Origin of the sequence: Snodgrassella sp. W8124 (assembly GCF_016100875.1) — a bacterium.
In the GTDB taxonomy this organism is placed as follows: Bacteria; Pseudomonadota; Gammaproteobacteria; order Burkholderiales; family Neisseriaceae; genus Snodgrassella; species Snodgrassella alvi.
Genome location: NZ_JACFRP010000004.1, coordinates 1 through 47,978 on the forward strand (window position 1 = coordinate 1; position 47,978 = coordinate 47,978).

The 47,978-nt window shown below is 42.3% G+C and carries 45 protein-coding genes, 1 tRNA gene, 1 pseudogene and 1 riboswitch; of the genes and pseudogenes, 31 read left to right on the top strand and 16 right to left on the bottom strand.

The window, feature by feature from the left end:
• From H3U73_RS09835 to H3U73_RS09850, 4 genes are all read left to right on the top strand, one after another.
• The coding region (locus tag H3U73_RS09835) for a hypothetical protein (RefSeq protein ID WP_198190485.1) at nt 1-1,847 on the top strand (1,847 nt) is incomplete at its 5' end.
• Nucleotides 1,848-1,947: 100 nt separating this feature from the next.
• Nucleotides 1,948-3,093 carry a DUF2827 domain-containing protein gene (locus H3U73_RS09840; RefSeq protein ID WP_198190486.1) on the top strand — a complete coding sequence of 382 codons (1,146 nt, stop codon included), beginning with the start codon at nt 1,948-1,950 and terminating at the stop codon, nt 3,091-3,093.
• Nucleotides 3,094-3,096: 3 nt separating this feature from the next.
• Nucleotides 3,097-4,227, top strand: coding sequence for a DUF2827 domain-containing protein (locus tag H3U73_RS09845; RefSeq protein ID WP_198190487.1), 1,131 nt, complete (start codon nt 3,097-3,099; stop codon nt 4,225-4,227).
• Nucleotides 4,228-4,334: 107 nt separating this feature from the next.
• The gene (locus H3U73_RS09850; RefSeq protein WP_198190488.1) at nt 4,335-5,522 is read left to right on the top strand and encodes a DUF2827 domain-containing protein; all 1,188 of its coding nucleotides are present in this window, start codon (nt 4,335-4,337) and stop codon (nt 5,520-5,522) included.
• A 3-nt stretch (nt 5,523-5,525) separates the two neighbouring features.
• On the opposite strand, the gene H3U73_RS09855 is transcribed toward H3U73_RS09850, so the two are convergent.
• Nucleotides 5,526-6,464, bottom strand: coding sequence for a D-2-hydroxyacid dehydrogenase (locus H3U73_RS09855; RefSeq protein ID WP_078474564.1), 939 nt, complete (start codon nt 6,462-6,464; stop codon nt 5,526-5,528).
• A 103-nt stretch (nt 6,465-6,567) separates the two neighbouring features.
• Here H3U73_RS09855 and H3U73_RS09860 point away from each other — a divergent pair, with 103 nt between their 5' ends.
• Together H3U73_RS09860 and mnmE are read left to right on the top strand one after the other, a co-directional pair.
• Nucleotides 6,568-6,894: an FKBP-type peptidyl-prolyl cis-trans isomerase gene (locus H3U73_RS09860; RefSeq protein WP_084550608.1), complete on the top strand. Its 327-nt coding sequence runs from the start codon at nt 6,568-6,570 to the stop codon at nt 6,892-6,894.
• Between the two features lie 72 nt (nt 6,895-6,966).
• Complete coding sequence (gene mnmE, locus H3U73_RS09865; RefSeq protein WP_084550605.1) at nt 6,967-8,343, top strand: tRNA uridine-5-carboxymethylaminomethyl(34) synthesis GTPase MnmE; 1,377 nt, start codon at nt 6,967-6,969, stop codon at nt 8,341-8,343.
• An 80-nt stretch (nt 8,344-8,423) separates the two neighbouring features.
• On the opposite strand, the gene H3U73_RS09870 is transcribed toward mnmE, so the two are convergent.
• The gene (locus tag H3U73_RS09870) at nt 8,424-8,633 is read right to left on the bottom strand and encodes a DUF1653 domain-containing protein (RefSeq protein WP_198190489.1); all 210 of its coding nucleotides are present in this window, start codon (nt 8,631-8,633) and stop codon (nt 8,424-8,426) included.
• Nucleotides 8,634-8,799: 166 nt separating this feature from the next.
• Between H3U73_RS09870 and cysI the strand changes: the two genes are divergently transcribed.
• Nucleotides 8,800-10,569 carry an assimilatory sulfite reductase (NADPH) hemoprotein subunit gene (gene cysI, locus H3U73_RS09875; RefSeq protein ID WP_100125709.1) on the top strand — a complete coding sequence of 590 codons (1,770 nt, stop codon included), beginning with the start codon at nt 8,800-8,802 and terminating at the stop codon, nt 10,567-10,569.
• A gap of 97 nt (nt 10,570-10,666) precedes the next feature.
• On the opposite strand, the gene H3U73_RS09880 is transcribed toward cysI, so the two are convergent.
• Nucleotides 10,667-11,686, bottom strand: coding sequence for a sulfate ABC transporter substrate-binding protein (locus H3U73_RS09880; protein WP_198190490.1), 1,020 nt, complete (start codon nt 11,684-11,686; stop codon nt 10,667-10,669).
• Nucleotides 11,687-11,897: 211 nt separating this feature from the next.
• Between H3U73_RS09880 and H3U73_RS09885 the strand changes: the two genes are divergently transcribed.
• A complete protein-coding gene (locus H3U73_RS09885; RefSeq protein ID WP_198190491.1) occupies nt 11,898-13,190 on the top strand; it encodes an MFS transporter in 1,293 nt (430 codons plus the stop codon).
• A 95-nt stretch (nt 13,191-13,285) separates the two neighbouring features.
• On the opposite strand, the gene secB is transcribed toward H3U73_RS09885, so the two are convergent.
• Together secB and grxC are read right to left on the bottom strand one after the other, a co-directional pair.
• Nucleotides 13,286-13,750, bottom strand: a complete 465-nt coding sequence (secB, locus tag H3U73_RS09890; RefSeq protein ID WP_025329677.1) for a protein-export chaperone SecB — start codon at nt 13,748-13,750, stop codon at nt 13,286-13,288.
• 86 nt (nt 13,751-13,836) lie between these two features.
• The gene (gene grxC / locus H3U73_RS09895) at nt 13,837-14,094 is read right to left on the bottom strand and encodes a glutaredoxin 3 (RefSeq protein ID WP_025329678.1); all 258 of its coding nucleotides are present in this window, start codon (nt 14,092-14,094) and stop codon (nt 13,837-13,839) included.
• Nucleotides 14,095-14,224: 130 nt separating this feature from the next.
• On the opposite strand from grxC, the gene ftsE reads away from it, so the two are divergent.
• Both ftsE and ftsX read left to right on the top strand, forming a co-directional pair.
• Nucleotides 14,225-14,878 carry a cell division ATP-binding protein FtsE gene (gene ftsE, locus H3U73_RS09900; protein WP_198190492.1) on the top strand — a complete coding sequence of 218 codons (654 nt, stop codon included), beginning with the start codon at nt 14,225-14,227 and terminating at the stop codon, nt 14,876-14,878.
• On the top strand, nt 14,869-15,786 hold the full coding sequence (gene ftsX, locus H3U73_RS09905; protein WP_172397530.1) for a permease-like cell division protein FtsX: 918 nt from the start codon (nt 14,869-14,871) through the stop codon (nt 15,784-15,786). Before ftsE ends, ftsX begins: the two co-directional genes overlap by 10 nt.
• A 62-nt stretch (nt 15,787-15,848) precedes the next feature.
• Here ftsX and aroG read toward each other — a convergent pair whose 3' ends face one another.
• Nucleotides 15,849-16,904, bottom strand: coding sequence for a 3-deoxy-7-phosphoheptulonate synthase AroG (gene aroG, locus H3U73_RS09910; RefSeq protein ID WP_100125712.1), 1,056 nt, complete (start codon nt 16,902-16,904; stop codon nt 15,849-15,851).
• 270 nt (nt 16,905-17,174) lie between these two features.
• Nucleotides 17,175-17,219: riboswitch (PreQ1 riboswitch) on the top strand.
• 6 nt (nt 17,220-17,225) lie between these two features.
• On the opposite strand from aroG, the gene queF reads away from it, so the two are divergent.
• The 5 genes from queF (at nt 17,226) to purB (ending at nt 22,005) form a co-directional block, all read left to right on the top strand.
• Entirely contained in the window at nt 17,226-17,696 is a 471-nt protein-coding gene (gene queF, locus H3U73_RS09915; RefSeq protein ID WP_025329682.1) for a preQ(1) synthase, read from the top strand.
• Between the two features lie 100 nt (nt 17,697-17,796).
• Complete coding sequence (locus tag H3U73_RS09920; protein ID WP_084550577.1) at nt 17,797-18,456, top strand: 7-cyano-7-deazaguanine/7-aminomethyl-7-deazaguanine transporter; 660 nt, start codon at nt 17,797-17,799, stop codon at nt 18,454-18,456.
• 130 nt (nt 18,457-18,586) lie between these two features.
• Nucleotides 18,587-19,691 (top strand): peptide chain release factor 2 gene (gene prfB / locus H3U73_RS09925; RefSeq protein WP_096766013.1). Its coding sequence is split into 2 segments (ribosomal slippage): nt 18,587-18,667 and nt 18,669-19,691, totalling 1,104 coding nucleotides; the frame shifts between segments, so codons are not numbered across the junction.
• 63 nt (nt 19,692-19,754) lie between these two features.
• Nucleotides 19,755-20,594, top strand: a complete 840-nt coding sequence (locus H3U73_RS09930; RefSeq protein ID WP_084550574.1) for a glycosyltransferase family 2 protein — start codon at nt 19,755-19,757, stop codon at nt 20,592-20,594.
• Between the two features lie 40 nt (nt 20,595-20,634).
• Nucleotides 20,635-22,005, top strand: coding sequence for an adenylosuccinate lyase (purB, locus tag H3U73_RS09935; protein ID WP_198190493.1), 1,371 nt, complete (start codon nt 20,635-20,637; stop codon nt 22,003-22,005).
• Nucleotides 22,006-22,636: 631 nt separating this feature from the next.
• On the opposite strand, the gene H3U73_RS09940 is transcribed toward purB, so the two are convergent.
• The 6 genes and pseudogenes from H3U73_RS09940 to H3U73_RS09960 all read right to left on the bottom strand — a co-directional run bounded on the left by H3U73_RS09940 (nt 22,637) and on the right by H3U73_RS09960 (nt 27,662).
• On the bottom strand, nt 22,637-22,939 hold the full coding sequence (locus tag H3U73_RS09940; RefSeq protein ID WP_232336266.1) for a VOC family protein: 303 nt from the start codon (nt 22,937-22,939) through the stop codon (nt 22,637-22,639).
• Nucleotides 22,940-23,396: 457 nt separating this feature from the next.
• Nucleotides 23,397-24,686 (bottom strand): histidinol dehydrogenase, encoded by a 1,290-nt coding sequence (gene hisD / locus H3U73_RS09945; protein WP_198190494.1) that lies wholly within the window; start codon nt 24,684-24,686, stop codon nt 23,397-23,399.
• 48 nt (nt 24,687-24,734) lie between these two features.
• Nucleotides 24,735-25,517 carry a hypothetical protein gene (locus H3U73_RS10850; RefSeq protein WP_306176456.1) on the bottom strand — a complete coding sequence of 261 codons (783 nt, stop codon included), beginning with the start codon at nt 25,515-25,517 and terminating at the stop codon, nt 24,735-24,737.
• A gap of 6 nt (nt 25,518-25,523) precedes the next feature.
• Nucleotides 25,524-26,222 (bottom strand): annotated as a pseudogene (locus H3U73_RS10855) (NYN domain-containing protein); the annotation flags it as partial.
• A gap of 26 nt (nt 26,223-26,248) precedes the next feature.
• Complete coding sequence (hisG, locus tag H3U73_RS09955; RefSeq protein WP_025329689.1) at nt 26,249-26,902, bottom strand: ATP phosphoribosyltransferase; 654 nt, start codon at nt 26,900-26,902, stop codon at nt 26,249-26,251.
• Between the two features lie 109 nt (nt 26,903-27,011).
• Entirely contained in the window at nt 27,012-27,662 is a 651-nt protein-coding gene (locus H3U73_RS09960; protein ID WP_078474550.1) for an SCO family protein, read from the bottom strand.
• Between the two features lie 201 nt (nt 27,663-27,863).
• On the opposite strand from H3U73_RS09960, the gene H3U73_RS09965 reads away from it, so the two are divergent.
• The 3 genes from H3U73_RS09965 to nfsB all read left to right on the top strand — a co-directional run bounded on the left by H3U73_RS09965 (nt 27,864) and on the right by nfsB (nt 30,118).
• Nucleotides 27,864-27,948, top strand: a tRNA-Leu gene (locus H3U73_RS09965).
• A gap of 279 nt (nt 27,949-28,227) precedes the next feature.
• A complete protein-coding gene (locus H3U73_RS09970) occupies nt 28,228-29,154 on the top strand; it encodes a nuclease-related domain-containing protein (RefSeq protein WP_084550565.1) in 927 nt (308 codons plus the stop codon).
• Nucleotides 29,155-29,473: 319 nt separating this feature from the next.
• Nucleotides 29,474-30,118 (top strand): oxygen-insensitive NAD(P)H nitroreductase, encoded by a 645-nt coding sequence (nfsB, locus tag H3U73_RS09975; protein ID WP_025329692.1) that lies wholly within the window; start codon nt 29,474-29,476, stop codon nt 30,116-30,118.
• Between the two features lie 846 nt (nt 30,119-30,964).
• Here the strand turns inward: nfsB and H3U73_RS09980 are convergent.
• Nucleotides 30,965-31,594, bottom strand: a complete 630-nt coding sequence (locus H3U73_RS09980; RefSeq protein ID WP_084550562.1) for a 5-formyltetrahydrofolate cyclo-ligase — start codon at nt 31,592-31,594, stop codon at nt 30,965-30,967.
• A 193-nt stretch (nt 31,595-31,787) separates the two neighbouring features.
• Here H3U73_RS09980 and rpsB point away from each other — a divergent pair, with 193 nt between their 5' ends.
• From rpsB to lpxA, 13 genes are all read left to right on the top strand, one after another.
• Entirely contained in the window at nt 31,788-32,537 is a 750-nt protein-coding gene (gene rpsB / locus H3U73_RS09985) for a 30S ribosomal protein S2 (RefSeq protein WP_084550559.1), read from the top strand.
• A gap of 113 nt (nt 32,538-32,650) precedes the next feature.
• Nucleotides 32,651-33,523, top strand: coding sequence for a translation elongation factor Ts (gene tsf / locus H3U73_RS09990; RefSeq protein ID WP_078474547.1), 873 nt, complete (start codon nt 32,651-32,653; stop codon nt 33,521-33,523).
• Between the two features lie 166 nt (nt 33,524-33,689).
• Nucleotides 33,690-34,409 (top strand): UMP kinase, encoded by a 720-nt coding sequence (gene pyrH, locus H3U73_RS09995; protein WP_025329696.1) that lies wholly within the window; start codon nt 33,690-33,692, stop codon nt 34,407-34,409.
• Nucleotides 34,410-34,536: 127 nt separating this feature from the next.
• A complete protein-coding gene (gene frr, locus H3U73_RS10000) occupies nt 34,537-35,094 on the top strand; it encodes a ribosome recycling factor (RefSeq protein ID WP_025329697.1) in 558 nt (185 codons plus the stop codon).
• A 31-nt stretch (nt 35,095-35,125) separates the two neighbouring features.
• Nucleotides 35,126-35,872, top strand: a complete 747-nt coding sequence (locus H3U73_RS10005; protein WP_084550617.1) for an isoprenyl transferase — start codon at nt 35,126-35,128, stop codon at nt 35,870-35,872.
• Between the two features lie 8 nt (nt 35,873-35,880).
• Entirely contained in the window at nt 35,881-36,690 is an 810-nt protein-coding gene (locus H3U73_RS10010; RefSeq protein ID WP_084550549.1) for a phosphatidate cytidylyltransferase, read from the top strand.
• 7 nt (nt 36,691-36,697) lie between these two features.
• Nucleotides 36,698-37,900, top strand: a complete 1,203-nt coding sequence (ispC, locus tag H3U73_RS10015) for a 1-deoxy-D-xylulose-5-phosphate reductoisomerase (RefSeq protein ID WP_084550547.1) — start codon at nt 36,698-36,700, stop codon at nt 37,898-37,900.
• Between the two features lie 14 nt (nt 37,901-37,914).
• Entirely contained in the window at nt 37,915-39,255 is a 1,341-nt protein-coding gene (gene rseP / locus H3U73_RS10020; protein ID WP_084550545.1) for an RIP metalloprotease RseP, read from the top strand.
• Nucleotides 39,256-39,258: 3 nt separating this feature from the next.
• On the top strand, nt 39,259-41,634 hold the full coding sequence (gene bamA / locus H3U73_RS10025) for an outer membrane protein assembly factor BamA (protein ID WP_084550542.1): 2,376 nt from the start codon (nt 39,259-39,261) through the stop codon (nt 41,632-41,634).
• Between the two features lie 24 nt (nt 41,635-41,658).
• Nucleotides 41,659-42,156 (top strand): OmpH family outer membrane protein, encoded by a 498-nt coding sequence (locus H3U73_RS10030; protein WP_084550540.1) that lies wholly within the window; start codon nt 41,659-41,661, stop codon nt 42,154-42,156.
• Nucleotides 42,157-42,165: 9 nt separating this feature from the next.
• The gene (gene lpxD, locus H3U73_RS10035) at nt 42,166-43,221 is read left to right on the top strand and encodes a UDP-3-O-(3-hydroxymyristoyl)glucosamine N-acyltransferase (protein WP_084550538.1); all 1,056 of its coding nucleotides are present in this window, start codon (nt 42,166-42,168) and stop codon (nt 43,219-43,221) included.
• 10 nt (nt 43,222-43,231) lie between these two features.
• A complete protein-coding gene (gene fabZ / locus H3U73_RS10040; RefSeq protein ID WP_025329705.1) occupies nt 43,232-43,690 on the top strand; it encodes a 3-hydroxyacyl-ACP dehydratase FabZ in 459 nt (152 codons plus the stop codon).
• A gap of 71 nt (nt 43,691-43,761) precedes the next feature.
• Entirely contained in the window at nt 43,762-44,538 is a 777-nt protein-coding gene (gene lpxA / locus H3U73_RS10045) for an acyl-ACP--UDP-N-acetylglucosamine O-acyltransferase (RefSeq protein ID WP_078474541.1), read from the top strand.
• Nucleotides 44,539-45,253: 715 nt separating this feature from the next.
• Here the strand turns inward: lpxA and H3U73_RS10050 are convergent.
• From H3U73_RS10050 to H3U73_RS10060, 3 genes are all read right to left on the bottom strand, one after another.
• Nucleotides 45,254-45,670 (bottom strand): biopolymer transporter ExbD, encoded by a 417-nt coding sequence (locus H3U73_RS10050; RefSeq protein ID WP_025329707.1) that lies wholly within the window; start codon nt 45,668-45,670, stop codon nt 45,254-45,256.
• 2 nt (nt 45,671-45,672) lie between these two features.
• On the bottom strand, nt 45,673-46,338 hold the full coding sequence (locus tag H3U73_RS10055) for a MotA/TolQ/ExbB proton channel family protein (protein ID WP_025329708.1): 666 nt from the start codon (nt 46,336-46,338) through the stop codon (nt 45,673-45,675).
• A gap of 83 nt (nt 46,339-46,421) precedes the next feature.
• Nucleotides 46,422-47,195, bottom strand: a complete 774-nt coding sequence (locus H3U73_RS10060) for an energy transducer TonB (RefSeq protein ID WP_025329709.1) — start codon at nt 47,193-47,195, stop codon at nt 46,422-46,424.
• Nucleotides 47,196-47,978: the final 783 nt, after the last annotated feature.

A 47,978-nucleotide genomic window follows, 5' to 3' on the forward strand; every position in this document is an offset into this window, starting at 1 on the left:
AAAACGTATCCAGCCTGTCAACAGGACTGAACACAGCAAATAGCGATATAGCCAGCCTGTCAAGCGGATATGTTAATATCAATAATCGGGTATCTTCATTAAATCAGGATGCCCTGCAATGGAATAGCGGTATTAGCGCATATGATGCCAGCCATGGAAGCGGTAGCGCACAAAGAATTACCCATGTAGCTGCCGGTGATGTATCAGCACATTCAACCGATGCAATTAACGGAGGTCAGCTCTTTAGTCTCTCCAGTTACATCTCTGTTTCAACCAGTCTGAGCAGTCTGTCAACAACTGTTTCATCAGCTGTTACTAGTCAAATCAATTCTATAGGCAGTTCTCTGTTCAGTAATTATGAAAGTCTGTCAAGCACAGTAAGCAGTGTGTCAACTGCTTCCGGAAATATGCAGACAGTTATGTCTTATCTGAACGAGCATGCGATCCAATGGAATGAGGAACAAGGCGGATTTGATGCAGGCCAAATCAATGGTATGACTCGTGGTTCTACTCCTGATGATCGTGGCAAAAAAATTGTGAATCTGGCAGATGGTGATCTTACTGCAGATTCGCATGATGCGGTAAATGGCGGCCAGTTATACACAGTAAAATCTGATCTGAGTTCTTTGTCAACATCCACTTCAACAGCGATATCAGATTTATTGATTGGCACAGACCTGGGCAGTATGCTTACCAGTATCTCTGATCTGAATGCGAATGCGTTACAGTGGAATGATAGTAGTAAAGTTTATGATGCTGCTCGCGGAAGTATTGAAGGACAGAGAATTACCGGTGTTAAAAGCGCTAGTATAGCAGCCGGTTCTCTTGATGCAGTGAATGGTGGTCAGTTGTGGGATGTACAACAAAGTATCAATACCTTGTCATCAAGCCTGTCAACAGCAGTAAGCGGTCTGCCCGCAGGCACTATTTCTGATGATGCACTGTCGAGTCTGTCAACTGCAATCAGTAAAAACATAGACAGTCAGATTTCCTCTGTAGCATCTTATCTGGGTACTGCCTCACAATCGGACACAAATAGTATTAAGCCGCCTAAATACGATATTACTACGCCGTCGGGCAGTGTGGTGTCAGCCAATAATGTAAAAGATGCACTGGAAAATCTGGAAAATTATGGCACTAAATATGCAAAGAGTAACTCAGCAAAAGCAGCCTCAGTTGCACAGGGGGTTGATTCAGTTGCAATAGGCGGCGCATCAATGGCCAGCGGCACCTCAGCAGTTGCCATCGGTGATTCTGCCAGCGCATCGTCAGCCAATGGTGTTGCTCTGGGCAGTCAGGCGAAAGTAACTCAGAGCGGAGGCGTAGCACTCGGATCCGGATCGGTGGCAAATACATCAGCCGGTAAAGAGGGCTATATACCGGTAACGGCAACGCAGCAGCAGACAGCAGCAATCCGGGCAACGAAGAGTACAGAAGGAGCGGTATCTGTAGGAGATGCATCGAAAGGTGTATACCGTCAGATAACCGGGGTTGCCGCGGGTACGGCTGATACTGATGCAGTCAATGTGGCTCAGCTTAAGGGTGTGAATAATCAGGTTAGCATGATAAATGAATATGTTAACCAGATGAATGACAACATTCATCATGTTGAGCGTCGTGCCTATTCCGGTACGGCACTGGCCATGGCTCTGTCCGGTGCTTATCTGCCCTCCCTGAATGGTGGTGAACAGACCGTTGGTGTTGGTGTCGGTGCATATCGTGGCTATGGTGCTGTCGGCCTTAACTTTAAGGCAGCAAGTAAGAACGGCAAAGTGACATGGGGTGCAGGTGTTTCTACTACGGGCAAAGAGACAGCTGTTAATTCAGTACTTGGCTTTAAATGGTAAGAAAACCTGATTAAAAGCAGACTTCCGGGTTTTTCCTGTGAAGTCTGTAAATCTTATTTATTGATCACTAATTGTATTTTTACTAAGAATACGGATTAACATGCGTATCGGTATTTCTGTTATTACTCATGCCAATCAGAATATCTGGGAAAATGGCATGAGTCAGAATATTATATTTTTAGTTCAGAGCCTGAAGGCTATTCCGTTTGTTAAAGCAGTTGATCTGATTAATGTGGGCGGGCAGCCGGGAATGGCAGAGCAAATTGATTTAAGTTTGTTTGATTTGCATCTGATGTCTGAACAGGAAGCTGAGGATGCTTTTGATGTCATTATTGAACTGGCTGGCGCGTTAAGTCCGCACTGGCTGGCGTTGCAGCGGGCACGCGGGAAAAAAGTGGTATTTTATTGTGTTGGTCAGCCTTATGTTGGTCTGGCAGAATACAATGTCTTTGAAAAACCGACCAGTTTTCCGCCGGTAGACCGTTCTGATGAAGTATGGGTTTTGCCTAAAGATAAGGGCTATATTCCGATGCTGCGGACAATGTACCGTTGTCCGGTACATGTTACGCCCTATTTGTGGGATCCGATGTTTGTATCCAGACGTAAGCAGGAAATTTCTGAGCATGGTTTCTATTTTGGCTGGCGCGATAATTTTCAGGATGGTGTTAAAACGCCGTTGAATGTGGCTATTTTCGAGCCTAATATTTCAGTGGTGAAGACTTCATCCATTCCGATGCTGGCCTGTGATGAAGCCTATCGGGCAGAGCCGCAGTCAATAGGTATGATGCATGTGCTCAATACGCTGCATATGAAAGATCATCTGACAATGCTGTATCTGGCCAATTCACTGAATCTGGTAAAAGACCATAAAGCGTGTTTTTACGGCCGCCATGATATTGCCGGTTTTATGGCACAGCATGCCAATGCGGTGGTTTCGCATCAATGGTGCAATGACCAGAATTATTTGTATCTGGATGCACTGTATGGTGATTATCCACTGATTCATAATTCACCTTGGTTAAAAGAGTTTGGTGCCGGCTATTATTATCCGGATTTTAATGCTGCAGAGGCAGGCAGACTGCTTATTCATGCCTGGCAGCATCATGAGGAAAATCTGGGCAGTCAGCGGCAGGCTTCTCAGGCTTTGTTTAAGGCCACTTCACCTCTGACAGAAGCCAATATCGCTGCTCATGCACAATTATTAACTAATCTGTGTGCTGATCGTCCGGAATTATTAAGGAATTAACTCATGTCGTCGGTGTCTTCACTTCGTATCGGTGTTTCAATTTATGTGCGTAAAGGAGCACAGTCGCTGTGGGAAAACGGTATTTTTCAGAATTGTCTGTTTCTGGCGATGCTGTTACAAAAATCACCGGTTGTCAGTAATACTGTGTTGGTTGCCGGTTCCGGTGACGGTGACATGCAGGACGCAATGAATTTTCTGAAGGATTCACCAGTACCAGTAATTGACATGGCCAGTGCTCTGAACGAGCTGGATGTCATGATTGAAATGAGTGCTCAGCTATCCAAAGAGTGGATGATAAGTTTCAAGGCTCAGGGTGGTAAAGTAGTCAGTATGCGGGTAGGTAATGATTATGTGATTGATATTGAACGCATGCTGTTCAATAAACCTTCTGCATTGCTGATTACAGGTGCGCCATATGATGAGGTATGGACATTACCTGAGTATGAGAAAAGCTGTATGCCCTATTTTGCCAGTACTTTTCGTACTCCGGTCAGAATTATGCCGCATTTGTGGAGTCCGGTTATTCTGAATAAGGCTTGTGAAAGACTGCCGGAAAATGAGAAGTTCGGATATCGGCCTGGCCGCAGACGCTGGCGTATTGGTATGTTTGAGCCGAATATGTGTATGGTAAAAACCAGTTATATACCTATGCTGGTCTGTGAAAATGCGCATCGTCTGAATCCGGATTTTATTGAACATATCTATGTTTGTAATACTCTGAATCTGAAAGAGCAGAGTGCTTTTAATCTATTTGCCCATAGTCTGAATATTATTCGTCATGGTCTGGCATCGTTTGAAGGCCGTTACCCGATCTGGCAGGTTGTATCACGCTACTGTGAAGCTATTGTTTGTCATCAGTGGGAAAATGCGCAGAATTATCTTTATTATGAAGCTTTATATGGCGGTTATCCGCTGATTCATAATTCGCATCTGATTGGTGATTGCGGGTATCGCTACCATGATTTTGATTGCGAAGAAGGCGGGCAGAAACTGGCAGATGCGTATAAGATGCACGATGAAAATCTTGCCGGTTATCGTGAAAAAGCAACAGCTTTTCTGGCAACTCTGGATCCGGAGGCAGAAAGTAATGTGCGCTGTTATACTAAAGCACTGAAATCTCTGTTTAAAGTATAGATTATCTTAAATTGATCGATATTTTAGTCTAATGTGTTCCTGCATAAAAGCTGCTGCTGATAAAACATATAAAACCGGTTGTTGGTGAAATATTTCCATAAAAAAATATGAATTTATCTAATACATCAAATTTGAATTCCGGCCATGTTCAGGATACCGGAGCCGCGCGCCTGCGTATAGGAATTACTATTGGTCTGAGTCACCCTGAAGAAACGCTGTGGAATAATGGTATTAAACAGAATGCTGTTTTTCTTGCTGAAGCATTGAAAAACTGTCCTAATGTAGATTCTGTGGTTCTGGCTAATACAACAGATGTGCCGGTTACTTCACGCTTACCATGGGATTTGGAGAGATGGCCGACCAAAAGTTTTATTGAGGTCAAGGATCAGATAGATGTATTGATTGAACTGGGCGGGCAGATTAGTGCTGAACAAACGGCTTATATTAAAGACCGGGGTGTACACCTGATTTCTTACTGCTGCGGTTTTGAATATATCCATATGATGGAGTCGGTTTTGTTTGCCCGCAATATGGGCGGGGCCAACCTGTTTATTAATCAGCGTTATGATGATATCTGGATGATTCCGCAGGTAGCCAATTGCAGTCGGGCTTATTTTGAAATATTCCGCCGCCACGAAGCACGTGTCGTGCCATTTGTGTGGAGTCCGGTCTTCCTGAATCAGAAGACCGCAGCTATGCCTTTTCAGGGTTTATGGCAGGTTCCGGTATCCGGTAAAGGCTGGCGTTTGTCGGTTATGGAGCCGAATATCGATGTGGTTAAATTCTGCCTGTATCCGATTCTGATTGCTGAAATAGTCTATCGTGATAAACCGGAATCTATTGATATTTTGCAGGTTTGTAATGCTTTGCCGATGGCGCAGAAATCCATGGAATTCATTGCGCTGATGAATCAGCTGGATATTGTGAAAAAGCACAAATCAGTATTTCTGGGGCGTTATGATACACCGACATTTCTGGCAACCAATACAGATGCGGTAATATCTCATCAATGGGAAAATCCGCTAAATTATTTCTATCTGGAAGTGTGCTGGCAGGGATATCCTTTGATTCATAATGCTGAGCTGATTTCAGATCTTGGCTATTATTATCAGGGTAATGATGTGCAAGCGGGTGCTAAACAGTTGCTATCTGCGATGAATGAGCATGCTGATAACTCAGCTCATTATATAGATGAGCAGCGGCGGCAGATTGCCCGCTTTCTGCCGGATAATACTGATTTAGTGGCCGGCTATTCTGCATTACTGACAGAACTCAAAGCCAGACCACTACGCTAATTGCTATTTATTTTCCTGCATAAAAGTATTGATATTATCCTCCAGCATGCTACAGATACGCTGTATGGCTTCTTCGCTGCCCCATGCCATATGCGGGGTAATAATCAGGTTAGGCAGGTGAGCTCGCAGTAACGGATTGCCATGTACCGGTGGTTCCTCGCTAAGTACATCTACGCCTGCTCCGCCTAACTGACCATATTTCAACGCCGCAACCAGTGGCTGTTCTGCAACCAGACCACCTCGTCCGACATTAATCAGTACGGCTTGCGGCTTCATCATTTTTAATTCCGCTTCATCAATCATATTGCGGGTTTGTTCATTCAGCGGGCAATGCAGGGAAATCACATCAGCTTGTTGTAATAGCTGGGTAAATGGGGTATAGCCATCCCGGCAACTACTGGCGTTTTTGTGTTCTCCCCAGAGAACATGCATTCCGAATGCCTGCGCCCGTGCAGCTAAAGCCTGTCCGATACCACCTTTCCCGAAAATTCCCAGTGTTTTGCCGTTCAAATCATGTATAGGTGCACCGAAATGGCAGAAAAAAGGGCTGTTTTCCCATAAGCCGGCAGCAACATCGCGCTGATAAGCAGGTAACTGGCGCATCAGTGCCAGAATCAGCATCATGGCATGTTCGGCAACCGTATCGTTTCCATAACCGCGAACATTACGAATACCGACATTGTGTTGTTGTGCTGTTTGCCGGTCAATGTGATCCAGACCGGTAGCCGGCACCGCAATTAACTGTAAGTGCGGACTATTGCGAATAGCTTCAGCATTAATTCGCACTTTATTGGATATAACAATATTTGCCTGAGCAATCCGGCCGGCTACTTCATCCGGGCTGGTATGGCTATAGCTGGTAATGTGATGAGGAAATTTGAAGTTAAACGGATATTCGGGCAGGGTTGCACGGTCCAGAAAAACGATTTCGCTGGTAGTCATATTATCTCCTGTTAATTGAAAAGCCTGCTATGGACAATAACATGCATGGGTTGAATGTCTGTGTTACAGTGTACGCTAATTTATTAATCAAGGATGAATGAATATGGATCTGGTGATTGAAGATTTGCAGCAGGGTACGGGTACGGAAGCTCAAAAGGGTAAGGAAATTACGGTACATTATACTGGTATGCTGGAAGACGGTACGGTGTTTGATTCCAGTGTTACCCGTCAGCAGCCGTTAACATTTACTCTGGGTGCGGGTATGGTTATTGCCGGCTGGGATGAAGGATTTAATGGTATGAAGGTAGGCGGTAAACGCAAGCTGACTATTCCGCCGCATATGGCTTATGGCAGCCGGGGTGCGGGTGGTGTGATTCCGCCTGATGCCACACTGATTTTTGATGTGGAATTGTTGCAGGTTGATGATTAAGCTGTTGCACGCTGATTTTGCTCAGGCAGCTGTTTCAGGCTGCCTGAACTGTTTTAATAAGCAGGGATTCTGATGATGGAAACTAATCCGACTATTGCTGCTATTGCGACTGCTCCGGGACGTGGTGGCGTAGGCGTAGTACGTTTATCCGGTAAAAATCTGTTGTCTCTGGCACAAAAATTAAGTGGTGGAAAAACACCGGTGCCGCGCAAAGTGATGTATACCGATTTTGTTGATGAGCAGGATACGGTTATTGATAATGGTCTGTTGTTGTATTTTGCAGAGCCGGCCAGCTTTACCGGTGAAGATGTAATTGAGTTGCAGGGGCATGGCGGACCTGTGGTGTTGCAGATGCTATTGCAGCGCTGTTTGCAACTGGGTGCGCGGCTGGCAGAGCCAGGTGAATTTACTAAACGTGCCTTTTTAAATAATAAGCTGGATCTGGCGCAGGCTGAAAGTGTGGCTGATTTGATTGATGCTTCCAGTCAGTCGGCCGCACGGATGGCAGTACGCAGTTTGAAGGGTGCTTTTTCTGAAGAAATTCACCGGCTGGTTGATGATCTGATTACTTTGCGTATGCTGGTGGAGGCAACTCTGGATTTTCCGGAGGAGGACATCGATTTTCTTCAGGCCGCAGATGCAAGCGGCAAGCTTAAGCAGTTACGTGACTGTCTGGACAAGGTATTACAGCATGCACAGCAGGGCGCACTGCTGCGTGAAGGAATGAATGTGGTACTGGTGGGTGCGCCTAATGTAGGTAAATCAAGTCTGCTTAATGCACTGGCTGGCGACGATATAGCTATTGTTACTGATATCGCCGGTACAACCAGGGATACAGTAAGGGAACAGATTACTCTGGACGGGGTACCTGTCCATATTATTGATACAGCTGGTCTGCGGGAAACAGAAGATGTGGTTGAACGTATTGGTATTGAGCGCAGTCAGCAGGCTGTACAGCAGGCAGATGTAGCGCTGATACTGATTGACCAGCGTGAAGGACTCAATGCCACTACTGCGGCAATTCTGGCGCAGTTACCGGCCAGTTTGCACAAAATCGAAGTACACAACAAGATTGATTTAACAGGAGAAGCAGCCAGCTGTGTTTCACGTGAAACGGGAAAATTGCGGGCATTAACGGATGCCGGTCAGGTCATTGCTTTGTCGGCCAGAACAGGTGAAGGGCTGGACTTATTGCGTCAGGCTTTATTACAGCAGGTAGGCTGGCAGGGTGAAAGTGAAGGGCTTTTTCTGGCACGAACACGCCACATTCAGGCGCTTGAACAGGCCAAAGAGGAATTGTTAAATGCCAGTATGTGTCAGGAAAATCAAATTGAATTGTTTGCAGAGCATTTGCGTCTGGCGCAGAATGCATTGAATGAGATTACTGGTGAATTCAGTGCCGATGATTTGCTGGGTGTTATATTCAGCCGTTTTTGTATTGGTAAATAAATTTTACACAGTTATTATTACTAAATGAAAGCACTAACTATCAATTTTAACGGATAGTTAGTGCTTTTTTGCTTTACTGGTTAAAGAGGCTGTATTAAAGCAAATCTTGGCAGTAGTTGTCCGTTAACACTTATGGTTTCATTAAACATACTTTTGGGACGTACCCAGGTTGAATAATCGCCGTACAGGCACTGGTAAATAACCAGTTCTTCTTCGGTTTCACTATGGCGTGCTGTACCGGTAACCTGATAAAGCCTGCCTTTATAGTGCTGATAAATGCCTCGTTGCATAGGTATTTCCTACATAGTCAGATACAGCCGGAGAGCGCCGGCTGTCAGAGGTGTTATAACTAAAATCTCTTTAATTACAACTCGGTATTCTTTTGGCTGAAAGCCGATTAATTATACAATGGTTTGAATGAATTATAACAAGATGCCATATTAAGGAATACTGTAAATGAATAATGACCCGCGAGCCAGAATGCCAGATGCACCATTGGCCGACAATGAACGGCTGAAAGGTGAAAGTAATTATTTATACGGGCAGATTGCTGCCGATTTACATGATGGGATTACCGGCGGGTTTAATGGTGATGATTTTCAGCTGATTCGTTTTCATGGTATGTACGAGCAGGATGACCGCGATGTCCGTGCCCAGCGACAGGCAGCCAGACTGGAACCGTTGAAAAATGTAATGATGCGCTGCCGTCTGCCCGGCGGAATTATTACCCCGAAACAATGGCTGGGAATTGATGAATTTGCTACTGCACATACACTTTATGGCAGTATTCGTCTGACTACACGCCAGACCTTTCAGTTTCATGGCGTGCTGAAACCGGATATTAAACCGATGCATCAGTGGCTGCATCAGCTCGGTCTGGATTCAATTGCTACCGCCGGTGATATTAATCGTAATGTGCTGTGCACCAGTAACCCGATTGAAAGCAGTTTACATCGTGAAGCCTATGAGTGGGCGTGTAAGATTTCTGAGCATTTACTGCCGCGAACACATGCTTATGCTGATATCTGGCTGGATGGTGAAAAGGTGCTTAGCTCAGAACCGGCTGCACCATTGTCAGATGGTGTTAGTAATGATGCGGTCGAACCGATCAATGGTAAGACTTATTTGCCACGTAAATTTAAAACTGCTCTGGTTATTCCGCCACTGAATGATGTGGATTTACATGCCAATGATTTGAATTTTGTCGCTATTGGTGAGGGCGGTCATCTTGTTGGTTTTAATGTACTGGTAGGCGGCGGACTGTCTATTGATCATGGTAATCAGCGTACATTCCCGAATACCGCTAAGGATTTTGGTTTTATTCCGGTGGAGCAGGCTGTACGCTGTGCTGAGGCTGTGGTTACTACCCAGCGCGACTGGGGTAATCGCAGTGATCGCAAAAATGCACGTACACGTTACACTTTGCAGCGTGTAGGCGCAGAAGTATTTAAGGAGGAGGTTGAGCGCCGGCAGGGTTTTAAATTTGCTGCCAGCCGCCCTTATGAACTCACTGAACGCGGTGATCGCATTGGCTGGGTACAAGGGGAAGACGAACGCTGGCATCTGACCTTATTTATTGAAAACGGCCGTTTACTTGACTATCCTGACCGGCCGCTGAAAACCGGTATGCGTGAATTAGCCAGAATTCATAAAGGTGATTTCCGCCTGACAGCCAATCAGAATGTGATTATTGCCGGTGTGCATGCTGAAGATAAGGATGAAATTGAACGGATTGCCCGTAAATATAAACTCATTGACGATGAAATCACGGAACAGCGTAAAAACAGTATGGCCTGTGTGGCTTTTCCAACCTGTCCGCTGGCGATGGCTGAATCTGAACGGTTTTTATCCGGTTTCATTGATCAGGTCGATGCGCTTATGGCGCAATATGGTTTGTCTAAGGAGCATATTATTCTGCGGGTAACCGGTTGTCCGAATAACTGCGGTCGTGCGTTACTGGCCGAAATCGGGCTGATAGGCAAAGCAGTCGGCCGTTATAATCTGTACGTTGGCGGTAACCGGGCTGGCACGCGTATTCCGCGTTTGTTCCGCGAGAATATTACAGTTGATGAAGTGCTGGCTATCTTGCAGGATTGGATTGCGCGCTGGGCACAGGAGCGTAATAATGCTGAGGATTTTGGTGATTTTGCTATTCGTACCGGTATTGTTAAACCGGTGGTAGATGCCGCAGTAGATTTCTGGGATGCAGATAAAGTTTCAGTGTAAACGACTAATCAGAAAAGAGAAATTTCTGTAATTTAATTAAATAGTCCGGATACCTGATAACAGGTCCGGACTATTTTTATGTATGGATGGTGTCAGATTATGGCTGCTGATTGGCATAAATCTGATCAAATATACCGCCATCGCTGAAAAAGCGTTGTTGAGCTTCTTTCCAGCCACCAAATTCTTTATCAATGGTCACCAGTTGCAGGCTGGGAAACTGGTGCCGGTATTCTGCTATGATTTTCGGATTCACCGGTCTGAAATAACTTTGTGCTATCAGACGCTGGGCACTGTCGCTATACAGATATTGCAGATAGGCAGTGGCCAGCCGGCGTTTATCCGGGGTAAGAACATTACTGTCAACAACGGCTACCGGCGGTTCACATAAAATTGAAAGTGACGGTGTGACGATTTCAAATTCGTCAGGAGACTGTTTAAGTGCCAGTCTGGCTTCATTTTCCCATGCCAGTAATACATCGCCGAGCTGGCGGTGGGTAAAGGTGATGGTAGCGGCACGTGCTCCGGTATCCATCATGGGTACATGCCGGAGTAAAGCTTGCAGATATGCCTGAGCACTGGCATCACTACCGTTTGGCTGATGCTTCGCCCAAGCCCATGCAGCGAGAAAATTCCAGCGTGCACCACCGGATGTTTTAGGATTAGGTGTGATAATCTGAACATTGTTACGGATCAGATCTCCCCAGTCGCGGATGTGTTTGGGATTGCCCTTACGCACCAGAAAAACAATGGTAGAGGTATAGGGGGTGCTGTTATGGGGTAAACGCTGCTGCCAGTCCGGTTGCAGTAATGTTTTTTTGCCACGGTTCAGAGCATTGATGTCTCCGGCCAGCGCCAGTGTCACCACATCGGCTTTAAGACCATTCTGTACAGCAATAGCCTGTTTACCGGAACCTCCGTTGGACTGGCGGATATGCACTTTCTGACCGGTTTGCTGATACCAGTAGTTTTCAAAATCAGTATTGTAGTGCTGATACAATTCACGTGTAGCATCGTAAGAAGCGTTCAGCAGAGTTGCTCTGCTGCCGGAGTTGTTATCGCAAGATGTCAGACCTGCAATTATTGCTGCCAGCAGACCGTAGCGCCAGAATATATTCATGCCGGAAAATAGGTTTTAGACGATGTTTTAATGTAGCAATGCTGGTGCGGGTACGGAAATACTGTTTTTTTGTTTCTTTATAACCAAAAGCAAGATAGCAGCCTAATAATCAGATGGAATGTAAGTAGTGAGGGCTGTGAATTTGAAAAAGTTGGCTTAGGCTGTTATAAACCGCTTTTAATTTTTTTATCTGTTTAATTGAGAAAGTTACATGAAGAGCCGGAATGCAGATGTTGCAGCTGAACAAAAGCTGTTAACACGGGAAGATGTGCGTACGCTGATGCTGTCATCCTTTGGCGGGGCGCTGGAATTTTATGATTTTGTCATTTATGTTTTTTATGCCAAAGTGCTGTCTGAACTGTTTTTTCCGGCAGGTTTAAATCCATTCTGGGCGCTGCTGAATACTTACGGAATTTTTGCTGCCGGTTATCTGTTTCGTCCGCTGGGCGGTATTGTGATGGCGCATTTTGGTGATTTATTCGGGCGCAAGCGTTTGTTTGCATTGTCTATTATGATGATGGCTTTACCTACGTTATGTCTGGGGCTGATGCCTACTTTTGCTACTATCGGCTATGCAGCTCCTATACTGCTATTAGTATTACGCATGATTCAGGGTGTGGCTATTGGCGGAGAAATTCCGGCAGCCTGGACTTTTGTGTCTGAACATGTACCTGAAAAACGTATTGGTATGGCAAATGGTTTTCTCACAGGCGGGTTGTCGCTGGGAATATTACTGGGCTCTCTGATTGCGCTGGGTATGGCAAAACTTTTCAGTAGTGAAGCTATTCTAAACGGAGCATGGCGCATACCTTTTATTATTGGCGGGCTGTTTGGGCTGCTGACTCTGTATTTACGCAGCTATCTGCATGAAACGCCGGTTTTCAAAGCAATGCAGCAACGCAAGGAGCTGGTAACGGAAATGCCGGTTAAAGTTCTGGTTTCTAAACATAAAACTGCTGTATCTATCGGCATGCTGCTTACCTGGTTTCTGACTGGCTGTATTGTGGTGATTTTGCTGGCTATGCCGCAGTTATTAACCGGCAGTTTCGGATTTTCCAGTACGCAGGCATTTGAAATGCAGAGTATGGCTATTGTGATGCAAATGCTGGGCTGTGTGATTTATGGTTTGCTGGCAGATCGGCTGGGTACCGGACGGGTACTGATTGGCGGAATCGTGTTTACAGGTGTAATGACAGCGTTATTTTATCCGGCACTGGGCAAATTCAGTGATAGCCTGATTTTTGTTCTGTATTTATTGCTAGGGTTGGCGGCTGGTGTGGCCGGTATTGTTTCAGCTGCCATGATACGAATGTTTCCGCCGGCTATACGGTTTACAGGGATTTCTTTTTCTTACAATGTGGCTTACGCCATTGTCGGCGGTTTAACCTTGCCTCTGGTGCAGTGGTTAAGTCGTTTTAGTCCGATTGGCGCAATGTATTATATTCTGCCCTTATGTGTAGTAGGTGTACTGGCTGCCGGAGTATTTCAAAGTCGTTACCGGTGATGTTGTAGCTGCATAGTAACAGATATAAAAAAGCTGCTTTATCCGCAAGTATATATTGCATCAGCATAAAGCAGCTTTTTATCTATAATCCTATATCAGGCATTGCCGGCGTTAGCCTGTTCAGCCTGATACATGGCTTCGAAATTGATCGGAGCCAGCATTACCGGCGGGAAGCCGGAGCGTGTAATGGTATTAGATACAGTTTCGCGTGCATAAGGGAACAGAATATTCGGAGCAGCTACAGCCAGCAGCAGTTCTACATCCTCATCCGGGATGTTGGCAATGCGGAAGATACCGCTTTGTGCCACTTCATTCAGAAACAATACACGTTCTTCAGTCATTTTTGCAGTAACAGTAACAGTTACTGTTACATTATAAAATTCATCTTCCAGTTTTTCAGAAGCAGAAGTAACACGCATTTCAATTTGAGGTTCTCCGCTTTCCAGAAAGATCTGTGGCGCATGCGGTACTTCCAGTGATAAATCTTTCAGATAAATTTTTTCAATACTGAATACCGGTTGTTGTGAGGTTTGTTCTGGTGTTTTTTCTTTTTTGCTCATGCTTTTCTTTCAACAAGGGAATAAAATTAATATTGCGGATTTCATCTGGTTGTACCGGATGAAAAGTGAAAAAAGATAGTACGTGCTTAACCTGCGAGCAGAGCGTCTAGTTTACCTGCTTGATTCAAAGCATTCAAATCATCAAAGCCGCCGACATGTACCTCACCGATATAAATCTGCGGAACAGTCCGGCGGCCGGTACGCTGCATCATCTGCTCTCGGATTTGCGCATCCGTATCAATCCGGATCTCATTGATGTCGGTTACACCTTTTTGTTTGAGTAACGCTTTGGCCATCTGGCAATAAGGGCATACCCCGGTGGTATACATGGTAATCGGTTGCATTGCAGTTTCCTTATTTACGGACAGGTATAAGCATACCGCGAACTTGCGATACTGGATAGGTGCAGGCTTTCTTTGAGCGTATGCTGCGGTATAATCGAACAATACTTATATAACAAACGGACATATAAAGATGATTCGTTTTGAACAGGTTTCGAAAACGTATCCGGGCGGTTTTACTGCGCTGAAAAACTTAAGTTTTTCTATCAACAAAGGTGAAATGATTTTTATTGCAGGCCATTCCGGTGCAGGTAAGTCAACAATTCTTAAACTGATAAGCGGTATTGTTAAACCTACTAAGGGCAAGGTCTGGCTGAATAATCAGGATTTGGGGCGGCTAAATGATAACCAGCTCGGTTATTTGCGTCAGCATATCGGTATTGTTTTTCAGGATCATAAATTATTATTTGACCGCAATGTGTTGCAAAATGTGATGTTACCTCTGCGTATCACCGGTTATGAGCGTAAACAGGCTGAGCGGCGGGCGCGGATAGCGATTGAAAAAGTTGGTCTGAGCGGACGTGAGCTGGCTGATCCGATTACTTTGTCCGGCGGCGAGCAGCAGCGGTTGTGTATTGCGCGTGCTGTGGTACATCAGCCCAGCCTGCTGATTGCAGATGAACCGTCTGCCAATCTGGACAGAGCCTATGCACTGGATATTATGGAATTGTTTAAAACATTTCATGAGGCCGGTACTACGATTATGGTGGCAGCACATGATGAAACATTAATGGCAGACTACGGACACCGTATTATCCGCTTACAGGAAGGCAGGTTATACGCATGATCCAGTTTATTTCTCTGCATAAAGAAGCGGCATGCAAGGCATTACGTCAATTACTGCGTCAGCCGGTGGCAACCCTGCTTATTTTACTTATGCTGGCCATCGCCATGACTTTACCGCTGGCTCTGTATCTGGGTGTACAGAGCGGTCAGCAGGTACTGGGACAGATGAATGAAGTGCCCACCATGACACTTTATATGCAGATTAATGCCACCGCCGATGATAATCATACTGTTGAAAAAGCCTTAAAGGCCAATAAACAACTTGAAAAAGTAGTATTTGTGAGTAAACAGCAAGGGCTGGAAGAGTTGCAGCGCAGCATGGGTAATCAGGATTTGGTTTCAATGCTTGACAGTAACCCTCTGCCGGATGCATTCACGGTTACACCGCAGGCAGGTTCGCCGGAAGAACTGACTGCCTTACAGACTCAGCTTGAACAATTACCTATGGTTGAAAGCGTAAAAATGGATGCTGAGTGGATGCAGACGCTGTATCAGATTAATCAGTTTATCCATCAGTTGTTGTGGTTTCTGGCCATTACACTGGGTCTGGCTTTTGCTCTGGTTGCTTACAATACTATCCGGTTACAAATTCTCAGCCATCGGGAAGAAATCGAAATTACCAAACTGCTGGGTGCTCCGGCATCATTTATCCGCCGGCCGTTTCTGTATCTGGCTATCTGGCAGAGCCTGCTGGCTGCGGCAATCAGCATTGGTTTGTGTTACTGGCTTAATTATCAGACCCAGCCTTTACTCAGTGCGATTTTGCAGCCGTATGGCGTGCATGTTGTCTGGCGTTTTTTCAATCTATGGGAAATACTGGCTATTATGCTGGTAGTCTGCGGATTGGGTATGCTGGGCGCATGGCTGGCTACGCGTCAGCATTTGCTTAGCTTTAAATCAGTACGGTAAAAAATTATCCCCGCAAATAGCGGGGATAATTTTAAGGTATCACACATTAGTGTCGATACTGTTTACTTTTGCTGACGTGCCTGTGCAGCCTGTGCCAGTAAGGCAAGCATAGTTTCTGTTTCTTCCCAGCCAATACAGGCATCGGTAATACTCTGACCGTAATTTTCCGGGTTATCCTGTCGTCCGGCCATCAGATTACTTTCTACCATTACGCCCATAATGTGCTGTTCACCTGCCTGAATCTGTGTGGCAATATCCTGTGCTACCTCCATTTGCCGGCGATAATCCTTGCGGCTGTTGGCATGGCTGCAATCGATCATCAGATTAGGAGTAACCTGATTTTTGTTCAGTTCATTTACCGCCGCCTGTACATATTCATGGCTGTAATTAGGCTCTTTACCGCCACGCAGAATGATGTGGCAGTCAGGATTGCCGCTGGTGCGTACAATGGCCGAATGGCCGGCCTTGGTCACTGAAAGAAAATGATGCGGATGGCTGGAAGCACCAATGGCATCAATAGCAATTTTCAGATTGCCGTCAGTACCATTTTTGAAACCTACCGGACAGCTTAAACCTGAGGCCAGCTCACGGTGTACCTGACTTTCGGTTGTACGGGCACCAATTGCTCCCCATGAAATCAGGTCGGCAAAATACTGCGGAGTAATCATGTCCAGAAATTCAGTAGCTGCCGGCATCCCCATATTGTTTAATTCCAGCAGCAGCTTACGTGCCAGACGCAAACCATAGTTAATATCATAGGAACCATCAATATGCGGATCGTTAATAAATCCTTTCCAGCCTACCGTAGTACGCGGTTTTTCAAAGTAAACCCGCATAACAATCAGTAATTCTTGTGCATATTTTTCACGTAATACATTCAGACGCTGAGCGTATTCAATAGCAGCTGCCGGATCATGGATAGAACACGGACCGATAATCACCAGTAGACGTTTATCCTTGCCATGTACCAGATCAGCAATAGCATGGCGTGTATTGTGTACTACCTCAGAGGCCTGCTCTGTAATGGGCAATTCGTATAAATGAGCAATGGGTGGCAACAGTTCCTTAATTTCTTTAATTCTGACATCATCAATTGGGCGGGATGCTACCTGATTCATAGTAATTCCTGTCTGACTCTATTATTTTAAATTTTTCGTGATTTATCCATCAGGCTATAATGAATATGCTTAAAAAGCAAGGATAAAACTTTGGTAAAGATATATTATTGCTTAAATTCGGATTTAAATAACATTTAATTATTTTTTATGATGATTTTTTATAAATTATCGGAATAATATACTAATAATAACCATTATATTGTCTTTACGTAGTAGAGTGGATTTTACTGATATAGTTTTGATTTCAGACAAATTTCAGGTACAATCGCCCACCCTGTGGTTCGTAAACCTCCCACATAAAAAAACTAGGAAATCAAATATATGCGTGCGCAAAATAATCTGGGCACGGTGAGCCTGCTGGGTAATCAGCATACGGAATACCGTAGTGATTATGCCCCGGAGCTGCTGGAAGCCTTCGACAATCAACACCCTGATAACGATTATTTCGTTAAATTTATCTGTCCTGAATTCACCAGTCTGTGCCCGAAAACCGGCCAGCCGGACTTTGCTACCATTTATATCAATTATTTACCGCGTTTGCGTATGGTAGAAAGCAAATCATTAAAACTGTATCTGTTCAGTTTCCGCAATCATGGTGATTTTCATGAAGATTGTGTCAATATCATCATGAAAGATCTGATTGCCCTGATGCAGCCCAAATACATTGAAGTATATGGTGAATTTACTCCGCGTGGCGGCATCGCCATCCATCCGTATGCCAATTATGGTGAACCTGATACACGCTATAGCGATATGGCTGCACAGCGCTTACTTCAGTTTCAGGTGAAATAAGTCTTCTTAAAATGACACAAGTATCTCAGGCTGCCGGTTTACATCATCCGGGCAGTTTTACTGCCTGGCGCAGTTACCGATACGACTGATAGGAATAAATATGTATGAATTTTCTGATGCGCAACGCTATAAGGCATTGCGCTGGCTGACGTTCTGGCACATGCTGGTAATCGTAGCCAGTAATTATCTGGTACAGTTCCCTTTTACTTTATTTGGATTACACAATACCTGGGGTGCTTTTACCTTTCCGTTTATTTTTCTTACCACTGATTTAACTGTACGAATTTTTGGTTCAGGTCTGGCGCGCCGAATCATTTTCTGGGTAATGCTGCCATCATTACTGTTTTCTTATGCCATTTCTGTCCTGTTTCAGGACGGGCACTGGATGGGCTGGGCGGCATTAAGCCATTTTGATTTATTTGTTGCCCGCATTGCCCTGGCCAGTTTTACAGCCTATGTGGTCGGTCAGCTGATGGATATTCTGGTATTTAACCGGCTGCGGCAGTGCCGGCGCTGGTGGCCTGCTCCCAGTGCTTCTGCTGTTTTAGGCAGTGCTGTAGATACATTGCTGTTTTTTGCTGTTGCGTTTTACCATTCGCCGGATGCATTTATGGCCGAGAACTGGTTACAGATTTCCCTGACCGATTATGCGTTCAAAATCAGCGTTGCCGCTCTGTTTTTCCTGCCTGCTTATGGTATCGTACTGCGCTATTTATTATACAAACTAACTGCTTTAGCGCCACGTACCGTAAACGGGTAAAAAGAATTATCAATCAACATCTGATTACAATTTATTCTTTATCATCAGGCCGCTTAAAAGCGGCCTGATTGACACACCGGCTTCTGTTATAATACGCGCCTATTTTCAAATACATGGCTAAGAGAACATCATGGAAGCGGAGCAAATTAATCAATTAAATAATATTCTGGATGATATGGCATCCCGTAGTCACGATTTACGGAGGTATCTTTGACTACGCTGGCAAAAAAGACCGCCTCGAAGAAGTAATTGGTCTGTCAGAAGATCCTGAGTTGTGGAATGATCCGAAAAAAGCTCAGGAAGTCGGTAAAGAACGCAAAGTGCTGGAGGGTATCGTACTCACACTGGATCATCTGCACAGCGGTATCGAAGATAACCGGATGCTGCTGCAGATGGCTGTGGAGGAAAATGATACAGACGGTTTTGAAGCGGTTCAGGCAGATATTACCGCCTTACAGGATGAACTGGCACAGCTTGAATTCAAACGTATGTTTAATCAGCCTGCCGATGTTAATAACTGCTTCATAGATATTGTTGCCGGCGCCGGCGGTACAGAGGCCGAAGACTGGGCTGGGATGCTGTTGCGCATGTACGTGCGCTATGGCGAACGCAAAGGCTTCAAAGTAGAAATACTTGAAGAAGATGAAGGCGAAATTGCCGGTGTGAATCGTGCTACCATCAAACTGGACGGAGAATACGCTTACGGATTGCTGCGTACTGAAACCGGTATTCACCGTCTGGTACGGTATTCACCTTTTGATTCAAATAATAAACGGCATACTTCATTTGCATCGGTATTTGTTTATCCGGAAGTCGATGACAGCTTTGAAATTGAAATCAATCCGGCTGATTTGCGTATTGATACCTATCGTGCTTCTGGAGCTGGTGGTCAGCACATTAATAAAACTGATTCAGCTGTACGTATTACTCATGAACCAACCGGTATTGTGGTGCAGTGCCAGAATGACCGTTCTCAGCACCGCAACCGCGAAGAAGCAATGAATATGCTTAAGGCAAAATTGTTCGAGCTGGAAATGCGCCGTCGTAATGAAGAAAAGCAGAATCTGGAAGCCAGTAAAGATGATGTGGGCTGGGGACATCAGATTCGTTCTTATGTATTCGACTCTTCGCGAATCAAGGATTTACGTACCGGCTATGAAGTCGGCAATATCAAGGCAGTTATGGATGGCGACCTTGATGGCTTTATTGAAGCCAGTCTGAAACAGGGTGTTTAAGAAACAGTCACGCGGCTGTCTGATGTATTCAGACAGCCTTAATTTTTTAAGGTGTGTAGCAGCATGAATTATATTGATGTCATTATTCCCTGCTACAACGCAGAAAATACACTGGGACGGGCTGTAGAAAGTGTGCTGGCGCAGCCGGAACTCGGTTGTCTGTGGCTGGTTGATGATGCTTCCACCGATAATACCGTCACCTTGATCCAACAGTGGCAACAGCGTTATCCGCAAAAAATTCGTGCAGAATATCTGGCTTCTAACCGCGGACCTGCGCTGGCGCGCAACTGGGGAGCATTACTGTCTGCCAGAAGCCATATTGCTTTTCTGGATGCCGATGACGCCTATCAGCCTTATGCCTTACAGGCAGCATGTGCTGTATTTCACTTTCGCCCGAACAGCGGTTTATTGCGCCTGCCGGTAACCGGATACAATATTCCGGAAAAATACTGTAAGCATGAACAGTTTAATCTGGCCTGGCGCACATTTGAAATGATTACCGCTACCAATACTGTTTTTAACCGTGCCTATTTTCTTGCCTGTGGTGGTTTTCCGGCTGACTCGCTGTTTCGGCAGCTGGGCGGGGAAGATGGTGCACTTGGTCTGGCGACAATAGAAAGCTGCATGGTCGCTACCCTTTTTGATAAAGCCGGCATGACCGACATCGGTGTCAATTTTTATGGTCATGACAGTATGTATGTATGTAAACTGCTGGATTCGATGCTGTTCGGACAGACTCATTCTGACTGTGATGAGTCTGCGTTGCAGCAAGCCAATGCTGTTACTCAGACTATTGTGCACCGTTTGCATGATTTGCGTCAGATACTGAATCATCCGAAACCGGGAAAGCAGGCACTACAGTTTTTTACTGATGAACCGGTTAATACCGAAACTTTGGATTAACTGAAAATTGTCTTTTGATAACTCTGGAAGTAGAAGAAACATGATAAATCCGTTATATGCGCTGTCTCCGCTGGATGGGCGCTATGCATCGTCTGTGGCTGATTTGCGCCCGATTTTTTCTGAATATGGTCTGATGCATGCTCGCGTACAGGTTGAGCTTGGCTGGCTGAAAGCACTGGCAGCCGAAGCTGGAATTAGTGAAGTTCAGCCATTCAGTCCGGCCACCATTGCAGAAATTGATCGTGTTATTGCTGAATTTTCAATAGCAGATGCCGAAGCAGTTAAAGCTATAGAAGCCACAACCAATCATGATGTGAAAGCTATTGAATACTGGCTGAAACAGCGTTTTGCCTATGTACCTGAAGTTATGGCAGTCAGTGAATTCATTCATTTTTCCTGTACCAGTGAGGATATCAATAATCTTTCACATGCTCTGATGCTGAAACAGGCACGTGATGAAGTACTGCTGCCTAAGCTTAATGAACTAATAACTGTATTGCGCAATCTGGCGCATACTCATGCTGCTTTGCCTATGATGTGCCGCACCCATGGGCAGCCGGCTACTCCCAGTACACTGGGTAAAGAAATCGCCAATGTCGTGGCTCGTCTGCAAAGACAAATGGAATCAGTCCGGCAACAGCAGTTTCTGGGCAAAATCAATGGTGCTGTAGGTAATTACAACGCGCATCTGGTTGCCTATCCCGATATAGACTGGGAAGGACATTGCCGCCGTTTTGTCGAATATAATCTGGGGCTGACCTTTAACCCCTATACTATTCAGATTGAACCACATGATTATATGGCAGAATTTTTCCAGACGATTAGCCGTATAAATACCATTTTGATCGATTTTAACCGTGATATCTGGGGTTATATCTCTATTGGTTATTTCCGGCAGAAAGTTAAAGCAGGAGAAGTTGGTTCTTCTACTATGCCACACAAAGTCAATCCGATTGATTTTGAAAATTCAGAAGGTAATCTGGGTATGGCCAATGCTGTGCTGGGATTCCTTGCTGAAAAACTGCCGGTATCCCGCTGGCAGCGAGATTTAACTGATAGTACTGTATTGCGTAATATGGGGACAGGCTTCGGTTACACTATATTGGGACTGACAGCGCATTTGCGTGGTCTGAATAAGCTGGAAATCAATCCTGCTGCGTTTGCCGCAGATCTGGATGCAACATGGGAGCTGCTGGCTGAGCCGATTCAGACAGTAATGCGTCGCTACGGGATAGCCAACCCGTATGAGCAGCTTAAAGAACTTACCCGTGGTAAGCATGGAATTACCCCTGAAAGTTTGCAGACATTTATAAATCAGCTGGCTATTCCAGACACGGCAAAAGCACAGTTACTGGCACTTACTCCTGCATTATATGTAGGCAAGGCTCAGGAGCTGGCAGAACGAATCTGAATATAATGATTAACAGGGGAAAGCAGCGAAATTCTTTCCCCTTATCTTAAAGTAATTCAATAAACTGACTTTTAAATATTATTGTAAAAGTGCAAGATATATTATGGCATAGCTCAAAAAATATAATCACAGACAGCTTAGCCCGCTCAGTCAGATTAATGCAAATGACTTTTAACGAATAGAATTATAATTAGTCAATACTATAATAAAATTCAAAAATATATTTGATTTAAAATAATAAAAATAATTTGTTAGCTATTACTATTATTAAAAATGTAACTTAAACAAGTTAAGCTCAAGCTGTCAGTCACATTATTAGTTATGTCTTTAAATTATACTGGTAAATATTATTCGGACAACTTTGTTATTGCAAAAATAATTCCTTAGCAAACATTTGATTAATGATATTCAAAGAAGAGAAATTTGAATTTAATTAAACCTTCATACCATAGACATTAGTTTATTTTTATTTCATTTAGCAATTAATTGCAATTTAATAAACTACATTCGAAATGAACAACCTACCGGCAAAATAAATTAAAATAACTAAATTATTTTATCCTGACACTCAATAAGTATTTCATTATTTGGTTTGTATATTTTTTATTCGCATTAAATTATCCGGGTAAATTTATTGATTTGAATAATTCGATAATTCAATCAGATTATTATCCGGATCACGAATATAAATCGAAGTAATTTTTCCACAAGCTCCGATACGAGAAGTTGGCTCTAGTTCTAATGGAATATTATGCTGATGTAAAACAGCCATTACTTCATCCAAAGTCTGCTCTACAATAAAGCACAAGTCAGCAGAACCGGGAGTAGGGTGTTTCGCTTTAGGTTCAAATTCATGTCCTTGCTGATGTAAATTAATCTTCATCTGACCAAAATGCAAAGCAGTACGATTATCTGCAAATGTACTTACTTGCATGCCAAGTACATAAGCATAAAATCGCAGGAGGTCTGAATATCTTTAACAGTTAATACCAGATGATCCAGTCTTTTAATCTGCATTATTAACTCCTTACTATAAAATTAGAATAGTAATGTATTCAAAATTCAGTATAAGCCCAGCTTACCAGAGTGTGTCAATAGAGAAAAATTACGCTTACAAATAATTGTTTAAATTGACGTTTAGTATTTTAGTCTGAAAACATTCAGCATATAAAAATACAAAATATTTTAGGTTTTTTATTAGCAAATTGTTTATTTTTATGATATTTGATCTAAATTATTATCGTATTATTAGAGTTCGTATTTTCAATTATCCGGGTTCAGATTAAACACAGATTCCAGAAATAGATTAAAATCTGCATGAAGTAGTTAGTCACACAGCATAAATAAAAATGCCAATGCTATTGAAGCATTGGCACGTGTGAATAAAATCTTTATTCCATACGCAGTTCAGCAGACCTTGCGTGTGCAGTCAGGCCTTCACCATGTGCCAGAATGCTGGCAATTTGTCCTAACTGTCGGGCACCCTCAGCAGAAACCTGAATCAGACTGCTGCGCTTTTGAAAATCGTATACACCCAGCGGGGAAGCAAACCGAGCAGTACGGCTGGTTGGTAATACGTGATTAGGGCCGGCACAATAATCTCCCAGACTCTCACTGGTATATTGCCCCATAAAAATAGCACCGGCATGCCGGATTTTCGGTGCCCATTTTTGCGGGTCAGCTACAGAAAGCTCCAGATGCTCAGGGGCCAGATAATTGGCAATATCACATGCTTCATCCAGATTCTGAGCCTGAATAATGGCTCCGCGATTAGTCAGTGAAGCTTCAATGATATCCTTGCGTGGCATCTGTGCCAGTAACTCCTTCATCTGAGCTTCTACTTCCTGAGCATAATCTGCATTGGTTGTAATCAGTATAGCCTGTGCAATTTCATCATGCTCTGCCTGACTGAATAGATCCATAGCCACCCATTTGGCCGGAGTAGTACCATCAGCAATCACCAGAATCTCACTGGGGCCGGCAACCATATCAATACCAACAACACCAAATACCCGCCTTTTGGCTGCAGCAACATAAGCATTGCCGGGTCCGGTAATTTTATCAACCTGAGCAATACTTTGTGTTCCATAAGCTAAAGCTGCTATGGCCTGAGCGCCACCTATAGTAAAGACTTGAGTTACTCCGGCTACATAAGCTGCTGCCAGAACAATATCATTTCTCTCTCCATATGGCATCGGCACAACCATCACAATTTCAGCGACACCGGCTACATGTGCCGGCATAGCATTCATCATCACTGAGCTTGGATAAGCCGCTTTACCGCCAGGTACATAAATACCTACTCTGTCCAGAGCAGTAATTTGCTGCCCCAGTAAAGTACCATTTTCATCTTCATATTGCCATGATTGCTGTTTCTGGTGCTGATGATAGTTTTCAATCCGTTTAGCAGCAGTTTGTAAAGCTGTCTGCACATCTGCCGGCAGACGGGCAAATGCTGCAGCCAGATCTGTCTGACTTAATGTCAGATCAGCCATAGACTGAGCCTGTGTGTGATCAAAACGATTAGTATATTCAATTACAGCTGCATCACCGCGTTGCTGCACATCTGTACAAATAGCGGCTACAGCTACATCCACTTGCGGATCCTGTGCAGTTTCGAATGCCTGTAATGCAGTTAGCTGGGCTTTAAAATCAGCATCCAGCGTGGAAATATATTTCATGCCTATGTATATCGGGCAGCCTGAGCTGCCCGATCCTGATATCATTAATTAAAAATTGTTGCCGAAATTATCGTCATCTTCATCGATAACCGGTGTTTTTGATTTAGCGGCCAGTTCATGAGCCGGAATAGTATTACCATCTACTTCAATATCATAAGGTTTTACTACCCGTACCCGTAAGCCACGGCCGGCCTTACGGCTGTCTACCCACTCACTGCTAATTGCCGAGATAGCATTATTGGCATTGTCAAAACCATAGTCTTTAGCATTAAAGCCGCCATCGCTGGTTACCAGCTCGCGAGCAACTGAGCTCACTGTCGCCCAGCCTTCAATATCACAGGTTCTTTCAATGGCCTTTTGTACCATCGGCACCAAACGGTTCCAGTGGTGCTGGCTGGATGTTTCACCAGAAGAACGACCGGATTTGGATGAGCGGTTATTGAAACCGGATTTTGCCGGACGACCACGACCACGGCTACTTTCCGCAGGAGTTACCGTCGTTTCGAATACTGTTTTGCGAGGACGGCCACGGCCGCGTTTAGTCTGATCTTCCCGACCCTTTTCATAACTGGTGAATTCCGGAGCTCTGGTTTCAATCTGTACCAGCACCGGTTCTTTAGCCTTGCTTTTTTCTTCCGGCTCTATGGTTACACTTACTTTTTCTGCCGGCATGGCTGTGCTGACTGCCGGAATGGTAATAACCAGGGGCGCATCATTATTCTGCTGGAAAGCTGTCGGCTCACTAACCGATGTGTAAGGTTTGCTTTCTGTTTTAGGCGCAAGGCTACTATTGCGTTTTTTCAGACGCAGCCATAAATGATTGCCGTGCATCTGAGTTTCAAAAATATCGATGGCACTGATCAGATAAGAGAGTTTGGTATAACCATAATTACGTGCATCGAAATCGGAATTAACCTTGTTGATATACTGACCGATAACACCCAGTGATGTCCAGCCATCATCATCTGCATGCTCCTTCACTGCATTGCGGAACAGATTCATCAGTGCAGTATCCTGTTTCAGCTCAGCCGGAGTTTTGCGCTTATTGCGGAAAATCGGTGTCTGGGCTTTATCTTCACCGATATCTACTGTGGTATGGCTAAGTAAATTCTCAGTATAAATAAATTTATCACATGCTTTACGGAAAGATTCGGGCGTTTTTTTCTGCCCGAAACCATAAACAGTCAGACCATTTTCACGAATACGGGAAGCCAGACGGGTAAAATCACTATCACTGGATACAATACAGAAGCCGTCAAAAGTATTACTGTATAATAAATCCATGGCATCAATTACCATAGCCATATCAGTGGCATTTTTTCCCTTAGTATAGGCAAATTGCTGTACAGGGGTAATAGCGTGTGGTAACAGTGCATCTTTCCATTTGGACAGGCCGCTGCTCCAGTCGCCATAAATGCGTTTAACGCTGGCAATACCGTATTTGGCAATCTCTTCCAGTAAAGATTCAACAATACTGGCTGAAGCATTATCAGCATCAATAAGTACTGCCAGTTTGGCCGAATTTTCCGTAGTCATTTATAGAATTCCTGTTAATAAAAAATTTAAATTTCGTGATTTCGTGCACTAGTAAATACATTAATAATTGGTTGTATAGCTGCATATTTCAGCTTTAAGGCCGCCTTATTTACGACCAGCCGGCTGGAAATATCTACAACATGCTCTACAGCCTCTAGGTTATTTGCCTTTAACGTATTACCTGTCGAAACCAAATCAACAATTGCATCAGCCAACCCTACCAGAGGTGCCAGCTCCATTGAACCATATAATTTAATTAAATCAATGTGTACGCCTTTGCCGGCAAAATGTTCAGCCGCAATATTAGGGTATTTACTGGCTACGCGTAAACGGCAGCCGGGTTGTGAAGCTGCTGCGTAGTCAAACCCTTTGCGTACGGCTACCATCATTCTGCAACGGGCAATATTCAAGTCCAAAGGTTGATATAATCCGTCGCCATCATGTTCAATTAAAACATCTTTTCCAGCGATTCCAAAATCAGCTGCTCCGTATTGCACATATGTAGGCACATCTGTTGCCCGAACAATGATTAAACGGATATTGTCATGATTAGTATTAATAATCAGTTTACGTGACTCTTCCGGGTCTTCAATAGCATTAATTCCTGCCGCAGCGAGTAATGGCAGGGTTTCTTCATAAATTCGACCTTTAGATAACGCTATGGTTAATTGTACAGTCATTTTTTTGTCAGTGTTGAATAATATACATAAAAGCAAACTTATTAAACAATAAATTATTTTTGCAGAAAAATAAGTTTGCAGAAATTATAAAAATAATAATTAAATAATTTTAATCCAGTAATTGTTTTATGTCATGAGCCAATTGTGCCGCTGTCTGGCTGTGTGGTTCATAAACTACGGTACGGCCTTGTTTATCAATTAAATATGTTCCTGTGCTGTGATCCATTAAATATTCACCGGAACTACTGCCTGCTACTTTATGTACAGCAATTTTATACTGATTAATAACGTTATTAAGCTCTTGCTGATGTTGTTTATTTACAGTTAAACCAATAAAGTCAGGATTAAATGCTGGAGCATAAGCTTCCATAACCTGTGGTGTATCACGCAGCGGATCAACCGTAATAAACAATACCTGTACCTGTTTTCCCTGCTCACCTAGCTGATTTATTGCATCTGCGTAAGCAAGCAGATTAGTCGGGCAAACATCCGGACAATGGGTATAACCGAACACTAATACTACTATTTTACCCTGAAAATCACGCAGATGTACTGTTTTACCGTCAGAACCAAGCAAGGAAAAATCTTTACCACCCAAGCCGGCATCGCGTACATCACTGCCTTCAAAATTATACTGATGCAGTGGTTTGGCTGAATCAGCACTTGCTGGCTGAGCATTGTTAACTGCCGACTGAGGCTGGCAGGCACCCAATAAAATCGCGGATGTTAATACAGCCAGAAAATTTTGTATGTTAAGCATAAAGTTAATAATAATACAAAAATGAACTTTAAATAAATATTTAAAATTCAGAAATTTTTTAATTTTAAAATTAATAAGTAAAATATAAAAAAATCCAAAAATAAAATCAATATTTTATTCAGAATCAGTTAAAAAAATTTTTTACCATAAAAAAATTCTTTACAGCCATGGAAAATCCGTTATAATGCGTCTTCTTCGCTAGCCCAGGTGGCGAAATTGGTAGACGCAGGGGACTCAAAATCCCCCGCCGCAAGGTGTGACGGTTCGAGTCCGTCCCTGGGCACCAGATTCTGAAAACCGCTGATAACAGCGGTTTTTTTATTTTCGCAGTTAACAGCCTGTCAGACTAATGATATGCAGAAATTTATCAAACTTGATAGCTAAATCATGAGAAAAACATAATAGCTTATTTGGCATAATCATTATAGCTAGTGAGTCGTATTATTAAATATAATACGACTCTTTTGGTTTCCGGTGGTTTTATCATTTACCGGACAATCATAGAAAACCCCATATCAGACCCAGACAGACATCTATCACTAATTATTGCAATTGAATTCTAAAAATGATTTTTAAGCAGGCTGACAGTAAAGTAAAAGACATAGAAATACTCCACCAGCTATTGCAACGGTCTGATCTAACACAGCAGACGCGTCAGCATATTGAACATCATCTGCGGTTAATCCGTTCGGGAATCAAAGGTGAAGCAGAATCTGCTTATCAGCTGCAGTTTCATTTTGGCAATCATTCCGAATGGGTAATTATTAATGATTTAAGATTAAAGTATCAGGGAAAAGTGGCACAAATCGACCATTTGCTGATTAACCGCTATCTACAAATATTTGTATGTGAAAGTAAAAGAATAACTGGCAGCCTGATTATTAATGAGCAGGGTGAGTTTTCACGTATATATGAAGGTAATGAACAGGGAATGTCTTCTCCTCTTGAACAAAACCGACGTCATATCAGCCTGCTGAATAATTTATTACTTTCAGATAAGATTCAGCTGCCCATCCGTTTTGGCAGAAAATTGCGTCCGTCATTATATAGCCTGATACTCGTCTCTAACGATGCCTGTATCCGGCGTCCCCGAAATCCAGTTTCTGGATTGGACAGCGTAATAAAAAATGAGCAATTGCAAACAAAAGTACAGCAGTTAAGCAAACCCGCGGGTATCTTAAGTTTTATCCGTACAGCACCAATTGCCAGTATACAAAAATTTGCCCGTCAGCTGGTGCAGTTGCATCAACCAGCACGATATGACTGGCCAAGTTATTTTGGTTTGAATAAGTCACCTGATCAATTGATAACTAAATCAGCTCATATAGCTCATCCACAAAATGAAAATTTGAGTTCAGCAACTTATTATTTTTGCTCCATGTGTCATAAAAATATTTCATCAGGCGTAGTTGATTATTGCCGGAATCATAAAAATATATTTGGCGGTAAAATATATTGTTATCAGTGTCAGCAAAAAATTAAACAACAATGAATAGTGATGATTTCAGTATGTTATTGAGAAGTTAGATACACTAAATATACTGGTTTAAAAGTAATGTATACCATGAACATTATTATTTTACTGAACAATTTTTTACATAAAATACTATTGGTAAAATTTTTCAGAAGTACCATATTCAAATATATATTAATGTAAGCTAATTGATTTATATAGCCGGTATATTATATATAGTGGTTATATATATTTTATGAGTATCCTTACCTATTTAATCAATATGATTATTATTTTTGAATTAAAATAATCAATTGAATTATTTAATAATTATTGAGAAACAACAGGAATCCAGACAATGAATATTACTGATATATCCAAACAGCGTTATACGACCAAACATTATGATAAAACAAAAAAAATTCCGGCAGAGCAATTGGCGCAACTATTTGAAGTTATCAGAAACAGCCCTTCATCAGTAAATTCACAGCCTTGGCATTTTTTTGTAGTGGATAATGACGATGCTCGTGCCAAAATCATGCCGGCAATTGTAGAAATGAATCATCCGCGGGTAGCTGATTCATCACATACCTTAATATTCTGTGCTAAAACCCCCCTGGATGAGCAGCATTTACAGAATGTACTGGCTCAGGAAGAAAAGGATGGTCGTTTCGAAGAAGGTGAAATCAAGGAAATGATGGATAAAGGTCGCCATTTTTATGTTAATAAAAATAGCGCGACACCACATAGCCAGCTTGAGTGGGAAAGCAGACAGTTATATATTGTATTGGGGCAGTTATTATTTGCAGCAGCTGCTATTGGTATCGATTCAACAGCAATTGAAGGCTTTGATGATCAGAAAATGGATGAAATTCTTGGTCTGCAACAGCAGGGGTTGAAAAGCGTACTGGTAGTCAGTCTTGGCTATCGTGCCGCTAATGACAGTAATGCTACCCGGCCAAAATCACGCCTGCCTGAAGAGCAGATATTTACTCGCTTGTAATTATTAGTTCCAGACTATTACCGATTATCGGGCAAAACAATAAATATACTGATATCCGTATTTTATTGTTTTGCCTTCTAAGAAAATTGTACTTATGTGCTGAATTATATATTTGTCGGTAGCACCTTCGAATATAAGACTTAGCTAACCTTATAATTGATTTGATTTAGTTTAAAATGGGATCTATTCAGAAATAACGAGACAGCTAAATTCCTGATTACTAAATGATAACAACGAAGAGAAAACTTGCTGAATAATATTGTTTAATAACGCTGAAGCTTAAAGAAAATAATCATTTAATTTTTATCTTTTTCTTTTAAATTTCTGCGGAATAATAGTCAAAACTTTCGCTTGAATCTAAATGGTATATTTTGCATCAGCAGATAAAGTGTATTGTATTAACCAAGGTGATACTGATAGTTTACAGTTTCTAATTCTTACTCTGAATTTTGTTGATATTATTAATAATTAATACAGTTATCCTGTCTGGTTTAAGCATAATAAAATCATCTTTAAAATAAAAAATCATAGAATAAATTATCTTGAAAAATAAAATTTAATAAGACTGGTTTATATTCAGATAAATAACCGTTTATTCCAGCTAAACCGTATTTTCTATTCTTTCGAGCCAAAATTTTTTATCTTTAGATAGTTCAATTAGCATATCATCAGGAAATCATAAGCCAAGCTCTAATAAATATATCCCGCAATATCTTCATTTAAAAATATTACCTTTGCATAATATTTTATTTTACAATCTATTTAAGATTTTTGAAATTAAATTTATCGCCTTATTTATATTTTTAAAAGTATCTTAAATACTAAAACCATTTTCTGTATAAATATTCAGGCAGATAATTTATTTATACCCAGCTTAAAGTGCACAACACCTTGTTCACAGACAAAATAAGGTATTTTGATATCATGCTTTTCAGTTTGAATTTCTTGTAACCGCTGGCAGGCAAAACCAGCCCCTATTAATTTCGGTTGCCAGGATTGTAATGCTGAAAGTGTGGCATCGTAATAACCCCCGCCCTGTCCCAGACGATTACCTTTTTGATCAATTCCCAGCAACGGCACAATCAGAGTATGTAAATAGCGAGCCCGAATCCGCTGACCATGAAATTGAGGAATTAAACCGCGCTTTTGTTTTAAACCGTACTGAGCCATAAAACGGGCTGTAGCTTGCTTACGAGAAAGGATAGGGCAGGGAGTAAACCATAATTGTCGTTGTCTGGCTGCAATATAAGGCAAATAAACTGTTGCTCCGCGTTTCTGAGCAGTAATAATAAATGACCACAGTGATAATTCACTGCCTACTGCCCAGTATACGGCTATCCGTTTATCACGCCGGATCAGAGGATAGAGTAGGCGGTTAATTCGGGTAGTAGCATGCTGACGTATATCATCCTTTAACTGCTGACGCTGCCGGCGCAAATAACCACGCTGTTGTCTTTTATCTGTATGTATCTGCATAATTTAGCCTGTTAATACTCAGGCAGGATACCGTAAAGCCGCATACTTGCCGTAACTGCTTTTTTTCTGTATCATCTGAGTGTTTTACCTCGGTAAAAATAAACAACGCTCGCACTGTACGCGAAAGGGTGCTCTGTTACAGAGTTCTATGCGTGGCAGTGTCAGGCTTTAACCCTTTTAAGGATAGATTATTATGTCACAAATTACTATGCGCCAGATGCTGGAAGCAGGCGTACACTTTGGTCATCAGACACGTTACTGGAATCCGAAAATGGCTGAGTACATTTTTGGTGCGCGTAACAAAATCCATATCATCAATCTGGAAAAAACCCTGCCGATGTTTATAGAGGCTCAGGATGTAGTGCGTCGTCTGGCTGCCAATAAAGGAACTGTACTGTTCGTAGGTACTAAACGTCAGGCACGTGATATCGTTAAGGAAGAAGCTACCCGCGCCGGAGCTCCTTACGTTGATCATCGCTGGTTGGGCGGTATGCTGACTAACTACAAAACCGTAAAACAGTCTATTAAACGTCTGGAAGAAAAAACTGTTGCGCTGGAAAATGCTACTGAAGCCGGTTACGGTAAAAAAGAAGTATTGGAAATGCAGCGTGAAGTTGCTAAGCTGGAACGTTCTTTGGGCGGTATTAAAGATATGAAAGGCCTGCCTGATGCGATTTTCGTTATCGATACCGGTTATCAGAAAGGTACTTTGGTAGAGGCAGCTAAACTGGGTATTCCGGTTATCGCTGTGGTTGATACCAATAACAGCCCTGATGATGTTAAATATGTAATTCCGGGTAATGATGACTCAGCTAAGGCAATTCGTTTGTACTGCCGTGGTATTGCTGATGCCATTCTGGAAGGTAAAGCTCAGTCTTTACAGGAAGTGGTTCAGGCTGCTCAGGCTGCAGAAGAGAAACAGGCTGCAACTGCTGCTGAATAATTAGTTATCTCATATCTTTGCAAAAGAAGGGGACGTTAGTGCCCCTTTTTTTAAAACAATTTTTCAGCCTGATATCTGTCTGGCTGAGCATAATTAAGTTTAAGGAGTAAAACATGGCTGCAATTACTGCAAAAATGGTAGGTGATTTGCGTGCTGCTACCGGTTTGGGCATGATGGAATGCAAAAAAGCTTTGGTAGAAGCCGAAGGTAATATGGAAAAAGCCGAAGAAATTCTGCGCATTAAATCCGGTGCCAAAGCTGGTAAGCTGGCTGGCCGTACTGCAGCAGAAGGTGTAGTTGCTGAATACGTGGATGGCAAAGTAGGTGCAGTTGCTGAAATTAACTGTGAAACAGATTTCGTTGCCAAAGATGCCAGCTTTATGGCATTTGCTCAGGCTGTGGCTAAAGCTGTTGCCGTGCACAACCCTGCTACACTGGAAGCATTGGCTGAAGCCAAAACAGATGATGGCGTTACTGTTGAAGAAGCTCGTAAAGCTGTTATTGCTAAGCTGGGTGAAAATATCACTGTACGACGGTTTGAACGAATTGAAACTGATAACAGTTTAGTAACCTATATGCACGGTACCAAAATCGGTGTACTGGTAGAACACAAAGGTGGCGATGCACAAGCTATCCGTCAGGTAGCCATGCACATTGCTGCATCCAAACCACAATGCGTTTCTGCTGCTGAAGTGAACCCGGAAATTGTGGCAAAAGAACGCCACATTTATGAAGAGCAGGCTGCAGCTTCCGGCAAACCGGCAAATATCATTGAAAAAATGGTTGAAGGCCGGGTACAGAAATTCCTGGCTGAAGTAACTCTGCTGGGTCAGCAGTTCGTTATTAATCCTGACCAGACTGTGGAAAAATTCCTGAAAGAACAAAATGCTGAAGTAAGTCGTTTTGTTGCATTCCATGTTGGTGAAGGTATCGAGAAAAAAGAAGTGGATTATGCTGCTGAAGTAGCCGCTGCTTCTAAAGTATAAGGCTGTTTATGCCACGGGCACTCTGGATTCAGGCTCCTGAATCAGGGTGCTTTTTTTTGAGTTATCTGTTTACTCAGGTTGAGATAGCTGAAATAAAAGTACCCATTTTTTAAAATTTATCGATCGCTGTTAAACATCTAATGGCAAACTGACAGAAAGAATGATCATGACCAAACCAGCAAAATACAAACGTGTATTATTGAAATTATCCGGAGAGTCCCTGATGGGGCCGGATGCTTTTGGTATCAATCGCGATACCATTATGCAAATCACTGCACAGGTTAAAGAAGTGGTCGATATGGGTGTAGAAGTGGCTATTGTTATTGGCGGCGGTAACATTTTTCGCGGAATGGCGCAATCAGCCAAAGGCATGGAACGTGCTACCGCCGATTACATGGGCATGATGGCTACGGTGATGAATGCACTGGCTCTGAAAGAAGCATTTGAAAGTCAGCAGGTTAAAGCCAGAGTGCAGTCAGCACTGAGTATGCAGCAGGTAGCAGAAACTTATGCACGCCCGAAAGCGATCCAGTATCTGGAAGAGGGTAAAGTGGTGATTTTTGCAGCAGGAACCGGCAATCCGTTTTTTACTACAGATACCGCAGCAAGTTTACGTGGAGTAGAAATGAATTGTGATATTATGTTAAAGGCAACCAATGTTGATGGGGTTTATACTGCTGATCCTAAAACCAACCCTGAGGCCAAACGTTATCAGCAAATTACTTTTGATGAGGCAATTAGCCAGAATCTGAAAGTAATGGATGCCACGGCATTTGCTTTATGCCGTGAACAGAAACTGAATATTGTGGTATTCGGCATCTTCAAACCGGGAGCACTTAAACGGGTTATCTGGGGTGAAGATGAAGGTACATTAGTCCATGTATAAACATCAGACTGCTTAACTAAACTTGTGGTGACGCGTATAACTGCGTTAGTATGCGCGTTTGCCATTTTCTGACAGCAAAAATTTGAGAAAATTGAAATAAATGCTGTCAGGCCAGACAGGAATATTCATGATTAACGAAATTCAACGCACTGCTGAAACCAAAATGCAGAAATCACTGGATGTATTGCGCGATAATCTGTCTAAAGTTCGTACAGGGCGCGCTCATACCGGTTTACTAGATCAGGTTGAGGTAGAATATTACGGAAGCATGGTATCTGTTAGTCAGGTTGCCAGTGTAACCTTGCTGGATGCTCGCACCATCGGGGTGAAACCCTATGAAAGTAAAATGGCTGCTGTTATCGAAAAGGCTATTCGTAACTCAAATCTTGGCCTGAATCCGGCTGCAATGGGTGATCTGATTCGCGTACCCATGCCAATGCTTACCGAAGAGCGACGCAAAGATCTGATTAAAGTAGTCCGTGGTGAAGCTGAAGATGGTCGGGTAGTCGTGCGTAATATACGACGTGATGCCAATAATGACCTCAAACGTCTGCATAAAGACAAAGAAATTAGTGAAGACGAAGTTCGTCGCGGTGAAGAAGGTATTCAGAAGCTTACTGATAAATACATTGCTGAAATTGATAAGATGCTGGCAACTAAAGAAGCCGATCTGATGGCAATCTGAACTATATAATTGCAGTAAAGGATGTATTTTGATTACTAGTAGTACTCAGAGTGTGCCCGAACATACCGAAATCCCGAGGCATATTGCCGTTATTATGGACGGTAACGGACGTTGGGCTAAAAAACGTCTGATGCCACGGATTATGGGGCATAAAAAAGGGCTGGAAATGCTGGAAGAAATGACAGCAAACTGCGCACGTATGGGTGTGGAGTATCTGACAGTCTTTGCTTTTTCTACTGAAAACTGGCGTCGTCCTATGGACGAAGTTAATTTTCTGATGGGGCTGTTTTTGCAGTCATTGCAAAAACGGGTACAAAAATTGCATAAAAATAATCTGCGTCTGCGTGTCATTGGTGATCGCAGCCGTTTTGCAGCAGAAATCGTACACGGGATTGAAGAAGCAGAAGCATTGACAGCAGCCAATACCGGGCTAACTCTGACTATAGCTGCTGATTATGGTGGTCGCTGGGATATTTTGCAGGCGGTTAATCAGGCTATTCAGGCCGGAGATACCAAACTGACTGAAACCAGCATCCTGCCATATCTGTCACTTGGTTATGCTCCCGAACCGGATTTATTTATCCGTACAGGCGGCGAAACCCGTATCAGTAATTTTCTTCTATGGCAACTGGCTTATACCGAGTTATATTTTACGCCAGTTCTGTGGCCGGATTTTGATGAATCTCAGCTGGCTAATGCTGTACGTTCCTATCAGGAACGGGAGAGACGGTTTGGCAGAACCTCGGAGCAGTTGCCACTTACCCAACAGCGACTCTAAATTTATTTATGCTCAAACAACGTATTCTTACTGCTCTGGTTTTACTGCCCTTAATGATAGGTATGTTGTTCGGGGCTAACAACAGTTTATGGGCTGCATTTAGCGGTCTGATTGCCTTACTAGCTTTATGGGAATATGCCCGTATTGCCCATTTCACTAACATACAGAATGCCCTCTATCTGCTGGTCAGCGCAGTAGGCGGTGGATGTCTTTATTTTTATTATCAGCAGACGGCATTACCACTCTGGGCACAGATAATGGTTTTGCTGTTCTGGCTGATTATCGTACCAGTCTGGTTAAAATTTAAATGGAAGATCAGAGCCAACTTGTTTGGTGTCATGATTGGCTGGCTATTAATGGTGCCCTTCTGGCAGGCATTAATTTCTTTGCGGCCGGATACTAAAGCTGCCGGTGCTCTTTTATCGATCATGGCATTAGTGTGGATTGCCGATATTGCTGCCTATTTTGTCGGAAGGGCTGTAGGTAAACGTAAACTGGCTCCAACTATCAGTCCGAATAAAAGCTGGGAAGGTGCTATTGGTGCGGTTATTTGTGTTGCTATCTATACAATTGTCCTGCAACAGCAAGGCTGGTTACCGGTTATTCTACCTTGGTGGCAAACCCTGTGTTTGGCTTTTGTTCTGACTGCAGTCAGTATCTGCGGTGATTTGCTGGAAAGCTGGTTAAAGCGTGCCGGTGGTGTAAAAGACAGCAGCCAGCTTTTACCCGGACATGGTGGTGTGTTTGATCGGATAGATTCCCTGATTGCTGTACTGAGTGTTTATGCCGCCTTGATAGCCTGTTTTAGTGTAAAGTGATTTTTTGATGAGTGGTTATAATCCTACTTCTATAACTATTCTGGGAGCGACTGGCAGCATTGGTCAGAGTACTCTTGATGTTATTGGGCGCCATCCTGAACGGTTTTCTGTTTTTGCGTTAACCGCACACCAGAAAATTGATCGTCTGGCAGAACTGTGTATTCGTTATCATCCAGTTTACGCTGTGGTTGCTACCGCTGCGCAGGCGGATGTTCTGCGAGTACAATTACAGACTGCTGCTGTTACTACAGAGGTTTTATTTGGAGAACAGGCTCTGTGCGATGTTGCACAGGATAGTGAAACTGATGCTGTCATGGCTGCTATTGTCGGTGCCGCCGGCTTAAGACCTACGTTAGCAGCAGCGAAAGCCGGTAAGACTATTTATCTGGCAAATAAAGAAACCCTGGTAGTCGCCGGTGCCTTATTTATGCAGACTGTTCAGCAGTACGGTGCACGGCTGTTACCTGTAGATAGTGAGCATAATGCTATTTTTCAGGCATTACCTGATAATTATCAGGGAAATTTGGAGCATGCTGGCGTAGCATCGCTGGTTTTAACGGCATCAGGTGGTCCTTTTCTGCACACCGCACTGGCAGATTTTGTGGCTATTACCCCAGAGGCTGCAATACGCCATCCAAACTGGCAGATGGGTCGCAAAATTTCTGTTGATTCAGCTAGTATGATGAATAAGGGTCTTGAGTTAATTGAGGCTCACTGGTTATTTAATGCTGCTGCTGAACAGCTGGAAGTGATTATTCATCCGCAAAGCGTGATACACAGCATGGTTCGTTACCGAGATGGTTCTGTACTGGCTCAAATGGGTAAACCGGATATGCGTATTCCGATTGCACATTGTCTGGGCTTACCAGACAGAATTGATTCAGGGGTTGAACAGCTGGATTTTACCAGTTTAAGTGGTTTACACTTTTTGGCACCGGATTTCATACGTTTTCCATGCCTGAAACTGGCTTATGATGTATTACACAGCAATAATCCGGCCAGTTCATGTGTGCTGAATGCAGCTAATGAAGTTGCCGTAGCTGCCTTTCTGGACAGAAACATTCAGTTTGTTGATATAGCGTCAGTAGTTGATAACTGTCTGCAATATTTTAGCGGGCAAACTGCGTCTTCTATAGAAGAACTCTTGCAACTTGATACACGGGTGCGTAGTGTAGCAAGTGCATGGATAGCTGGCCGGTCTGCCGGATGAGAACAGGATAAACCATGTTATTAACCATATTTGCTTTTATTGTAGCAATTTTACTGCTGGTAAGTTTGCACGAATTAGGCCATCTGGTTGTGGCTCGCTGGTGTGGTGTTAAAGTACTGCGTTTTAGTATTGGTTTTGGTAAACCATTTTTTTGTTTAAAACGCGGCAATATCGAATGGTGTCTGGCACCCATCCCTCTCGGGGGGTATGTCAAAATGGTTGATACCCGTGAAGGAGATGTCAGTGAAGCTGATTTACCTTATGCTTTTGATAAGCAGCATCCTCTTAAACGTATTGCAATCGTTGTTGCCGGTCCGTTGACGAACCTGATATTAGCTGTACTGCTGTATGCAGCAAGTTTCAGCATAGGTGGTATTACTCAAATTCGCCCCTGGGTGGGTATGGTTGAGCCAGCTACAGTAGCTGCTGATGCAGGTTTTCAGCAAGGCGACCGTATCAATAGTGTTAACGGACAGGCTGTCACAGACTGGACGGATGCTCAGGCTAAAATTATGCTTAATCTGGATAGCGGCAAAGTTCAGGTTGATGTTATCAATGCAGCCGGACAACCGCAGCAGCGGCGACTGAATATTGCCGGTACCGATGCTGCTGCTAATGTTGCCAAAACCGGTTATCTGGGTATTGCACCTTTCAAAGTTATTAATCAGATAGGTATGGTTATACCGGATAGTGTCGCAGCTAAAGCTGGTCTGCGTACAGGTGATATCTTATTGACCATTAACGGACGCAAACTTACTGGCTGGCAGGATTGGGTAGACAGTATCCGGGCCAGTGCCGGTGCAAAACTTGACATTAGTTATCAGCGAAACGGACAGATTCTGCAAACTAGCCTGCGACCGGAATCAGTGCTTGAAAAGGGAGCAATAATTGGTCAGGTTGGTGTAGGTGCCATGCGTGATAAAACATGGGATGCCCAGATTCGCCAGCATTATCAGCCCGGTTTTTTTGAATCCGCACGATTGGCTATGCAACGCACGTGGGATTACATTACACTTACTCTTTCCATGTTTGCCAAATTACTTACTGGTCAGGCATCGCTGCATTATCTTTCCGGTCCATTGACTATTGCAGATGTGGCTGGCAAAACTGCTGCTATGGGCTGGCAAAGTTATACAGAATTTCTGGCTCTGGTCAGCGTAAGTCTTGGCGTACTCAATTTATTACCCGTTCCCGTATTAGACGGGGGGCATTTACTGTATTATGCCATCGAGTGGATTCGTGGCAGACCCCTGAGTTTGCGTATACAGGAAATGGGGTTGCGTTTTGGTATTGCTGCCATGTTAATGTTAATGCTGGTGGCTTTCTTCAATGATATTACCCGTTTGTTTGGATGAATGATGAAATTAAAACAGATTACTGTCAGTTTAATGGCTCTGGGCCTGTCTTCACTGGCTTTAGCAGTAGAACCGTTTACCATAAAAGACATTCGGGTAGAGGGTTTACAGCGTACAGCTCCCACAACTGTTTTCAGTTACCTTCCGGTTAAAATCGGTGATACTTTTACCGATACGGAGGGTGAAGAGATTATCAAAAAACTGTATGCGACAGGTTTTTTTGATGATGTACGGGTTGAAACCATGGGTAATCAGGTCCTGTTAACTGTAGTGGAACGGCCAATTATCAGCAGCTTTGATGTTACCGGCGGTAAATCCATCAATAATAATGATATTAAGAAAAATCTGAGTGGTTTTGGTCTGGGTCAATCACGCGTATTTAATCCGGCTACATTGGAGCAGGCAATAGTAGGTTTGCAGGATGCCTATCGCCAGCGTGGTAAAAATGCGGTAAAAATTACTCCCAAGGTTACCCGGCTGGAACGTAATCGTGTTGCACTTGAGCTGAAAATAGATGAAGGTGCAACAACAACCATCAAATCAATTAATTTTAGTGGTAATAAACACTATTCTGCCCATACTTTGCGTAAACAGATGTCATTAAGCCAGAAAAGCTGGACAAGCTGGTTAACCAGGGATGATCGTTATTCAGATACCCAGTTACAGCAGGATCTGGATAAAATCAATAATTATTATCAGGATCATGGGTATCTGAATTTCCGTATTGCTGATGTTAAAGTAAACAGCAGTGAAGATAAAACTGCTCAGATGATTAACATCACAGTAAATGAAGGCGAACGCTATCGCTGGGGTAATGTAACTGTTGGCGGTGATACCCGTGAAGTACCCGCAGAATCATTACAGCAACTGGTTAAAATCAAACCGGGAAGATGGTATAACCGCTCACAGATGATTAATATCATCAGAGCAATTCAGGACAAAATGGGTAGCTCAGGTTATGCTTTCTGTCAGGTAGATGTTCGCCCTGTACCCAATGAAAATACACATGTTGTCGATTTTGTACTAAACGTCGTTCCTGATCGTAAAGTCTATGTTAATCAGATCAATATTACAGGTAACAACAAAACCCGTGATGAGGTACTACGGCGTGAATTGCGGCAAATGGAACGCGCTCCCTATGATGTATCGAAAATTAACCGTTCCAAAGAGCGTGTTCAGCAATTAGGCTATTTTGATAATGCTCAAGTAGATGTTAAGCCTGTAGCAGGTACACCAGATCAGGTTGATCTGGATATGAGTGTCAAAGAGAGATCAACCGGTTCTATTAATGTTGGTGCCGGTTGGGCGCAGGATGACGGTTTGCTGCTGTCAGCAGGTATTGCACAGGATAATTTGTTTGGTACTGGTAAATCGGCCAGTCTGCAACTATCCCGCTCCAAGGTTAATCAGGTTGCGGCTCTTTCCTTTACAGATCCGTATTTCACTCCTGATGGTGTCAGTCTAGGGTATAACCTGTACTATCGTGGTTATAACCCCAGCAAATCAGACAGTAACTCAATGGACTATAAAACCACGACCATTGGTGCAGCAATGACCATGGGCGTACCGATTACCGAGTATGACCGAGTTAATTTCAGTCTTGGTGCAGAGCATCTGGCCGTTAATTTGTATGGCGAATATGCGCCGCAGCGTTATGCTGAATTTGTTCAGAAATATGGTAAGAATAACTGGATATTAAAAGGTACTGTCGGCTGGGGTCGTAATACCACAGACAGTTCATTATGGCCTACTCGCGGCTACATAATGAATGCTAATATTAACAGTGGTTTACCCGGCGGCGATTTACAATATTACAGCATTAGTCATGACCAGCGCTGGTATTTCCCGATAAATAAAAACTTTACCCTTATGCTATATGGACAGCTTGGTTATGCGGATGGCTATGGAAAAACCAAGGATTTGCCATTTATGTATGCTTTTAATGGCGGTGGTTTAGGTTCAGTACGTGGTTATGAGTCTGGTACACTTGGTCCGAAATACTTTAACCGATACAGTGACGGTTCATATAGTAGTGATTCCAGCAGTTATGGTGGTAATTATATTGCTACTGCAACTGCAGAACTGCTGTTCCCGTTTCCGGGAATTAAAGATCAGCATACTGTCCGCCTCAGCATGTTTGCAGATGCCGGTAGTGTGTGGGATAACAAAACTTATAACTATTATGATGAAAAAAATCCTTATGGCGGCTCCAAAACACATAAATCAAGTATTGGTAACGAAGTACGCTATTCTGCTGGTTTAGCCGTTACCTGGTTGTCACCTATGGGACCACTGAAATTCAGTTATGCTTATCCAATTCATAAAAAATCGGAAGATCAGATACAACGCTTCCAGTTCCAGTTGGGAACTACGTTCTAATCGCAGCTAGATAAGGACAAATTTATGTTTAAAAAAATTGTTTTAACATTTGCTGCTGTACTTTCCTGCTCTTTTGCATGGGCAGAAAGTATACAAAAGCTCGGTTTTATTGATACCAGCCGTGTTTATCAGCAATCTGTTCAGGCTCAGTCTATTCAGAAAGATCTTGATAAAGAATTTGCGCCGTTGCAGAAAAAACTGCAAGCCATGCAAGCTGAAGGGCTGAAACTAAAAGAAGCAATTGAATCAGGGAAAGTTCCGGCGGCCGAGCGTGAAGCAAAAATAAAACAAATGCTGCAAATGGATGAACAATATAAAGAAGCAGCTGCAAAACTGGCAGAAGATTACAACCTGCGTCGTAATGAAGAATTTGCCTCACTTCAGCAAAATGCCAATAAAGTTATTATCGAAATGGCACGAAAAGAAGGATATGATTTGATCATACAAGATGCCATATTTGTTAACAGTAAATTTGATATCACTGATGCTGTTATTAAAGCATTAAATGCACAAAAACAGTAAGGCAGAAATATGGCTGTAAACCAGATAACCGCTGCCGCTTTAGTTGAACAGCTGGGCGGACAATTGCGTGGCAGTGATGTCATTGTTACCAGAATTACTTCATTACAACAGGCGCAAGCAAACGATATCAGCTTTCTCAGTAATCCACGTTTGCGTGCAGAAGCATTGGCCAGTAAGGCCGGGGTACTGATTGTTACCGAAAAATCTGCCGAAGTTTTAACTGATCGTACACTGATAGTTACTGATGATCCTTATCTTTACTTTGCTCAAGTTGCCCGTTTGTTTCATCCTCGCATTCAGGCTAAAGCATCTATCCATCCCAGTGCAGTAGTTACACCATCTGCACAAATTGCAGCCAGTTGCGAAATTGGTGCTCATGTTGTTATTGGTGAGCGCTGTATCATTGGTGAAAACACACGCATTCTGGCTGGCGCTGTTATTGAAGATGATTGTACGGTGGGTAGTGACTGTGTTATTCATGCTAATGTAACCATTTATCATGGTTGTATACTGGGTAACCGGGTAGAACTGCATTCGGGATGTGTTATTGGTGCTGATGGGTTCGGTTTTGCATGGGACAAACAGAAAAATGAATGGTTTAAAATTGTTCAGACCGGTTGCGTGATTCTTGGTGATGATGTCGAAATTGGAGCCAACACCACAATTGACCGCGGAGCAATTGAAAACACCATCATAGAAAATGATGCCAAAATTGATAATCAGGTGATGATTGGCCATAACGGCAAAATCGGTGCTCATGTAGCTATTGTAGCTTGTACAGGCATTGCCGGTAGTACAGAAGTTGGCGCTTATTCCGTTATCGGCGGTGCAGCAATGATTGGTGGTCATTTACACATTCCGCCGAAAACAACGATTGGTGCCGCTACAGCTGTCAGTCATAGTATTAAGGAAAGCGGATACTATGCTTCTATTTTTCCGTTACAAAAACATAGTGACTGGGTAAAAAATGCTGCCCATATTCGTCATTTACATGAAATGAGTCAAAAAATAAAAGCCTTGGAACATCAATTAGCCGAATTAAACGGCAATTCATCAAACCAATAGGATTAAAGCAATGGATTGGTCTTTACCTTTAGATATTCGTACCCTGCAGAAATTATTACCTCATCGTTATCCATTTTTACTGATTGATCGTGTTATCGCTTACGACAGTGAAGCCATGACTTTGAGTGCAATTAAAAATGTCACCGCTAATGAACCCTTTTTTCTTGGTCATTTTCCTGATTTTCCGGTTATGCCTGGTGTATTGATTATTGAAGCTATGGCACAGGCATGTGGAACACTGGCTATTTTAAGTCATGGTGGTCGTGACGATGATGAAATTTATTTTTTTGTAGGCATTGATAATGCCCGTTTCAAGCGTCAGGTTGTCCCCGGCGATCAGCTGAAATTCGAAGTTAAATTATTGGCAAACAAACGTGATATCGGTAAATTCAAGGCTGTTGCTTTAGTAGATAATCAGGTTGCGGCAGAAGCTGAAATCATGTGTGCCAAACGCAAGGTAGAAAAATAAAAAATACATTACTAAAAATATTAATCATCTATGATTAAACTAGTCGTTAACCACGACAGCAGGAAATATACATGACGCAGATTCATCCCACAGCCATTATTGATCCCAAAGCAGAACTCGATAGTAGCGTATCTGTGGGAGCCTATACCATAATCGGTGCAAACGTGCAGATTGGAGCCAATACCGATATCGGACCGCATGTTGTTATTGACGGGCACACTACTATTGGTGAAGGCAATCGAATTTTTCAGTTTGCTTCACTGGGAGCAATCCCACAAGATAAAAAATACCATGGGGAACCAACAAGACTTATTATTGGTAACCATAACACCATCCGTGAATTTACCACCTTCAATACGGGTACCGTTACCGGTATTGGTGAAACTCGTATAGGTGATGATAACTGGATAATGGCTTATGTTCATTTGGCTCATGACTGTGTTGTCGGCAATCATACAGTTTTTGCCAACAATGCATCGCTTGCAGGACACGTTGTTATCGGTGACTATGTAATACTGGGCGGTTTCTCACTTGTACATCAATTTTGTCAAATTGGCGATTATGCTATGACAGCTTTTGCTGCCGGTGTGCATAAAGATGTACCCCCGTATGTTATGGCTGCTGGTTATCGTGCCGAGCCAGCCGGACTTAACACTGAAGGTTTGCGCCGGCACCAATTTGCATCAGAACAAATTGCCAACATCAAACGTCTGTATAAAATTCTTTACCGCCAGGGATTGGCTTATGCTGATGCTAAAGCCAGAATTATTGCTGAAGCAGATTCAGCACCTGAGTTACATGTGTTTAAAGAATTTTTTGCACAATCAACGCGTGGTATTATTCGTTAGTTCAGGCGCAATACAACAGGTAGATAATCAATAATTAATCTACCTGTTTTACATTTAAAGATAGAAATCTAAATACAGATATTTAATAGATGGATTAATTAATAATCTAGAAAATTTTTACATGAAATTTACTACATAACAATATCTAAATTTTATAAGTTATTTTAATAAGTACCTCAGAAAAATCTGCTGAATAATAGACTCTGTTATTCCATAACTCTGGAAAGCAATATTGATATATTGCTTTTATTAATACTTATATCGTGAAAATTTCATTATAAATATAAAAGGGAGAATCAATCGTTTGAATGGTTATAAATATATTTCTTGAAATATTGGACATCATCAGTTCTGCACTTTTCTAAAAACAAATAAAAAAAGAAAAGGGCGGTGATAAAAGACTAAGGAAAAAATGACATCATGTATATTTTATTAGTGCCTATATTATCGATTATATGAATAGTCTCCACTCAGTAATATGATATTACTTCATATCCCACTAGAAATAATATACGCAACTATAGTGATATCAGTAATTATGAATAATTATTTAATACGCGCAAACGGAGACAAAAATAATTTAAGTATTTAATTATGATGTCAAATTTTATTGTAGTATTATTTAATTAATTATATTGCAATAACAATAATCTATTAAAAATGGACTTTCCTCGACAGAAAGTCCATTTAATAGAATTATATTGAGATATTTAATTTACGATTTATCTTCCGTAACAAAGCCAACTTTTACCAAACCTGCATCCCGAGCAGCGGCTAATACCTGAGCAACATGATCATAAGCAACGTGTTTATCAGCAGCTATCGCCAGTACTAGTTCTGGATCTGCCTGAGCCTTCAGATGTAAATCATTTTTTAATTGAGTTAGGGAAAGTGTTTGTTCACCTAATTTATATTGCCCGTCAGCACCAATCGATAAGCGTAATGGAGATTTTGGTTCTGTTTGCTCCGTAGGATTAGCGGTGGTAGGTAAAGTTAACGGGATAGAATGAGTTAATACTGGCATCGTAATCATAAAGACAATCAAGAGTACCAGCATTACATCAACCAGCGGCGTTACATTAATATCAGCTGATTCATGTACCTCATCATCACTGAAATGACCGAATGCCATCACTATTCCTCATTATTTAATAATTGTGCATGTAAATCATGAGCAAAACCATCAAGATCACGACTTAAATTTTTCTTGCTGCGTACCAGACCATTGTAAAACAGTAAAGCCGGAATCGCTGCAAATAAACCTATGGCGGTAGAAATTAATGCCTCACCTATAGGACCAGCTACAGCAGCAATACTCATCTGTCCGCTATGGCCAATATTAATTAAAGCATGATAAATACCCCATACAGTACCAAATAATCCGATAAATGGAGCACTTGAACTTATTGATGCCAATACAGTCAGTCCACTCTCATAGTGGCGCATAATCTGTTCCATACTATTACGAATCTGACTGGTAAGGTAGCGGTTAAAGGGCATGGCCGCAGCCAAAGAATGATTAGCTTTATCATGATAAAGCTTACTTGCGTGTAATGCATCACGAGTCAGTAAAGCCACCGGTGAATGGTTTTCAGCCAGTTCATGTTGCAATTGAACCAGATTCTCAGCTGTCTCAAAGCAATTTAAAGCTATGCGATTATCCCGCCTTGCGCACCATAAACTCCAGCATCGAACCAAAGCAATAATCCAGGTTATAATGCTCATCAAGACAAGAATAGCCAGAACAGTTAGCAAAATCCAACCGCTTTGAGCATAAATTGAAGCAATATTACCATCCATAAGAATAATTACCTTCAAAGTTAATAATGATTTAACTAAATCATTTAAAATACAAAAATTACATTACTTATCGTTATTTTTTATCAATCTGATATTTTGAATTTTATATTAAACTGATAGTTATAAGAGATTGGAATACCACCGCGCGTAGCTGGTTTAAAACGATATCTCAGTATTGCCTGCTTAGCAGCCCGGTCAAGACGGCTATAGCCACTACTTTTACTTATAGTGACATTAAGTGCTTTTCCGTCTGCACCTACATAAACCTTTATACCCACCACACCTTCTTCCCCATTACTCCGAGAGTCATACGGATAATCCGGGTTTAATGCAGCCAGATAACCTCCCTGATATTCTTTTGGCACAACTAAGCTACCAGCAGACTGATCACTGCTGTTTTTACCATTTGCAGATTTGGAATCTGATTTTCCGCCAGTATTTGCAGAAGTAGCATCTGGAACATTGTTGCTAGGTGCAGGCGCTATTGGCGATGATTTTGCTACTGCAGGTATCAGCTTCGGTTCATCCTCTTTGGGTGGAGTAACTTTAAATTGACTTTGTACTTTGCTAGTTGCTACAGGTTTTATCAGAGTTTTTTCAGGTAGCACTTTTCTAGGCGGTGTTTTTACCGTCTGTTTATGCACAACATGCTGTTGAGATTCGGGTTGTTGAGGAACATCGTCAGCAATCTTGCCAGCCATATCCGAGCTTATACCTAAATCAACAAAATTCAGTGCTTGTATATTATTATCAACTTTAATCTGCTGTTCATTAAATGCTATTGTCCAAAATAAAATAGCATGTACGCCCAGCACTAAAATAACAATTAAAAAATTGACTTTGCGTTGGTTTTCCATATCATTGCATGATAATAGAAACCATTATTATTTGCAATATAACTTAACACTAAAACATAAGAGTGCGTTAATCAGTCAGATTGAGCAATTTATAAGCTTGTTAAAGCGTAAACAGATCGTATTTAAAGCTTTAATACACCTATATACAATTATCAAAACAATATAATTATGACTTGATTCTACTTAATATTTAAAAACAAAATATAAGATTAATTAAAATAGAAAATTATCTGATTATCGGAATTAATTTAGAACTATTAATTAAAGGTAACAGAAAAACCGCTTTATCTTTATATATATCTGTATCTCTAAATTTAGCTAATACTATTCTGACAAAATCAAAATATAAAAAAACAGCAACAGACTAAAGTTAGAAAAATAGCTATAGGACACATCTATATAGTATAGAGTTCATAAAGTACAAGATAAAAGTTAAGTTAATTATTTAATTGATATATTTTAACAACAAAAAAGTTTACTGAAGCTCTATTATAGAAACGATAGCCTTAAATATATCTAAATTAAATTTGGTTTAATCAATAAAGCCTGAGTCGAAGTAGTTCACAATAATTTAAAGTGAGTATATGAAAGTGCCAAATACAAATATAAGAAGAGTCATCTAGTCACAAGTAAAAGGAAATAGAGGGTATAAACAAGTCAACATCCCTATCGGCAGATAGTGGAGTCAAATAAAACAACAAAACTGAGTCAAAGGCACCAAAAATAAATTTAGGAAAAACAGCTGAATGAGAAGAAAGTCAAAAATAAATGCAGGCAGGAGTT

Coding starts and splice junctions, on each gene's coding strand:
- H3U73_RS09840 (WP_198190486.1), top strand. CDS start 1,948: ATGCGTATCGGTATTTCTGTTATTACTCATGCCAATCAGAATATCTGG.
- H3U73_RS09845 (WP_198190487.1), top strand. CDS start 3,097: ATGTCGTCGGTGTCTTCACTTCGTATCGGTGTTTCAATTTATGTGCGT.
- H3U73_RS09850 (WP_198190488.1), top strand. CDS start 4,335: ATGAATTTATCTAATACATCAAATTTGAATTCCGGCCATGTTCAGGAT.
- H3U73_RS09855 (WP_078474564.1), bottom strand. CDS start 6,464: ATGACTACCAGCGAAATCGTTTTTCTGGACCGTGCAACCCTGCCCGAA.
- H3U73_RS09860 (WP_084550608.1), top strand. CDS start 6,568: ATGGATCTGGTGATTGAAGATTTGCAGCAGGGTACGGGTACGGAAGCT.
- mnmE (WP_084550605.1), top strand. CDS start 6,967: ATGATGGAAACTAATCCGACTATTGCTGCTATTGCGACTGCTCCGGGA.
- H3U73_RS09870 (WP_198190489.1), bottom strand. CDS start 8,633: ATGCAACGAGGCATTTATCAGCACTATAAAGGCAGGCTTTATCAGGTT.
- cysI (WP_100125709.1), top strand. CDS start 8,800: ATGAATAATGACCCGCGAGCCAGAATGCCAGATGCACCATTGGCCGAC.
- H3U73_RS09880 (WP_198190490.1), bottom strand. CDS start 11,686: ATGAATATATTCTGGCGCTACGGTCTGCTGGCAGCAATAATTGCAGGT.
- H3U73_RS09885 (WP_198190491.1), top strand. CDS start 11,898: ATGAAGAGCCGGAATGCAGATGTTGCAGCTGAACAAAAGCTGTTAACA.
- secB (WP_025329677.1), bottom strand. CDS start 13,750: ATGAGCAAAAAAGAAAAAACACCAGAACAAACCTCACAACAACCGGTA.
- grxC (WP_025329678.1), bottom strand. CDS start 14,094: ATGCAACCGATTACCATGTATACCACCGGGGTATGCCCTTATTGCCAG.
- ftsE (WP_198190492.1), top strand. CDS start 14,225: ATGATTCGTTTTGAACAGGTTTCGAAAACGTATCCGGGCGGTTTTACT.
- aroG (WP_100125712.1), bottom strand. CDS start 16,904: ATGAATCAGGTAGCATCCCGCCCAATTGATGATGTCAGAATTAAAGAA.
- queF (WP_025329682.1), top strand. CDS start 17,226: ATGCGTGCGCAAAATAATCTGGGCACGGTGAGCCTGCTGGGTAATCAG.
- H3U73_RS09920 (WP_084550577.1), top strand. CDS start 17,797: ATGTATGAATTTTCTGATGCGCAACGCTATAAGGCATTGCGCTGGCTG.
- H3U73_RS09930 (WP_084550574.1), top strand. CDS start 19,755: ATGAATTATATTGATGTCATTATTCCCTGCTACAACGCAGAAAATACA.
- purB (WP_198190493.1), top strand. CDS start 20,635: ATGATAAATCCGTTATATGCGCTGTCTCCGCTGGATGGGCGCTATGCA.
- H3U73_RS09940 (WP_232336266.1), bottom strand. CDS start 22,939: ATGCAAGTAAGTACATTTGCAGATAATCGTACTGCTTTGCATTTTGGT.
- hisD (WP_198190494.1), bottom strand. CDS start 24,686: ATGAAATATATTTCCACGCTGGATGCTGATTTTAAAGCCCAGCTAACT.
- H3U73_RS10850 (WP_306176456.1), bottom strand. CDS start 25,517: ATGCACGGCAATCATTTATGGCTGCGTCTGAAAAAACGCAATAGTAGC.
- hisG (WP_025329689.1), bottom strand. CDS start 26,902: ATGACTGTACAATTAACCATAGCGTTATCTAAAGGTCGAATTTATGAA.
- H3U73_RS09960 (WP_078474550.1), bottom strand. CDS start 27,662: ATGCTTAACATACAAAATTTTCTGGCTGTATTAACATCCGCGATTTTA.
- H3U73_RS09970 (WP_084550565.1), top strand. CDS start 28,228: ATGATTTTTAAGCAGGCTGACAGTAAAGTAAAAGACATAGAAATACTC.
- nfsB (WP_025329692.1), top strand. CDS start 29,474: ATGAATATTACTGATATATCCAAACAGCGTTATACGACCAAACATTAT.
- H3U73_RS09980 (WP_084550562.1), bottom strand. CDS start 31,594: ATGCAGATACATACAGATAAAAGACAACAGCGTGGTTATTTGCGCCGG.
- rpsB (WP_084550559.1), top strand. CDS start 31,788: ATGTCACAAATTACTATGCGCCAGATGCTGGAAGCAGGCGTACACTTT.
- tsf (WP_078474547.1), top strand. CDS start 32,651: ATGGCTGCAATTACTGCAAAAATGGTAGGTGATTTGCGTGCTGCTACC.
- pyrH (WP_025329696.1), top strand. CDS start 33,690: ATGACCAAACCAGCAAAATACAAACGTGTATTATTGAAATTATCCGGA.
- frr (WP_025329697.1), top strand. CDS start 34,537: ATGATTAACGAAATTCAACGCACTGCTGAAACCAAAATGCAGAAATCA.
- H3U73_RS10010 (WP_084550549.1), top strand. CDS start 35,881: ATGCTCAAACAACGTATTCTTACTGCTCTGGTTTTACTGCCCTTAATG.
- ispC (WP_084550547.1), top strand. CDS start 36,698: ATGAGTGGTTATAATCCTACTTCTATAACTATTCTGGGAGCGACTGGC.
- rseP (WP_084550545.1), top strand. CDS start 37,915: ATGTTATTAACCATATTTGCTTTTATTGTAGCAATTTTACTGCTGGTA.
- bamA (WP_084550542.1), top strand. CDS start 39,259: ATGAAATTAAAACAGATTACTGTCAGTTTAATGGCTCTGGGCCTGTCT.
- H3U73_RS10030 (WP_084550540.1), top strand. CDS start 41,659: ATGTTTAAAAAAATTGTTTTAACATTTGCTGCTGTACTTTCCTGCTCT.
- lpxD (WP_084550538.1), top strand. CDS start 42,166: ATGGCTGTAAACCAGATAACCGCTGCCGCTTTAGTTGAACAGCTGGGC.
- fabZ (WP_025329705.1), top strand. CDS start 43,232: ATGGATTGGTCTTTACCTTTAGATATTCGTACCCTGCAGAAATTATTA.
- lpxA (WP_078474541.1), top strand. CDS start 43,762: ATGACGCAGATTCATCCCACAGCCATTATTGATCCCAAAGCAGAACTC.
- H3U73_RS10050 (WP_025329707.1), bottom strand. CDS start 45,670: ATGGCATTCGGTCATTTCAGTGATGATGAGGTACATGAATCAGCTGAT.
- H3U73_RS10055 (WP_025329708.1), bottom strand. CDS start 46,338: ATGGATGGTAATATTGCTTCAATTTATGCTCAAAGCGGTTGGATTTTG.
- H3U73_RS10060 (WP_025329709.1), bottom strand. CDS start 47,195: ATGGAAAACCAACGCAAAGTCAATTTTTTAATTGTTATTTTAGTGCTG.